The following is a 56,361-nucleotide window of genomic DNA, read 5'->3' on the forward strand; positions in this document are numbered from 1 at the left end:
CTACCGCATCAGCGTCGACAACCTCGCCGACTGGATCGCCACCCGCGGCTACACCACCTCCTGACCCACCCCACAGCACCAACCACGACAGGGCCGACCCCCAACCGGGGGCCGGCCCTGTCGTCGTGTCCGGGTATGCGCGCCGGGGACGGGTCAGCGCTCGCTGCCGGCGCGGACCGGCTCGGCCTCGTCGGCCGCCTTCGCCGGGTCGAGCCGATGGGCCCGGCGGCGCAGCCACCAGGTGCTGCCCAACCCGGCGAGGATCGCGACGACCAGGCCGGCCCACGAGATGTCCTTGAGCCAGTGTTCGGCCGCCCGGCCCACGGTGAAGAGCAGGTAGGTCGTGCCGAAGGCCCAGACCAGGCCGCCGGCCGCGTTCGCCAGCAGGAACCGGCGGTACGGCACGTGCAGCGCGCCCGCCAGCGGGCCGGCGAGGATCCGCAGCAGCGCCACGAAGCGGCCGAAGAAGACCGCCCAGACACCGTGCCGGGCGAAGCTCTGCTCGGCGCTGGCGATCTGCGCGGGGCCGAGATGTCGGGGGAAGCGCCGGCCCAGCCGGGCCAGCAGCGGACGACCGCCCCGGCGGCCCACCGCGTACCCGACCGAGTCGCCGACGATGGCGCCGGCCGCCGCGGCGGTGGCGACCCACTCCGGCTCGACCACGCCGGCCGCCGCGAGCAGGGCGGAGCTGACCAGGACGATCTCGCCGGGCAGCGGCACGCCCATGCTTTCCACGCCGATCACCGCGGCGACGATCAGGTAGACCACGCCCGGCGGCAGCGCGGAGAGCCAGTGCTGTACGTCGACCACCGCCACCCCTTCCGGTCCGACCTCGAACCCTACCCTCGCCGCGACGTCCGAACCGCCCGCTCCCGCACCGACCGCCCGTCCGGGGCCGGCGCCCGTCGACAGCACGCTCCCCGGCCGTTCGGCACGGCTCGGCGGGGCGGTCAGCCGGCGATCGGGGCGAGGAACTCGAGACGATTGCCGTGCGGGTCGTGGGTGTGGAAGCGCCGCATGCCGGGGACCTCGTCGTCACCCCAGGTGACCGGGTGGCCGGCGGCGGCCAGCCGGGCGGCGAGGTCGTCGAGGTCGGGGCGGAGCAGCGCCGGGTGGGCCTTGCGGGCCGGCCGGAAGTCCGGTTCGACGCCAAGGTGCAGTTCGGCGTCGTACCCGGTGAACCAGCAACCACCGCGGGCGGCGAGGGCCGGCGGCTTGGGCTTCTCGATCATGCCGAGCAGGCCGGCGTAGAACGCCCGGGATGCGGCCTCGGAGCCGGGTGGGCAGGCGAGCAGGACGTGATGGATCATGGTGGCCTCCTCGTCCCACAAGCTGGCATGAGGTTGCGTGAATAGCAAGACGGACGTACGGTTTTGTTGGAAGCGGAGAATCAGCGGTAAGTGTCACCTAACCGGGGCGTCGCCCCGGCCGGTGCGCCAGACTGCTCAGGACTACTCACGGTCGCTGGTGTGAAGGAGTACGACGTGGCGAGCCTCGACACCTTCGGTGCGAAGACCCAGCTACGCGTCGGAGACGCGAGCTACGAGATTTTCAAGATCGACAAGGTGGTGGGCCACGACCGGCTGCCCTACAGCTTGAAGATCCTCCTGGAGAACCTGCTGCGGACCGAGGACGGCGCGAACATCACCGCCGACCACATCCGCGAGCTCGGCGGGTGGGACCCCACCGCCGCCCCGAGCGTGGAGATCCAGTTCACCCCGGCGCGGGTGCTCATGCAGGACTTCACCGGCGTGCCCTGCGTCGTCGACCTGGCCACCATGCGGGAGGCCGTCCGCGACCTCGGCGGCGACGCCGCCAAGGTGAACCCGCTCGCCCCGGCCGAGCTGGTCATCGACCACTCCGTCATCGCCGACCTCTTCGGCCGCGAGGACGCCTTCGCGCGCAACGTCGAGCTGGAGTACGAGCGCAACAAGGAGCGCTACCAGTTCCTGCGCTGGGGCCAGACCGCGTTCAACGAGTTCAAGGTCGTGCCGCCGGGCACCGGCATCGTGCACCAGGTCAACATCGAGTACCTGGCCCGGACGATCATGGAGCGCAACGGCCAGGCGTACCCGGACACCGTGGTCGGCACCGACTCGCACACCACCATGGTCAACGGCCTGGGCGTGCTCGGCTGGGGCGTCGGCGGCATCGAGGCCGAGGCCGCCATGCTCGGCCAGCCGGTCAGCATGCTCATCCCGCGGGTCGTCGGCTTCAAGCTCTCCGGCGAGATGCCGGCCGGCACCACCGCCACCGACCTGGTGCTCACCATCACCGAAATGCTGCGCAGGCACGGCGTGGTGGGCAAGTTCGTCGAGTTCTACGGCCCCGGCGTGGGCGCCGTACCGCTGGCCAACCGGGCCACCATCGGCAACATGTCCCCGGAGTACGGCTCCACCGTCGCGATCTTCCCGATCGACGCGGAGACCATCCGCTACCTGGAGCTGACCGGCCGCGACCCGCAGCAGGTCGGGCTCGTCGAGGCGTACGCCAAGGAGCAGGGCCTCTGGCACGACCCGGACCACGAGCCGGAGTACTCCGAGCGGCTGGAGCTCGACCTGGGCACCATCGAGCCGTCCCTGGCCGGCCCGAAGCGCCCGCAGGACCGGGTGCCGCTGGGCAGCGCCAAGACGCTGTTCCGCTCCGCGCTGACCGACTACGTGGCGGACGACTCCGCCGGCGAGCGCGACCTCAAGCCGGCCGTACCCCGCGAGAAGCTGCCGTCCGGCGCGCACGGCCCGGCCGACGAGGCCAGCGCCGAGTCCTTCCCGGCCAGCGACCCGCCGGCCAACGAATTCAGCGACCCGGCCGACGAGCCGCGCGACCTGGAGACCGCGGCGGTCGGCTCCGGCGGTCGGGCCAGCAACCCGATCCGGGTGACCAGCGCCGACGGAGTCGAGTACGAGTTGGACCACGGCGCCGTGGTGATCGCCGCGATCACCTCCTGCACCAACACCTCCAACCCGCAGGTGATGATCGGTGCCGCGCTGCTCGCCCGCAACGCGGTGGACAAGGGCCTGACCCGCAAGCCGTGGGTGAAGACCACCCTGGCGCCGGGCTCCAAGGTCGTCATGGACTACTACGAGCGCGCCGGCCTCACGCCGTACCTCGACAAGCTCGGCTTCAATCTGGTCGGCTACGGCTGCACCACCTGCATCGGCAACTCCGGCCCGCTGCCGGAGGAGGTCTCCGCCGCGGTCAACGAGGGCGACCTCGCCGTCGTGTCCGTGCTGTCGGGCAACCGGAACTTCGAGGGCCGGATCAACCCGGACGTCAAGATGAACTACCTGGCGTCCCCGCCGCTGGTGGTCGCGTACGCGCTGGCCGGCACGATGGACATCGACCTGGCCAACGAGCCGCTCGGCGAGGACAGCCAGGGCAACCCGGTCTTCCTGCGCGACATCTGGCCGAACAGCGCCGAGATCCAGGACGTCATCGCCCAGGCGATCGGCGCCACCGGCTTCAGCGCCGCGTACGCGGACGTCTTCACCGGCGACGAGCGGTGGCAGTCGCTGCCGACCCCGACCGGTGACACGTTCGCCTGGGAGGGCGGGTCCACCTACGTCCGCAAGCCCCCGTACTTCGAGGGCATGGGGCGCCTGCCGGCGCCTGTTTCCGACATCGGTCCGGCGCGCGTGCTGGCCAAGCTCGGCGACTCGGTGACCACCGACCACATCTCCCCGGCCGGCTCGATCAAGGCCGACTCCCCCGCCGGGAAGTACCTCGCCGAGCACGGCGTGCCGCGCCACGAGTTCAACTCGTACGGCTCCCGCCGCGGCAACCACGAGGTGATGATCCGGGGCACCTTCGCCAATATCCGGCTGCGCAACCAGCTGGTCCCGGGGGTGGAGGGTGGCTTCACCGTCAACCACCTGACCGGCGAGCAGACCTCGATCTACGACGCCTCCACGGCGTACCAGGAGGCGGGCGTCCCGCTGGTCATCCTGGCCGGCAAGGAGTACGGCTCCGGCTCGTCCCGCGACTGGGCGGCCAAGGGCACCATGCTGCTCGGTGTCAAGGCGGTCGTCGCCGAGTCGTACGAGCGGATCCACCGCTCGAACCTGATCGGCATGGGCGTCCTGCCGCTGCAGTTCCCCGTCGACACCACCGCGGAGTCGCTCGGGCTCACCGGCACGGAGACCTTCACCATCACCGGCGTGACCGCGCTGAACGACGGCGAGGTCCCGCGCACGGTGAAGGTCACCACCGACACCGGCGTGGAGTTCGACGGCGTGGTCCGGATCGACACTCCTGGTGAGGCGGACTACTACCGGCACGGCGGCATCCTGCAGTACGTGCTGCGGCGCATGATCGCCAGCTGACGTACACCGAAAGGGCCCCTTCCCGCGACCCAAGCGGGGAGGGGCCCTTTCCGCATCCGGACGGGGTCAGTCCCCGGCGGCGCGGCGGCGGGCCTCGCGGGTCTTCATGGCGTGCTCCAGCAGCGTGATGAGCACCTCCTTGCTCGACTCCCGCTGCCGGGCGTCGCAGAGCACCACCGGCACCACCGGGTCGAGGTTGAGCGCCGCCTGCACCTCGCCCAGCCGGTGCTGCTCGGCGCCCTCGAAGCAGTTCACCGCCACCACGAACGGCGTGCCCCGGCCCTCGAAGTAGTCGATCGACGGAAAGCAGTCGGCCAACCGGCGGGTGTCGGCGAGCACCACCGCCCCGATGGCGCCCAGCGCAAGCTCGTCCCAGACGAACCAGAACCGGTCCTGGCCCGGGGTGCCGAAGACGTAGAGCACCAGGTCGTCGCTGATGGTGATCCGACCGAAGTCCATCGCGACGGTGGTGGTGCCCTTCTCCTCGACGCCGGAAAGGTCGTCGATCCCCACCCCGGTCTCGGTCAGCACCTCCTCCGTCCGCAGCGGACGGGTCTCGCTGACCGCGCCGACCATGGTGGTCTTGCCCACGCCGAAACCACCGGCGATCAGAATCTTGATCGCGGTGGGCAACGGCGCCGCTCCCGCCGGCCGCTCAGAGGGCCCGAAGTCCATTGATAACCGCCTCGAAAACGCTGTCGTCGGGAAGGCCGGCGGTGGTGCCGCGCGGCTCACGGACCTGCACCAGGGTGCGGGCCACCAGGTCACCAAGGAGGACCCGGACGGTGCCCACCGGCAGGTCGAGGTGAGCGGCGATCTCCGCCACGGACTGCATCCGCTGGCAGAGGCCCACAATGGCCACGTGTTCGGGGCCCAGCCCCGACTCCGACGCCACGTCGGCCCGGGTCGCCATCACCAGGGAGATCAGGTCGAACGTGCCGGTGACCGGACGGGCCCGGCCCCGGGTCACCGCATACGGGCGCACCACCGGGCCCGCATGCTCGTCCACCCACTCGTGCTCCGCGGAGTCTCCCTGGGCGATCATCGCGTCGGAGTCTCGCCGCTCGACTGCTCGGGCGCCCGGGTCGGCGAGGCGACGAACCTGCCGACCCGGGTGACCAGCATCGCCATCTCGTACGCGATCAGGCCCACGTCGGCGTCCTCGGAAGCCAGCACCGCCAGGCAGGCGTTGCGGCCCGCCGCCATGACGAACAGGAAAGACGACTGCATCTCGATGATCGTCTGCTGCACCTGACCGCCACCGAACCGTTTGCCCGCGCCCCGGGCCAGGCTCTGGATGCCGGCCGCCATCGCCGCCAGGTGCTCGCCGTCGTCCCGGCTCAGCCCCTGCGATGAGGCCATCAGCAGGCCGTCGGTGGAGAGCGCCACGGCGTGCTCCGCCTGCTTCACCCGGCCGACCAGATCATCCAGCAGCCACGTCAGGTCCGCGCTCGAAGCCGTCTTCTGCGCCACTCGTCGTCCTCTTCTCCCGGCTGGTGTCGCCGTGCTCGCTCCGCCGTACCGGCCGGCCTCGGGTGCCGCCGGGCCGGCGTCGTCCTCAGGTCGCCTACTCGTCCCCCGTGTCGGGCCCGCTCCCGGGCCCGCGCGCCGCCCCGCCGAGCAACCGCGCCGCGTCGGTCCGGCCGCGTCGGATACCGCTCTGGTAGGAGCTCATCATCCGGCGCACCTGCTCCGGAGGGCGCAGCGTGTCCTCGTCCGGGTCAGCGTCCGAAACGGACGGTTCGTCACGCAGCTCCGGCACGATGCTCGCCTGCCGTACCCGCACCGGCAGCCCGGATTCGGTCCGGGCCGGCTCCTCCCGGCCAACGTCGGTCGCGTCCGCCGCGGAGCCGTCCGCCGCCGGAGCGACGCCACCGTCCCCGGTGGACCCCCCGGCCCGCACCGGCAGGCCGGTCGGGAACGTCGGATCGTCGAGCCCCGGCGGCGCGGTCCGGCGGGTACGCGTCGGCAGCCCCGCCTCCGTCGCCGGCAGCTCGCCCGGCCCGGCCGCCACGGCGCGGCCGGGCACGGGGCCCGACCCGGCCGGCAGGTCGTCGCCTTCGTCGTCCCGACGCTCGGCGTCCGGCGTCGTCGGCCGGGGCGGCTCGACCAACGCCACCGGCGCGGTGAGCAGCTCGCCGGTCGGCTCGGACCGGTCGGCCGGGCCCGACACGGCGGGCACGCCGGTTCCCGAGCCCGCCCGGAACGCGCCGGAGCTGATCGGGTCGGGGCCGTGATCGGTGACCAGGTCGAGCGGGATCAGCACCACCGCCGTCGTGCCGCCGTACGCGGACTCCTTGAGCTGCACCCGCACGCCGTGCCGTCCGGTGAGCCGGCTGACCACGTAGAGGCCGAGCCGGGCGGCATGGGCCAGGTTCAGCTCGGACTTGTCGACGATCCGGTGGTTGGCGGCGGCGAGGTCCTCCGTGTTCATGCCGAGGCCCCGGTCCTCGATCTCGATGGCGAACCCGTTGGCCACCAGTTGGCCGCGCACCTCCACGGTGGTGTGCGGGGGCGAGAACGACAGCCCGTTCTCGATGAGCTCGGCCAGCAGGTGGATGACGTCACCGACGGCCCGGCCGGCCAGCGACACCGGACCCAGCGGCAGCACGTTGACCCGGGTGTAGTCCTCGACCTCGGCCACCGCGCCGCGGACCACGTCGACCATCGGCACGTTGCGGCGCCAGGACCGGCCCGGGGTGGAGCCGGAGAGCACGATCAGGTTCTCCGCGTTGCGCCGCATCCGGGTGGCCAGGTGGTCCACCCGGAACAGGTCCTCCAGCTCCTCGGCGTCGTGCTCGCGGCGTTCCATCGCGTCGAGCAGGGTGAGCTGGCGGTGGACCAGCGCCTGGGTGCGCCGGGCCAGGCTGAGGAACACCTCACGGACGCTGCGGCGCAGCTCGGCCTGCTCGACGGCGGTCCGGATCGCGGTCTCCTGCACGGCGTTGAAGGCCTTGCCCACCTGGCCGATCTCGTCGTCGCCGAACTGCAACGGCGGCGCCTCCCGGGCGACGTCGACCTCCTCGCCGTGCCCCAGCCGCTCCACCACGCCGGGCAGCCGCTCGTTGGCCAGCCGGAAGGCCGCCTCACGCAGCCGCTCCAGTTGCTGGACCAGCGTCCGGGTGGTGGTGATCGAGACCACGATGGACGCGATGACGGCGAGCAGGCCGAGGCCTGCCGCCAGCACCAGCCGCACGATCACCATGACGGCGACCGGGGTGGCCCGGGACACGATGTCCTCGCCGCCAGCGAGAATGACGCCGCGAAGGTCCTCCATCGCCTGCGGGGCGGCGCCCTGCCACGCCGGTGCCGCCACGGGCGGCCTGACGTCGCTGCCCTTGGCCGCCAGGATCCGGTCCTCCAGGCCGCGCAGCTGTTGGAACGCGGCGCCGTCGATCATTGTTTGATAGCGGCCGCGGTCCCTCGAGGGCAGATCGTTCGCCGTGCGCTCGGCGAGGTACCGCTGCGCACCGACCAGCCGGGCGAAGGCGGTCTGCTCGGCCACGGTCATCCGGTGGGCCGCCAGGACACCCGTCAGCAGCGCGTCCTCCTGCGACAGCAGCTCGCGGGCCCGGTTCAGGTCGATCAGCGCGGCGGTGTCCCGGGCGATCTCTTCGTCGTCCAGACCGCCGAGCGCGTCGAAGACCCCGAAGATCGCGTCGATCGCCCCGTTGTACGCGGCCAACGTCTCGGTCCGGTCGATGGTTCTCCGCCCCACCTCGGCCCGGATGCCGCCGAGCTGCTCGACCTCCGTCCGAAGCTCAGCGATCCGCTGTTGGAGCTGGTCGCTCGCCGGCAGCTTGGTCCGCCAGTCCTGGGTGGACTTCCACAGCGTCGAGGCGGTCTCGTCGGTCCGCTGCCGTTGCGCGACCAGCTCCTTGAGCTGGTCCGGGTCGGCCTGTCCCAGGTACGACAGCGACAACCGCCGCTCGTTCTGCAGCTGCAGCAGCAGCGGATCGCTCGGCTCGAAGACCCGTGAGTTGAGCGTCTGGACACCGAGCAGAGTGAAGCCGTCCCGGGCGGTCACCCACGCCGCGAAGGCCCACAGTGCGATCAGCGACATGAGCAGGGCGATGACTTTGGTACGGAGATTCGTACTGCGGGAACTCATCACACCGTCCTGGCCGGATATTCGGTCACGTGCCCGAGTTGAGTCGTCGACGTTCCGATCGACCCCGGCGCACGCTAGCAGTGTCCGGAAGTTGTCTCAAGCGTTGCTGATCATGGCAGGGTTGGCGCGGGGTGCTGGGCCGGTCGTCCCGTCGCCGGACCACAGTGCGGCGAGCACCGCCGCACGCACGATCAGCGTCGGCCGGTACAGGTCCTTGTCGTGCCACAACGCTGGCTCGCCATCCTGGCCGTCCAGCTCGGACAGCCGACGTCGTCCGTCGGCGACGGCCGCGACGACCTTTTGGTCGAACGACCGGTCGGCGGCCAGCAGCGCCAGCACGGCGTACGCGGTCTCCTCCGCGGTGCCGGCCCACCGTCCCCAGGATCCGTCCGGCCGCTGGGTGTCCAGCAGCCAGTCGGTGGCCCGCCCGACGGCGGTGCGTGCCCCGGCGCTTTGGACGTGGTCGCCGAGGGCGAGCATCGCGCAGTACGTGGCGTAGTAGGAAGACGCGTGCCACCGGTCGGACCACCGCCCATCAGCCTGCTGTCGGGCGACCAGCCAGGCGGCGACCCGGTCCGCGGTGGCCGCGACGCGGGGGTGGACCGCCGGGCCGCCGTGCGTGAGGTGGTGACCGAGGGCGTCGAGCACGTGGGCGTTGGTGGTGACGGAGGCCCCGTCCTCCCCCCGCCACGTGCAGAAGTGGGCACCGGTGTCGTAGGACCGGAGGCTGGACGGGTCGACCGGCACGCCCAGCCGGGCGAGGGCGTACAGGGTCACCGAGGTGGTGTCGGCGTCGGCCGGCAGGCCGGGCCCGGTGGCGGCGCCGACCGGCCCGACGGCGGCCCGCAGCTCACCCACCAGCGCGGCGGGCACCGTCATCGGCACCCCCGCCCGGGTGAGGATGCTGAGCACCCAGGCGCGTTCGAAGACGGCGATCGGGCTGGCGCACGGCACCGGGCCGCGCCGGCCGACGTCCCGCAGGTAGTCCGAGGCGGATCCGCCCGGGTCGTCGGGGTGTCCGATCCAGGCGGCGGTGGCCGCCGGTGACGCGCCGATCGTTCCCGGACCCGTCGGCGAGACGCCGGCCGCCCGTCGGGCCCGGTCGCCAGCCACCTCGAGGGCGTGCGCCAGCTTCTCGGGGACCGGTCGACCGGCCCCCAACAGGCTCCGTACCCGGTCCAGCCGGCCGGAGTCCAGGCCGGCCGGAAGGGGGAGCCGGGGACGGTCGCGCCACGCCTCCAGACCCGCCGGCGGGCCCTCCGGGCCGTTCAGCCATCCGTCGATCGACTCCAGCAGCGCCGGCACGATCAGATCGGTGGCCGGCAGGTCGGGCAGTGCCGGCGCGGCCGGGTCACCGAGGCGACCGGCCACGAAACGCAGGCCCCGATCGGCGGCGCGGACCAGTTCCGCAGCCAGCCCCGGACCGCCCCCGCGACTGAGCACCGTCAACAGGGCATCGGTGGCGCTCAGGCTCGGCACCAGGGCGTATCCCTCCGGACCGCCCCAGCCACCGTCGGCCCGCTGCCGGTCGAGCAGCCAGACGATCCGCACGTCGTGGCCGGGCAGCCAGGGCGCGAGGCCGACCAGGCGGGCGGTCTCGTAGACGGACGCCGAGGTTTCCCCGGACGGATTCCGCGCCATCGCCGCGATCAGTTCCCGGACCTGACCGGCGTGCCCGCGTGCGTCGTCGGGCAGCTTCCCGCCACCGCTCCGACAGGCGGCCACCCGACGGTCGCCGGCCATGTTCACCGGGTTCCCCAGAAGTCGGTGAGGCGGTAGAAGCCACTGGTGAACCCCAGCTGCCGGGACAGGTAGTCGGCCTCCCGAGGGCAGCTGGGCGCCAGCTCGGCCAGCAGGTGTCGGCAGTGGTCGATCTGCGCCGCCGTCCGCCGTTCGATCTCCGCGCGGTCGTCCACCAGCATGATCGCGTTGAGGTCCCCCCATTCGAGGTCGCGTTCATAGGTGCCCAAGTCATTGACCAACCGCAGGGCCCGTTGCACCTCGTCGCTCACGGTCACGAGTCGTGGCAGCTGGCGGTGCGTCTCGGACGATCCGGCGTGGATCCAGTGGGCGACGTTGACCACCGTGGCGGCAAGATTGTCGGCGTTCGCGAGGTACTGGGTCAGGGTGGGTGGTCGCGCGGTCCCGTCTTCCGCCGCGGTCTTCCAGTCCCACTCGCGTGCCATGGCGGTCAGGGTGCGACCGATCTCCTCCCGCCATAGGCCCCGCAGTCCGGCGAAGGCCGGGGAGGCGGCGAGGTCGTCGCGCAGTTCGGCGAGGAACCGTCCCAGCGGATCGTCGGCCGCGGCGCCGTCGGCCACCGCCAGGCACGTCTCCGTGATCCGATCGAGCTCTGACCGGGACGTCGCCAGGTGGTCGACCTGCCAGTCGACCGCGAAGCCCCAGAGCACCGCGCGGCCGGTGAGAGCGAGCTCCTCGGCGGTGCACCACGGCGCGCTGAACGCCATGGCCAGCGCGATGCTGCTGAACAGTGCCGCGTCGAAGGGCTTGCTGGGAAAGAGATCGGGATGGGCGCCGGCCCGCCGCTGCAGGTCCCGCTGTCCCCGGGCGGCGAGCGCGCAGATCCGTCCCTGTTCCGCGGCCGAAGCGAGCTGGCCGCCCTGTACATCCACTCTGGTCATGCCCTCTCAGTCGCCGTCCGGGTGGCCAGCAGGGTCAGCTCGACCCGTTCGCGCGGCCGGAGCGCCGCGGCCAACCGCAGGCCGGGCACGCCCGGGCGGCGCAACCGGAACTGGTACCGGCTGAGCATCGTGGCGAGGATGAGCTGCGCCTCCAGGTAGAACAGGTTCATCCCGAGGCACTGGTGTGGGCCGCCACCGAAGGGGAAGTGGGCGTACCGGTGACGGGCGCGGACGCGCTCCGGCCGGAACCGTTCCGGGTCGAACTCGTCCGGCCGCTCCCAGAACTGCGCCATCCGCTGGGTGATCAACGGGCTCGCCACCATGGTGGCGCCGGCCTCGATCGGTACGCCGTCGATGACATCCGCGGCGACCGCGCGGCGCGGGATGATCCAACCGATCGGGTACAGCCGCAGCAACTCGTCAAGGACCATCCTGGTGTAGGTCAGTTCGCGCAGGTGCTCGCGGCGGACCGGTCCACCGCCCAGCACCTGGTCGATCTCGGCGTAGAGCTGGTCGGCGACGTCGGGATGCTGCTCCAGGTGGGGCCAGAGCCAGGTGAGCACGTTGATGGTGGTCTCCGTGGTCGCCGCGAACATCGCCACGGTGTCGTTGCGGACCTGCCGCTCGTCGAGCGGCCGACCGTCCTCGGTGCGGGCTCGCCACAGCGTGGAGATGATGTCGTCACCGTCGTCGGCCGCCGCCTTGGCCGCCCGGACGACGGGCAACAGCACGTCGTCGACGATGCGCACCGCCCGGCGGAACGGGCGGTCACCCGGCATCGGCAGGGACAGCGGGGCGAACGGCACGATGATCCGGGGGATCACCGCGGTGGCGATGACGTCCTGCGCGTCGATCACCCGCATCGCGTCCGGCACGGAGATCTTGTCAGCGAAGAGCACCCGCATGATCGCGCAGCTCACGATCCGGGACTGCTCGACGCCGATGTCGACGGTCCGCCCCGCTGGGGACGGCTCACCCAACTCGTCCACGGCGTCGCCGATGGCCTCGGCCATCCCGTCGATCAGCGCCTCCACGCGCTTGGCGGTGAACATCGGCTGGAGCATCCGGCGGCTGGCCGACCAGATCTGACCCTCACCGAGGATCCCCTCGCCGAACAGCCGCTTGATTGGCCGCCAGAACAGCCCGTCGCCAGCTCGTTCGTAGTTGTCGGCGCGGTCGCGCAGGACGTGCTGCACGTGCCGGGGGTGGGTGACCAGGTAGGGGCGGAACGACCCGAGGTTGAGCCGGACGACCCCTCCGCCGGTCCGGTTGCCGACGTCGATCAGCGCGCGGGCGGGATCGCGGAGCAGGCCCGGCAGGATCCGGTGCAGAGGGACGGTGCGGAGCTGCCCGGTCGGCTCGGGTGCCGGATGCGACTGGTCCACGTGGTGCGCCCCCCTGGGTCATCTAAGTGTCGCGGCGCCGTCATGACCCGTGATGTTGCCGCCGAGCATGCCATCCGGACAGGCGGATCAGAAGACGGAGAAGAAGATATTTCACGGAACAACATTCCCATTGTTGACAATGGAGCGGTCAGGGCATTGCTCAGCCGCAGAGGTTCCGCAGGTGGCGCCACTCGCCACCGACCGTCCGGTAGCCGAGCCGCCGGTTGAGCGCCAGCATCGCGTCGTTGCCGGCGTCGTTGGTCGTGACGGCGTACCGGAAGCCGGCCCGGCGGCCTCGGCGCAGCGCGGCGACTTTGACCAACCCGGCCAGGCCGGCCCGACGGTGGGCGGGCCGGGTGCCGGTCATCCCGGACTGGTAGCCGTGACGGCCGTCGGTCAGGGCGAGGCTGAACGCCGCGACCGCACCGTCCACGATGGCCAGACAGGTCAGCGCCCGGTCCAGGTCGGGGCGGTGCCAGTAGGCGGCCAGCCAGTCGGGGTAGCTGATGTCGTCCATGCCCACATCGCCGGGCTCGTCGCGGGCGGCGTCCAGGTCCGCCTCGTACAACGGGCGCGGATCGGCCAGGTCGGCCGCCGTCGCCAGCTCCACCCCGGGCGGCACCGGCAGGACGGGCAGCGCCGCCGCGGCCAGCTCCAGGCGGAGGAACAGGGCCCGCCGGCCGCGCCGGTAGCCCCGCCGCTCGGCGAAGCCGACCGCCATCGGATCGTCGGCCACCTTGGCGTACGCCGTCCGCGCGCCCACCCTGGCGAGCCGCTGCTCGGCGGCAGCGAGCAGGGCGGACCCGGCGCCGCCCCCGCGCCGTCGCGGATGCACGGTGACGTTGGCGAAGCCCAGGTCCGGTTCGGCGCTCTCGTGCAGCAACCCGGTACGGGCGACGCCGACCACCTCCCCCGCGGACTCGGCGACCAGCAGGGCGTACCGCTCGGCGGCCGGGCCGGCGGTCGCCTGCCAGGCGACCAGCTCCGGGGTGACCAGGACGTGCGGGTTGGCGGCCCGTAGCAGCGTGGCCACGGCCGGGGCGTCGGCCGGGCGGAACGGGCGCGGTACCGAGATCATGGCGTGGCACCGTACCGCGCGGGGGGCCACCCCGCGTGCCGCTGCCCCGACCGGTCAGGCCGACGCGGAACAGAACGTGGGCGTGTCCGAGCGGCCTGTGCCAGGCTCAGGGGCATGGACGACATGACCATCCTGAACCGGATCTCCGAACTGGTCGACGAGGAGCACCGGCTGCGCTCGGCCGCGCAGGAGCACGAGTCCGGCACCGACGACGAGGCCAAGGAACGGCTGCGGGCGCTGGAGGAATCCCTTGACCAGTGCTGGGACCTGCTGCGCCGCCGCCGCGCGGCCCGGCAGGCGCATGGCGACCCGGACGCCCAGGGCGAGCGCCCGGTGCCGGAGGTCGAGCGCTACCTCCAGTGAACCGGTGTCCCGGGCGGGTCGGCCCGCCCGGGACCCCGTCCGCTCAGCAGATGCCCGCCTCGCGCAGCAGCAGCCCGGTCAGCGCGGCCGGGTCGGCGTCCAGGGCGGGCAGTCCCCGCGCGGTGAACCACGCGCCGACCACCTTGACGTCCCGGGCGAGGAACTCCGGCCCCTGCGGGTTGGCCACCACGTCGACCACCTGCGGCAGATCGATCATGACCAGCCGCCCCCGGTGCACCAGCAGGTTGTACGGGGACAGGTCGCCGTGCGCGTACCCGGCGCGGGCGAGCACGACCAGGGCGTCGACCAGCTGCTCCCACAGGTCGCGCAGCTCGGCCGGCTCGGGGCGGACCTGGGCCAGCCGCGGCGCCGCCTGCCCCTCGTCGGCGTCCCCGACGAACTCCAGCATCAGCTCGGTGCCGAGCAGCTGCACCGGGTACGGCACCGCGATCCGCCCGGATTCCGCGCCGATCTCCCAGAGCCGGGCCAGCGCCGCGAACTCGGCCGCCGCCCACTGCCCGGCGATCATCTGCCGGCCGAACGCGGTCCGCCCGGCCATCGCCCGGTTCTCCCGGGACCGGCGGACCCGCCGCCCCTCCAGGTAGCCGGCGTCCCGGTGGAAGAGCCGGTGCTGGGCGTCCCGGTAGCGTTTCGCCGCCAGCAGGCAGGACCGGCCGGTCTCCGGCACGGCCCGGCGGACCAGGTGGACGTCCGCCTCCTTGCCGGTCTTGAGCACGCCGAGTTCGGTGTCCCGCGCGGCCAGCTCGGTGACCAGCCACTCGGGGTGCGGTTCCGGGCCGTGCACGGCCCCGTCCCAGGAGGACCAGGGGTCCTCGGGGTCGGGCTCGTCGTCGGGCTCGGTCAGGGCCGGCTCGGCGTGCCGGCCCTGCTTCAGGTAATACGGTTCGTCGTCGTCGAAGCGGCTCTTGCCGCGGCCATGGCGCTGGCGCGCCGGGAGGTCGTGTTCACGCACTGGTTCGCTGATCCCTTGATCGAGGCTGGTGGAGGCAGGTGGAACGACCCTGCGAAAACGGCCATGACCGACCTCCAATCCTCGACCGGGCGCCGCCCGGCTGCGCCCTCGCGCGGCCCCCATGCTCACCTGGGGCGACCGCCCGGTCAACCGATTAACCGGGACCCGGTGGGGACGCGCGCCGGCTCAGCCGGCGAGCACCGTGGCCACCGCGGCGATCAGCCCGTCCACCGTGCGGGTGGGCGCGAACCGGGTGTCCGACCAGGTCCGGCCGCGGTGCAGCCAGACGCTGGGCAGGCCGACGGCGGCCGCCCCGCCGATGTCCGCCTCCGGGCTGTCCCCGATCACCCAGGCGCCGCGCAGCGGCATCCGCGCCCGCTGGGCGGCGAGCGCGAAGATCCTCGGGTTGGGCTTGCTGACCCCGGCCTCCTCGGAGATCACCCATTCCGCCACGTACCGGTCCAGGCCAGTGCGGCGGATCTTCGCGTCCTGCTGGCGCACCACGCCGTTGCTGACCACCACCGGCACCCAGCCCGCGGCGTCGGCGATCCGCAGCGCGCAGGCGACCAGCGGATCCAGCCGGGTGTTCGCCACCACTCCGTCGTGCAGCTCGTCGACCAGGTCGATGGAGGGGATGCTCAACCCGTACCGGCCCCGGATGGCGTCCGCGACGTCCCACCGGTCGGTCAGCCCGTCGGCGTCGATGGAGAGCAGCCAGTCGATGTCGTCGGCCGGCGCGCCGACGCTGTCCAGGAAGCGCTCTCCCCACGCACGGAACGCCCCGGTCCGGTCGAGCAGGGTGTTGTCCAGGTCCAGCAGGAGCAGCGGCACTCGCGCACCCTACGGGACCGAGGCGCACCGCCGACAGGGCCCGGCGTCCCTGCGCCGTCCGTCAGCCGCGCAGCACCGTTCGGGGGAGCCCCTGGTCGGCAGGCCGGTCGGCGAGCATGGTGTGCGCCGCCCGGGTGGCCGCCAGCGCCCGCGGGTCGAGGGTCGCCACCAGCACGTCCTCCCCCGCGTCGGCGCCGCGCGCGAGCGGCCGGCCCTCCGGGTCGTACACCGCCGCGCCGCCGTTGAACCGCCACGGGTCGGCGCCGCCGACGGCGTTGGCGAAGACGACGTACATGGTGTTGTCGAGGGCGCGGGCGGCGTAGTAGAGGTCGCGCCGGTGCGCCGAGCCGGCCAGGTAGCCGCTGGGGCAGAGGTAACCGTGCGCGCCGTCGGCCGCGGCGGCCCGGCCGTGCTCGGGGAAGCAGCCGTCGTAGCAGATGCCCAGGCCGAGCCGCCAGCCGTCGACCAGCAGGGTGGCGCCGCGCCGGCCCGCGTCGAACAGGTCGCGCTCGTCGCCCCAGAGCTGCTGCTTGTCGTACGCCGACCGGGCGACCCCGGTGGCGTCGACGACGAGGGAGGAGATGGTGCGCCGCCCGTCGGGGTGCCGGACGGCGGCCCCCACCACCACCGTGGTCCCGCCCGCCCGGGCGGCCTGTCGCAGCGGATCGAGCCGCGGATCGTCGACCAGTCCGTCCGCGCCGGTGGCCACGTCGGTGCCCGCCGGGTCGGCGGCCAGGGTCGGCGGGTGGTACGCCGGCAGGAACAGCTCCGGCAGCACGACGATCCGGGCGCCCGGTGCCCGGGCGACAAACCGGGCGGCGGTGGCGGCGTTCTCGGCGACGTCGCCGGGGACGGGCTCGGCCTGGACGGCCGCCACGGTCAGCGGGTGCTCGGGCACGGGGGTGGCCGGGGTCATCGGGCGATCGTAGCCGGATCGCCGAGGTCGACGGTTCCGGCGAAACCCGTTCCCAAGCCGTACGTACGGTTTGCGTCGGGCCAGGGCACCTGACACGATCGTCCCGTGCCCAGAGTAAGTCAGGATCAGCTCGACGCGCGCCGGCAGGAGATCCTCGCCGCCGCTCGGGCGTGTTTCGCCCGGCACGGCTACGAGGGCGCCACCGTACGCCGCCTGGAGGAGGCCACCCGGCTGTCCCGGGGCGCCATCTTCCACCACTTCCGGGACAAGGACTCGCTCTTCCTGGCGGTCGCCGAGGACGACGCCGCCGCCATGGTGGAGACGGTGGCCCGCAATGGCCTCGTCCAGGTCATGCGGGACCTGCTCGCCCGGGCGGTCTCCCCGGACACCACCGGCTGGCTCGGCAGCCAACTGGAGGTCTCCCGCCGGCTGCGTACCGACCCGGCCTTCGCCCGGCGCTGGGCGGAACGGTCCGCGGCCATCGCCGAGGCCACCCGGGAACGCCTGGTCCGCCAGCGGGAGGCCGGGGTGCTCCGCGAGGACGTACCGATCGACGTGCTGGCCCAGTTCCTGGAGCTGGCCTACGACGGGCTGGTGCTGCACCTGGCGATGGGACGCCCGGCCGGCGACCTGGGGCCGGTGCTCGACCTGGTCGAGGAGGCCGTCCGCCGCCGCTGACAGGCGTCCGCCCCGAGGCACCGGATCTCGGTCCGGTAACTCGGCCCGCGGGCCGGATCAGCGGTGGCGGGTCTGCTCCACAATGGGGCCGCGATCCCCTCGCGCGACAGGAGCAGAGCATGACCGTCCTCGCCGCACCGGGCGACACCTGGGGCATCCCCGGCCCGGTATTCCTGCGCTGGTACCTCCTGGCCGTGGCCGTGGCGCTCGTCGGCACCCTGGTCCACCGCTTCCGCGCCCTGGCCGGTACGGCCGCCGGCGGCGTCGGGCAACTCGGACCGCAGCAGGTCGCCTACCTCAACGGGGGCGACCAGCTCGCGGTCTGGACAGCGCTCGGCGGGCTGCGGCGCAGCGGCGTGGTGGGCGTACGGCCCGACCGGCGGCTCACCACCGGCGCCTCGATGCCCGCCGGGGTCACCCCGCTCGACCAGGCGATCTACAACGCGGCCGGCCGGCACGTCTTCAGCCGGGAGCTGCGTCGCGACGAGTGGGTGACCCGGGCTCTCGAGCAGCTCCGGGACGGTCTGCAGGAGCACGGCTTGGCGCTGGGCCCGGCCCGGCGGGCCGCCGTCCGACGCGGGCCGATGTTGCTGGCCGCCCTCCTCGCGCTCGGCGGGATCCGGCTGTTCGTGGGACTGTCGAACGGCCGCCCGGCCGGCTTCCTGATGCTCGCCCTGGTCCCCCTCTTCGTCGCGTTCGTGCTGCTCAGCCGGGTGCCCTGGCGGACCCGCGCAGCCGACCGGGCGCTGCGCGACCTGCGTCGCCGGCACACCTACCTGGCGCCCGCCTCGGCACCCGCGTACGCCACCTACGGCGCGTCCGACGCGGCGATGGGGGTGGCGCTCTTCGGCACCGCCACGATCTGGATGATGGACCCTGGCTTCGCCGAGCAGGCCGAGATCCAGCGTCAGGCGCTCTCCGGCACCAGCGGGGGCAGCTCCTGCGGCGGTGGCAGCTCCTGCGGGGGCGGGGGCGGCGGCGGGTGCGGGGGCGGGTGCGGCGGCGGGGGCGGGTGCGGCGGATGACCGGGCCGTACGCGGTGGGCATCGGCTGGCGGCCGGAGATCAGCGGTTTCGTCGCCGACCTGCCGGGGCTGCACTTCGTCGAGGTGGTCGCCGAGACGCTCGCCCCGGCCGGGCCGCTGCCGCCCGGCCTCGCCGAGCTGCGCGGGCGCGGGGTCACCGTCGTACCGCATGGGGTGAAGCTCTCCCTCGGCGGCGCCGAGCCGGTGGATCCGGCCCGGATGGCCCAGCTGGCCGGGGTGGCCGCGCTGGTCGACGCGCCGCTGGTGAGCGAGCACATCGCGTTCGTCCGGGCCGGCGGGCTGGAGGCCGGGCACCTGCTGCCGCTGCCCCGCAGTCGGGAAGCGGTCGCCGCGGTGGTGACGAACGTCCGGCGGGCGCAGGCCGAGCTGCCGGTACCGATCGCGCTGGAGCCGATCGCCGCGCTCTTCGACTGGCCGGACGACGAGCTGGACGAGGCGGCCTTCCTGACGGAGATCCTGGACGCCACCGGGGCGCTGCTGCTGCTCGATGTCGCCAACGTGCACGCCAACGCCCGCAACCGGGGCACCGACCCGCTCGCGCTGCTCGACCGGCTGCCGCTGGACCGGGTCGCCTACGTGCACGTGGCGGGCGGGGCGGACCAGGGCGGCTTCTACCACGACACGCACACCGACCCGGTGCCGGCGGAGGTGCTCGATCTGGTCGGCGAGCTCTGCGCCCGACGCCGGCCGCCGGCCCTGCTGCTGGAGCGGGACGGGCACTACCCGCCGGCCGCCGAGCTGCGCGGCGAGCTGGACGCGCTCGCCGCCGCCTCGGGCTTCCCGGTGGTCACGTGACCGGCCCCGACGCGGCGTTCACCCCCGGGACGGCGGCCCCCGGCGCGGCCGGCGACCGTCGCCCCGGGCCGCCCGCTCCCGCCCCGGCCGGGGGGCCATCGATCGGCGGTACCGGCCCGGCCGGCGACCTGGCGACGCGGCAGGCGGAGCTGGTCGCGACGCTGGTCGCGGGCGGTCCGCTGCCGTCCGGGTTCGCCCCGGCACCGGTCGACGCCGCACGCCGCGCGTTGCGGCGCAAGCGCGGCGGTGACGTGGCCCGGCACTGGCCGCTGCTCGCCGCCGGGCTCGGCACCGCCTGGCCGGCGACGTTCGCCGACTGGGCGGCGGACCGCCCCACGCACGGGTCGCTGCGCGACGGCTGGGACCTGGCCCGGGAGCTGCGCGACCGGGGCATACTGCCGCCGCTCGGGGCGGAGGAACTGGCCGCGCGCGAGGCCGTCACCCGCTACGACGGGCGGAACGCGCCCCGGCCGCGCCGGCTCCCGGCCGTGGGCCGGGCCGGCGGCGCCGTCGCGGTGCAGCTCGCCGGTCGGGTACGCCTGCTGCGCCCCGCCCGCCGCTGAGTCGGTTGGCGCGCCGATCCGGCGTACGGCAGGATCGGTCCCATGGATCTCGGACTGGCCGGGCGGGTGTACGTACTCACCGGCGCCTCCGGTGGCCTCGGTTTCGCCACCGCCGAACAGCTCGTCGCGGACGGCGCCCGGGTGGTGATCTCGGCGCGCGCCCCGGAGCGGGTGGCCGCGGCGGTCGACGCGCTCGGCGGACCGGAGCGGGCGGTCGGGCTGACCGCCGACCTGAGCGACCCGGAGACGCCGCAGCGGCTGGTCACCGCCGCCCGGACTCAGTTCGGCCGGCTCGACGGGGCGCTCATCTCGGTGGGCGGCCCGCCCCGGGGCACCGCCGCCCAGGTGACCGACGAGCAGTGGCGGGAGTCCTTCGAGACGGTCGTCCTGGGTAGCGTCCGCGCCGCCCGGACGGTGGCCGCCGCGCTCACCGACGGCGGCGCGATCGGCCTGGTGCTCTCCACCTCGGCTCGCGGGCCGGTGCCCGGCCTGGGCATCTCCAACGGCCTGCGCCCCGGACTGGCCGGGGTGGCCAAGGACATCGCCGACGAGTACGGCCCGCGCGGCGTACGCGTGGTCGGCCTGCTGCCGGGCCGGATCATGACCGACCGGAACCGGGAACTCTTCGCCGCCACCGGGGACGCCGAGCGGGCCCGGGCCGAGGCGGAGGCGTCGATCCCGCTGCGCCGGATCGGCGAACCGGCCGAGTTCGGCCGGTTCGCCGCCTTCCTGCTCTCCCCCGCCGCCGGCTACGTCACCGGGATCACCGTGCCGGTCGACGGCGGCGCGCTGCGCGGCTTGTGACGGCGCACCGATGACGGGCGGACGCCGGGCGGCCCGGGACCCGGGCGACCGCGTCCCGGAGGCGTCCGGCGAACGTCGGCGGGCGCGCGGCCCGATCCAGGGCGGTGCGGCGACCGGTCCACCCGCTGCCCGCCGGTATCCGCGGCCGAGCCGGGAGGAGCTGGCGGCGGCGGCTGACAAGATCCTTCCGGACCTGATCGCACCGGGGCTGGACGTGCTCTTCGTCGGGATCAACCCGGGGCTCTGGTCGGCGGCCACCGGCTGGCATTTCGGCCGGCCCGGCAACCGGTTCTGGCCGGCGTTGCACCGTGGCGGCTTCACCCCGCGCCAGCTGCACCCGAGCGAGCAGGGCGAGCTGCTCGGCCGGGGCCTCGGCATCACCAACATGGTGGCGCGGGCCAGTGCCCGGGCCGACGAGCTGACCGCCGGGGAGCTGCTGGCCGGTGCGGACGACCTGACCGCGAAGGTCGAGCGGTACCGGCCGCGGTGGGTGGCGGTGGTCGGGGTGACCGCGTACCGGATCGGTTTCGCCCGACCGAAGGCAGCCTTCGGCCCACAGCCCGAACCGCTCGGCGGCGCCCGGCTCTGGGTGCTGCCCAACCCCAGCGGTCTGAACGCGCACTTCACCCCGGAGACGCTCGGTGCCGCCTTCGCCGAGCTGCGCGCGGCGACGACCGCCGGTTGATCTCCGGTGGCCGTCGCCGCCGGGTCAGTTCGCCGCGGCGGGCGGCATCGCCTCGTCGGCCACGTACGTTGCCATCGGCATGGTGATCACCGGCTCCGCACCGGTGGCGTCGACGTACGGGGTGGGCGAGTCGGCGACCGCGAACTGGGTCCGGTACAGCTCGGCGTAGAGCCCGCCGACGGCGACCAGCTCGTCGTGCCGGCCCCGCTCGACGATTCGCCCCTCGTCGAGGACGAGGATCTGGTCGGCGTCCCGGACGGTGGAGAGCCGGTGCGCGATCACCAGGGCGGTACGCCCGGTCAGCGCCACCGACAGTGCCCGCTGCACGGCCGCCTCGCTCTCCGAGTCGAGGTGTGCGGTGGCCTCGTCGAGGATCACGATCGACGGCGCCTTGAGCAGCAGCCGGGCGATCGCGATGCGCTGCTTCTCGCCGCCGGAGAAGCGGTAGCCCCGCTCGCCGACCGTGGTCTCCAGCCCGTCGGGCAGGGCGCGGACCAGGTCGGCGACCTGCGCCCCCGCGAGCGCGGCCCAGATCTCGTCGTCGGTGGCGTCCGGCTTGGCGTAGCGCAGGTTCTCGGCGATGGTCTCGTGGAACAGGTGAGCGTCCTGGGTGACCACGCCGATCTCGTCGCGCAGCGAGGCGAGGGTGGCGTCCCGGACGTCGACCCCGCCGACCAGCACGTGGCCGTCGCTGACGTCGTAGATCCGGGAGATCAGCATGGACAGGGTCGACTTGCCGGCGCCGGAGGGGCCGACGAGGGCGACCATCTGCCCGGGCTCGACGGTGAACGAGACGCCCTTGAGCACCGGCTCGTTGATGGTCCGGTCCAGAGTGGCGACCTCCTCCAGGGAGGCCAGCGACACCTCGGCGGCGCTCGGGTAGCGGAACCGCACGTCACGGAACTCGACCCGGCCGGTGCCCCGGGGCACCGGGACGGCGCCCGGCTGCTCCTCGATGCCGGGGCGCAGGTCGAGCACCTCGAAGACCCGGTCGAAGGAGACCAGCGCGCTCATCACGTCGACCCGAACGTTGGAGAGCGCGGTCAGCGGCCCGTACAGGCGGGTGAGCAGCAGCGCGAGGGTGACGACGGTGCCGGCGCTGACCGCGCCGGTGACCGCGAGCCACCCGCCCAGGCCGTAGGTGAGCGCCTGGGCCAGCGACGCCACCAGCAGCATCGCGACGAAGAAGGTCCGCGAGTACATGGCCGACTGGATGCCGATGTCGCGTACCCGCTCGGCCCGGTCGGCGAAGCGGCGCGCCTCGACCTCGGGCGAGCCGAAGAGCTTGACCAGCAGCGCCCCGGCCACCCCGAACCGCTCGGTCATCGTCGCGCTCATCTTGGCGTCGAGGTTGTACGACTCCCGGGTGATCTCGGCGAGCCGCTTGCCCACCCGGCGGGCCGGGATGATGAAGATCGGCAGCAGGATCAGCGAGAGCGTGGTGATCTGCCAGGAGAGGGTGAACATCACGCCGGCCGTGAGCACCAACTGGATGACGTTGCTGACCACCCCGGACAGGGTCGAGGTGAATGCCCGCTGGGCGCCCAGCACGTCGTTGTTGAGCCGGCTGACCAGGGCGCCGGTCTGGGTCCGGGTGAAGAACTGCAGCGGCATCCGCTGCACGTGGTCGTAGACCCGGGTGCGCAGGTCGAGGATGATGCCCTCGCCGATCCGCGCGGAGTACCAGCGCTGGGCCAGGGAGAAGAGCGCGTCGGCGACCGCCAGCACGGCGATGACCACGGCAAGCCGGGCCACCATCGCGCCCGCTTCGGTGCCACCTCGGTTGATCGCGTTGATCACGTTACCGGCGAGCACCGGGGTCGCCACCCCGATGACCGCGGCGATCACCACGGTGATCAGGAAGACCACGATGTCGCGCCGGTAGGGCCGGGCGAAGGCGACGATCCGCTTGGCGGTGCCGCGCGTGAGCTGGTGGCTGGAGACCTCGTCCCGGCTGCGCATCGACCGGAGTGTGCTCCAACCGGCCATGCCCCCGCCGTGCATCGGACTGGACATCGTCACCTCCGGGTCGTGGGCAGCACGCATCGTCGGGTCAATTCTCCCGACGACTACGACAACCTCGCGCGTAACCCGGATCTTCCCGAGCGGTCCTTACTATTCTCCCCGCCCAGCGAGGTCGCGCAGCCGGCGGGTCTGTGCCTCCCGCTCGGCGCGCTGCTGCTCGGCATGGGTACGACCACCGGCGCCGGCGAGCAGCGCCTTGATCTCGACCACCGCGTCCCGGTTGCCGGCCAGCAGGCCGGCGGTCAGATCCCGCACCGCGCCGCCCAGCTCGGCGGTCGGCACGACGAGGTTGGCGAGCCCGATCCGGTCGGCCTCGGCGGCGTCCATCCGCCGGCCGGTGGCACAGATCTCCAGCGCGCGGGCGTAGCCGACCAGCTCCACCAGGCGCTTCGTGCCGGCCAGGTCGGGGATGAGGCCAAGGGTCACCTCGGCCATGGAGAGCTTGGCGTCCTCGGCGAGCACCCGCAGGTCGCAGGCGAGGGCGAGCTGGAAACCGGCGCCGATGGCGTGCCCCTGCACGGCGGCCACCGAGATCACGTCGGGGCGGTGCAGCCAGGTGAAGCCGGCCTGGTACTCGGCGACCCGGTCGGCGCACTCCTGCTCGGGCAGGGTGGACAGCTCGGCGAAGGAGCCGGGCCCGGAGGCGCCGGCCACCGACAGGTCGAGACCGGCGGAGAATGCCCGCCCCTCGCCGCGCACGACGATGACGCGGACGTCACCGGGCAGCTCCCGGGAGAAGTCGCTCATCGCGAGCCACATCGCCGGGGTCTGGGCGTTGAGCACGTCGGGCCGGCACAACGTCACCGTCGCGACCGGCCCGTCGCAGTCGAGTCGTACCCCGGTCGTCTCGGCGGTCACCGGACCGCCCGGGGCACGGTGCTGATGGACGACGCTGACGGGCGGGTCACGCCTTCTTGCGGCGCCGGGCGCCGCCGCGCTGCCGCAGCTGCACCCCGGACTCGGTGAGCACCCGGTGGATGAACCCGTAGGAACGGCCGGTCGAGGCCGCCAGCGCACGGATGCTCTCACCCGAGGTGTACCGCTTTACCAGGTCCTTGGCGAGCGTCTGACGCTCGGCCCCGACGATCCGGCGACCCTTCTCAGTGCTGGTGGCTGTGCCAGTGGCTGCCATGCTGATTCCTCACGTCCCAGACTGTGCGGTTCGGATACGGTCCCACCTATTAGACCGCCTCGAACGATCATGCGCCAGATATCAACTCTTCGCCAACCGACACGCTATGCAATGTCAGCTTCCCGATAGAGTGATCCTTCTGACCGGCTGACAGCCCGCCCCCCGACCGTCCCGGCCGGGTCGCCCGTCCGATCGATCATGACTCGCCGGGCCGTCCACCGGCCCGTACGCTGCCTCGGGTGACCGACCTGCTCGCCGCCGCGGCCGCCGCGGCGGCCGTGTTCGCCGCCACCAACATCGACGACATCGTGGTGCTCACCGTGTTCTTCGTGGCGGCCCGGCGCGCCGGCCGACCCTGCCCCTGGCACATCGTGGCCGGTCAGTATCTGGGCATCGGCGCGCTGGTCGCCGGCGCGGTGGTGGTCGCCGCCGGCCTGCTGGTCGTCCCCGACCCGTGGACCGGCCTGCTCGGTCTGCTGCCGATCGGGCTGGGGATCCGCGCCCTGCTCAGCCGCGCCGACGACGACGGGCCGCCGGCCGTGGTGGGCAGCCTGCTCGGCGTGGCCGGGGTGACGATCGCCAACGGGTCGGACAACATCGCGGTCTACGTGCCGGTGTTCCGCTCGCTGGACCCGGCGACCGGGTTGGTGTGGCTGGTGGTCTTCGCCGCCCTGGTCGCCGTCTGGTGCGCGGTGGCCGCCCTGCGCGGCGGCCCCCCCGGGGTGGTACGCCTGGTCGGCCGCGCCGGCCACTGGCTGGTCCCGGCGATCTTCATCGCGATCGGCGTGGTCATCCTGGTCGGCTCCGGCGTGCTCACCCGCCTCGCCGAGCTGGCCGGCTGACCCGCCAGCAGGTCGTCCGGGCAGGCGGCTCGCCGGCCCGGACGACCTGGGCGGCGTCAGGCCAGCTCGACCAGTTCGAGGAGGTCGTCGCTCCAGGCGTCCTCGTCGCCGTCGGGCAGCAGGATCGCCCGGTCCGGCTTGAGCGCGAGCACCGCGCCCGGGTCGTGGGTGACCAGCACGATCGCGCCCGGGTAGTTGGCGATCGCGTCGAGCACCTGCTCCCGGCTGACCGGGTCAAGGTTGTTCGTCGGCTCGTCGAGCAGCAGCACGTTGGCACCGGAGCAGACCAGGGTCGACAGGGCGAGCCGGGTCTTCTCGCCGCCGGAGAGCACCCCGGCCGGCTTGTTCACGTCGTCGCCGGAGAAGAGGAACGCGCCGAGAATCTTGCGCAGGTCGGTGTCGGACTGTTCGATGGCAGCGGCGCGCATGTTCTCCAGCACCGTCCGGTCCACGTCCAGCGTCTCGTGTTCCTGGGCGTAGTAACCCAGCCGCAACCCGTGCCCGGCGTGTACCTCGCCGGTGTCCGGCGTCAGCAGGCCGCCGAGCATCCGCAGCAGGGTCGTCTTGCCGGCGCCGTTGAGGCCGAGGATGGCCACCCGCGAGCCCCGGTCGACGGCCACGTTGACGTCGGTGAAGATCTCCAGCGAGCCGTACGACTTGGAGAGGCCGGTCGCGGTGAGCGGGGTCTTGCCGCACGGCGCCGGGGTGGGGAAGCGCACCTTGGCCACCCTGTCGGAGACGCGCACCTCCTCCAGGCCGGAGATCAGCTTCTCGGCACGGCGGGCCATGTTCTGCGCGGCGACCGTCTTGGTGGCCTTGGCCCGCATCTTGTCCGCCTGGGCCATCAGCGCGCCGGCCTTCTTCTCGGCGTTGGCCCGCTCCCGGCGGCGGCGGCGCTCGTCGGTCTCCCGCGCCTCCAGGTACGCCTTCCAGCCCAGGTTGTAGACGTCGACCACGGACCGGGTGGCGTCGAGGAACCAGACCTTGTTGACCACCGACTCCAGCAGCGCGCCGTCGTGGGAGATCACGATCAGGCCGCCCTTGTGGTTGGCGAGGAAACTGCGCAGCCAGGTGACCGAGTCGGCGTCGAGGTGGTTGGTGGGCTCGTCGAGGAGCAGGATGCCGCCGCCGTTCTCGCCGGCGTCGCGGAACAGGATCCGGGCCAGCTCGATACGGCGGCGCTGACCGCCGGAGAGGGTGCCGATGGTCTGGGCGAGGGCCCGGTCCGGCAGGCCGAGGTTGGCGCAGATCCGGGCGGCCTCGGCCTCGGCGGCGTACCCGCCGAGGGAGGCGAACTGGTCTTCGAGGGCGCCGTAGCGGCGGACCAGCTTGTCGTCGACGCCCTCGGCGAGCTTGGCCTCGATCTCCGTCATCTGGGCCATCAGCACGTCCAGCCCGCGGGCGGAGAGCACCCGGTCCCGCCCGGTGACTTCCAGATCGCCGGTCCGCGGGTCCTGCGGCAGGTACCCGATCGCGCTGCGCTGGTCGATCTGCCCGGAGTACGGCTGGCCCTCCCCCGCCAGCACCTTGAGGGTGGTGGTCTTGCCGGCGCCGTTACGGCCGACCAGGCCGATCCGGTCACCCGGCTGTACCCGCAGGGTGGTGTCGGACAGCAGGATCCGGGAACCGGCGCGCAGTTCCAGGCCGGTGGCAGTGATCATCTCGCAGTACTCGCTCTCGGGGTTCCGGAAGGGCTGACTCAGGGCACGCGAAAGCGCCGGCGGGTTCGATGTTTCCCGGCGGCGCGGGGCCGTTCAGCCTTCGCAGCGCAGCACCCGCCAAGTGTACCGGGCCGTCTCAGCGGTCCCGCCCGGATTACCAATCAAGATCATCGGGTACCGAAACTGCCGTCCGGACCCGGTCCGGTATCGCAACCACCAAAAACGGATCAATCGGTGATCGGGGTCAACATGGAGCTGAACGAGAACGCGCGGGTCGACACCAGCCAGGTGGACGATCGGCGAGGGTCCGGCGGAGGCGGCGGGATGGGCATTCCGCTCCCGATCGGCGGCGGACGCGGTGGCATCGTCGGCATCATCATCGCCGTCCTCGTCGCCCTCGTCGGCGGCGGCTTCGGGCTGAACGCGATGAACGGCGGCGGCGGATCGCAGCAGGGCGACAACACCTCGCTGCAGCAGAAGTGCTCGGCGCAGGACGCGCTGAAGCAGCTCGACTGCCGCAACACCCTGTACGTCAACTCGATCCAGGCGTACTGGACCAAGGCCCTGCCGGAGGTCTTCGGCGAGCAGTACAAGCCGTCCAAGACCGTCTTCTTCAGTCAGGGCGTCAACACCGGCTGCGGCCAGGCCGACTCGGGCGTCGGCCCGTTCTACTGCCCCGCCGACGACCTGGTGTACATCGACCTCACCTTCTACAAGCTCCTCGCCGACCAGCTCGGCGCCGAGGGCGAGTTCGCCCAGCCGTACGTGCTGGCCCACGAGTACGGCCACCACGTGCAGGACCTGCTCGGCACCGAGGCGCAGATGCGCCGCCAGCAGCAGCGCGACCCGAACAACGCCAACGCGCTGTCGGTGAAGCTGGAGCTTCAGGCCGACTGCTACGCCGGCGCCTGGGCCAAGAACGCCACCGGCACCTCGGACGCGGAGGGACAGAAGATCTTCAAGAGCATCACCGAGCAGGACATCCAGCAGGCGATCGACACCGCCGAGAAGATCGGTGACGACGCGATCTCCAAGCGCTCGGGCCGGCCGGTGAACCCGGACGAGTTCACCCACGGCACCTCCGAGCAGCGCAAGCAGTGGTTCACCAAGGGCTACTCCACCGGCGACCCGAAGGCCTGCGACACCTTCGGCGGCAGCCAGTAGGGCACGGCCTCCGCACGACGAGGCCCCCGGCGACCGGGTGGCACCCCACCCCGCCGGGGTCCTGCGCGGTCCGGCGGTTCCACCGCGGTCCGTGGCCGACGAGCGGGGCAGCGCGGCGCGCCCACGCCGGGAAGCGCCACCGACGGCCCGGCCGGCGCGTGGCAGCACCGGGTCGCCGGGACGGGCGAGGACGGCGGCTTGCGGTTCGCCTGCCGCTTCGCCCCGCTGCCGCTCGTCGTCCGACTCGCCGACCACCAGGACGAGTTCCTGGACCGGATCCGCCTCGACCATGGATCGGCCGCGCGCCGCTGAGGGCGGCGGTGGGTCACGCCACGCCGCCGGGCGGCCGTCCGGATCAGCTGCCGCCCGGGTCGGGGTCGCGGACCAGGATCCGCACCGCGCGGGCGGCGGCGATCGCGCCGACCAGCACCGCATGCCGGGGCTCCGGCACGTCGAGGAGCCGCTCGGCGCGCAGCGCGGCCAGCGGCGCGAGCCGCCGCTCGGCCAGCACGATGTCCACCGCCCGCCGGTCCCCGCCGCAGACCAGGGCGCTCAGCGTCGGCGCCTCCGGCAGCAGCAACCGGCCGGCCAGCTCCACCGCGTCGGCCAGCGCCGCCTTCGCCTGGTTGTCCCGCCGTCGGGCGAAACGCTGCTGGGACCAGCCGCCCGCGGCGGTGCGCCCCTGCACGTACCGGATGTCCACCTTGGAGACCACCAGCTCCTCCCCCGCGGCGACGCCGACCGCCACCGCGCCCTTGCGGGCCAGCAGCAGGCCGAGCCGGCGCGGCGCGCTCGCCGCGGCCACGAATCCGGGTAGGTCGGCGCTGGCCGGCGCCCCCGGCGGGGGGTGCAGCTCCGCCGTCGCGCCGTCCGGGGCGACGAGGAGCAGCCCGTACCCCTCCCTGGATGTGGTGGGCGGGCCGTGCCGGTCGGCGAAGCCCTCGACCCAGCGGGCGACGCGGGCCGGGTCGACCTCGACCCACCGGCCGCCCCCGGCTGCGGGTCGGCTGGTCACCGCCCGACCGTACGGCACGGCCGGCCCCGGCCGTGCTCCCGGCCCCCGGTCAGCCGGGCAGCAGGGTGGCCACGGCGAGGGCGGCGATGAGCGCGCTGGAGACCAGCCCGGTGACCAGTCGGCCGCGAGGCCCGGCCAGCGCCCGGCCGACCAGCGAGCCGCCCCCGGCGATGAGCAGCTGCCAGCTCGCCGAGGCGAGGAACGCGCCGGCCACGAAGAGCACCGCGGTGAGCGCGTCCGGGTCGGTGGCGTCCCGCCGGCCGAGGACCAGCGCGGCGAAGTAGAGCACCGTCGCCGGGTTGAGCAGGGTCAGCCCCAGCACGCCGGCGTAGGCGCGGCCAGGCGTGTCCAATGCGCTGCCAGCGGGTTCCGCCGCTGCGGTGTCGGCCGGTCGGCGGGCCTGCCAGGCTCGCCGCAGCCCGTGCGCGGCGAGCGCCAGCAACACCAGCGCGGCGACCACCCGCAGCGGGGCGGCGATCGGCGCGATCACCCCGGCGAGGCCGGCGCCGCCGAGCGCCGCGACGGCCGCGTAGAGCCCGTCGGCGGTGGCGACCGCCAGGGCCGCCGCCGCGCCGACCCGGAAGGAGGTACGGGCGCTGAGGCCGAGGATGAGGATCGCGATCGCGCCGACCGGAATGGCGACGCCGTAGCCGGCCACCAGGCCGGCGAGGAACGCCGCGCTCACGACGGCAGGTGTGGAATCGGGACGCGACCCGGCACGGTCCGCTGTCGCCGCGCGGCGGTGGCCGCACGGACAGGGACCTGCTTCGGGTACGCCTCGATCACGCGGTCATCCTGCGTCACCCGCCCCGCGCCCGCCACCGATTTCGCCGCCCCCGCACCCCGTGCGAGATCGTGCTCGATCCTCGATGTGGTGGCATCCGGGCGGGCGGAAAGCCACTACATCCAGGAGGTAGCGCGATCTTGGGAGCGGGCAGGCGGGCGACGGAGCGGCGTGGGGGAGAGACGCGTTGAGCGCGACACCCCTCGGGGTGTCGCGCTCGACGGTGCTCCGGCCGAAGCCGGGTCAGACGTTGAAGCCGAGAGTACGGAGCTGGTCCCGGCCCTCGTCGGTGATCTTGTCCGGGCCCCACGGCGGCAGCCAGACCCAGTTGATCCGGATGTCGTTGACCAGTCCCCCACCGGGGCCGGTGGTCAACGCCTGCCGGGTCTGGTCCTCGATCACGTCCGTGAGCGGGCAGGCGGCCGAGGTCAGCGTCATGTCCAGCGTGGCCACGTTCTCGTCGTCGACGTGCACGCCGTACACGAGGCCGAGGTCGACCACGTTGATGCCCAGCTCGGGGTCGACGACATCCTTCATCGCCTCCTCGATGTCGGCGACGGCGGCCTTGCCGCCGGTCGCCGCCGGAGCCGCGCCGGCCTCCGCCACAGCACCGGCCGTGCCGGTGGTCTCCTCAGAACTCATGCCTTCACCTCCGTAGGGCTCACGCCCACGCCGGCGCGTGCCGCGGCATCCTTGAACGCCATCCACGACAGCAGCGCGCATTTCACCCGGGCCGGGTAGCGCGCGACACCCGCGAACGCCACCCCGTCTCCGAGCACCTCTTCGTCCGGCAGGACCTGGCCACGCCCGGACATCAACTCGACGAACGCCTCGTGCACCGCGCCGGCGTCGTCCGCGGCCCGACCGCGCAGCAGCTCGTGCAGCACGCTCGCCGACGCCTGGCTGATCGAGCAGCCCATGCCGTCGTACGAGATGTCGGTGAACACCTTGCCGTCGGTCGCCACCCGTACGGTGATCTCGTCACCGCAGGTCGGGTTGACGTGGTGCGCCTCGCCGACCCGGGCATCCGGGTCCGCCGCGTCCCGCAGGCCACGGCCGTGCGGGTGCTTGTAGTGATCCAGGATGATCTCCTGGTAGAGCTGGTCGAGCTGCATCAGTCGAACACCTTCCGCACCTGCTCCAGACCCGCCACCAGCGCGTCGATCTCCTCCGTGGTGGTGTACAGGTAGAACGACGCCCGCGTCATGGCCGGCACGCCGAACCGGGTGCACACCGGCTTCGCGCAGTGGTGCCCCACCCGCACCTGCACGCCGAGCGAGTCGAGGACCTGCCCCACGTCGTGCGGGTGGATGTCGCCGAGCGCGAACGAGATCGTCCCGCCCCGGCCGACCGGCACGTTCGGGCCGAAGATCCGCAGCCCGGGCACGGTGGCGAAGGCGTCCAGCGCGTACGCGGTCAGCTCCTTCTCGTGCCACTGGATGGCCCGCATCCCGATGCCGCTGAGGTAGTCCACCGCCGCGCCGAGCGCCACCGCCTCCGCGATCGGCGGGGTGCCCGCCTCGAACCGGGCCGGCGGGGCCGCGAACGTCGACCGGGCCATCGACACCGTCTCGATCATCGAGCCGCCGCCGAACACCGGGGGCATCGCGGCGAGCAGCTCGCCCCGGCCCCAGAGCACGCCGATGCCGGTCGGGCCGCACATCTTGTGCCCGGTGAAGACGATGAAGTCGGCGTCGTAGTCGACCACGTCCATCGGCATGTGCGGCACCGACTGCGAGCAGTCGAGCAGCAGCAGCGCGCCCACCTCGCGGACCCGCTGGGTGATCCGGCCGGTGGCGTTGACCGTGCCGAGGATGTTGGAGGTGTGCACCAGCGAGACGATCTTCGTCCGCTCGGTGACCAGCTCCTCCAGCCCCGACTCGTCCAGCCGGCCGTGCTCGGTGACCGGGAACCAGCGCAGGGTCGCGCCGGTCCGCTCGGCCAGCAGCTGCCACGGGACGATGTTCGAGTGGTGCTCCATCTCGGAGATCACGATCTCGTCGCCCGGGCCCAGCCGGAAACGCGGGTCGGCGTCGGGGCGCAACGAGGCGTTGGAGAACGCGTACGCCACGATGTTGATCGCCTCGGTGGAGTTCTTGGTGAACACCACCTCGTCCACGCTCGGCGCGTTGATGAACGCGGCGACCTTCGCCCGCGCCCCCTCGTACGCCTCGGTCGCCTCGGTGCCCAGGGTGTGCACCGAGCGCGACACGTTGGCATTGTGCCTCGCGTAGTGCTCGGCGAGCACGTCGAGCACCTGCCGCGGCTTGTGCGAGGTGTTGGCGCTGTCGAGATAGACCAGCCGGTGCCCGTTGACCTCCCGGCCGAGGATCGGGAAGTCGGCGCGCACCGTGGCCACGTCGAAACGCGGCACGTCGTCGTACTGCGGCATCCCCTCGGGAATCGCGATGGTGGTCATCTCAGCAGCCCCTGTCCGTGTGTCAGGCCCGCGCCGAACCGGCCCCGGCGGCGTACCGCTCGTAGCCCTCGGCCTCGAGCTTGTCGGCGAGCTCCGGGCCGCCCTGCTCGACGATCCGGCCGGCGACGAAGACGTGCACGAAGTCCGGCTTGATGTAGCGCAGGATCCGGGTGTAGTGGGTGATCAGCAGCACGCCGGTGTCGCCGGTGTCGCGGACCCGGTTCACGCCCTCGCTGACCACGCGCAGCGCGTCCACGTCCAGGCCGGAGTCGGTCTCGTCGAGGATCGCGATCTTCGGCTTGAGCAGCTCCAGCTGCACGATCTCGTGCCGCTTCTTCTCACCGCCGGAGAAGCCCTCGTTGACGTTGCGCTGGGCGAACGCCGGGTCCATCTGGAGGCGCTCCATGGCGCCGCGCAGCTCGCCGCCCCAGGTGCGCAGCTTCGGCGCCTCGCCGTCGATGGCGGTCTTGGCGGTACGCAGGAAGTTGGCCACCGAGACGCCGGGGACCTCGACCGGGTACTGCATGGCCAGGAAGAGGCCGGCGCGGGCCCGCTGGTCGACGGACATGGCCAGCACGTCCTCGCCGTCGAGGGTCACCGAGCCGCTGGTGATCTCGTACTTCGGGTGCCCGGCGATCGAGTACGCCAGGGTGGACTTGCCGGAGCCGTTCGGGCCCATGATCGCGTGGGTCTCGCCCGACCTCACGGTCAGGTCGACACCGGCCAGGATCGGCTTGAGCTCACCCTCGGGCAGCTTGACCGACACCTTCAGGTCGCGGATCTCCAGGGTGCTCATTATCGGGTCACTCCATTGCTCGGCGTCAGGCTGACGTAGATGTCGCCGTCGCGGACTTCGACGGGATAGACGGGAACGGGTTCGGTGGCGGGCAGCCCGGTGGGCTCACCCGTCCGCAGGTCGAAACGGGATCCGTGCAGCCAGCATTCCAGCGTGCACCCGTCGACCTCACCCTCGGAGAGGGCGACCGCGGCGTGCGAGCACTCGTCGTACACGGCGTAGAACTCGCCGTCCTCGCCGTGCACCAGCGCGATCTGGGTGCCGTCCACGGCGGCGCTGATCACGGTGCCCTTCGGCACGTCCTCGGTCGAGCAGATCCGGATCATCAAGCGCCAGCCTTGGCCAGCCGCGCCTCGATCGCCGCGCCGAGCCGCTCACGCAGCTCCTCCACGGGGATCTTGTTGATCAGCTCGGCGAAGAAGCCGCGGACCACCAGCCGACGCGCCTCGCCCTCCGGGATGCCCCGGGCCATCAGGTAGAACAGCTGCTCGTCGTCGAAGCGGCCGGTCGCGCTGGCGTGGCCGGCGCCGGCGATCTCGCCGGTCTCGATCTCCAGGTTGGGTACGGAGTCCGCCCGGGCGCCGTCGGACAGCAGCAGGTTCCGGTTGATCTCGTACGTGTCGGTGCCGGTCGCCTCGGCGCGGATCAGCACGTCACCCACCCAGACGGTGTGCGCGTCGTCGCCCTGCAGGGCGCCCCGGTAGCCGACGTAGCTGCGGCAGTCCGGCACGTTGTGGTCGACCAGCTGGCGGTGCTCCAGGTGCTGGCCCGAGTCGGCGAAGTAGACGCCGTACAGCTCGGCCTCGCCGCCCCGGCCGGTGTATTCCACCGAGGTGAACTGCCGGACGAGGTCGCCGCCGAGGGAGACCTGGATGTGCACCACCCTGGCGTCGCGCCCCAGCTTGATCTTGAGGTGCTGCGCCTGCACCGTGTCCTCGGCCCAGTCCGCGACGGTGACCAGGGTCAGCTTGGCCCCGTCGGCGATCGTCACCTCGACGTTGTCGGCGAGCGTGGCCGAGCCCTCTTGGGAGAACACGACCGTGGCCTCCGCGAACCGACCCACCTGGACCTGGGTCCGGGCGAAGGAGAGCTCCTCGGGAAACGCGCCCAGCAGCCGGACGACCACCGGCTCGGACACCACTGCCTCGGCCGCCACTTCGACCACCGCGACCCGCGCCGCACCACCGTGGGCCAGCGCGCTGACCCGGTCGACCGGCACCAGCACCGACGCGACGCTGGCGTCGGTCGGCTCGACGAGCCGCACCGACACCCCGGCCGGCAGGCGCGGGTGCTCCACGGTGACGCCCCGACCGGTGGCGGCCGAGATGTCCGCCGTGGCCAGGCCGCGGAGGCGCTTGAGCGGGGTGAAGCGCCACTCCTCCTCCAGGCCGGTGAGGGCCGGGAAGTCGGCGACGTCGTACGAGCGGAGCGCCTGCGTCTTGGTGCTGGGGGGCGCGGAAGCCTGGGTAGTCATTTCTTCCTTGGTCTGTTCTGCGACGACGGTGTCTGGTGCTCGGTGGGCGGGCCGGCTCGCGCCGGCCCGCCGGTCGGGGCGGTCGGCGTCAGCCGACCGCACCCTCCCTCTGAAGCTCGATCAGGCGGTTGAGCTCCCGGGCGTACTCCATCGGGCGCTCCGTGGCGATCGGCGCGATGAAGCCGCGCCCGCTCAGCGCCATCGCCGCGTCCTCGCTCCGCCCCCGGCTCATCAGGTAGAAGAGCTGGTCGTCGCTGATCTTGGAGACGGTGGCCTCGTGACCCATCGACACGTCGTCCTCGCGGATGTCGACGTACGGGTAGGTGTCCGAGCGGGAGATCGTGTCGACCAGCAGCGCGTCGCACTTGACCGTGCTCCGGCTGTGGTGCGAGCCCTCCAGCACCTGGACCAGACCACGGTAGGACGTGCGGCCGCCGCCCCGGGCGATCGACTTGGAGATGATGGTCGAGGAGGTGTGCGGCGCGGCGTGCACCATCTTGGCGCCCGCGTCCTGGTGCTGGCCCTCGCCGGCCATGGCCACCGAGAGCACCTCGCCCTTGGCATGTGCGCCGGTCATGTAGACCGCCGGGTACTTCATGGTGACCTTGGAGCCGATGTTGCCGTCGACCCACTCCATGGTCGCGCCCTCGTGGCAGACGGCGCGCTTGGTGACCAGGTTGTAGACGTTGTTCGACCAGTTCTGGATGGTCGTGTAGCGGCACCGGGCGTTCTTCTTGACGATGATCTCCACGACCGCGCTGTGCAGCGAGTCGGAGGAGTACATCGGCGCGGTGCAGCCCTCGACGTAGTGCACGTACGCACCCTCGTCGACGATGATCAGCGTCCGCTCGAACTGGCCCATGTTCTCCGTGTTGATCCGGAAGTAGGCCTGCAGCGGGATCTCCACCTGCACGCCCTTCGGCACGTAGATGAACGAGCCACCGGACCAGACGGAGGTGTTCAGCGCGGCGAACTTGTTGTCGCCGACCGGGATCACCGTGCCGAAGTACTCCTTGAAGACGTCCTCGTGCTCGCGCAGCGCGGTGTCGGTGTCCAGGAACAGGACACCCTGCTCCTCGAGGTCCTCACGGATCTTGTGGTAGACCACCTCGGACTCGTACTGCGCCGCGACCCCGGCGACCAGCCGCTGCTTCTCCGCCTCGGGGATGCCCAGCCGGTCGTAGGTGTTCTTGATGTCCTCGGGCAGGTCCTCCCAGGAGGTGGCCTGCTTCTCCGTGGACCGGACGAAGTACTTGATGTTGTCGAAGTCGATCCCGCTGAGATCGGCGCCCCAGGCCGGCATCGGCTTGCGGCCGAACAGCCGCAGGCCCTTCAGGCGCAGGTCGAGCATCCAGGCCGGCTCGTTCTTCTTGGCCGAGATGTCCCGCACCACCGCCTCGTTGATACCGCGCTGGGCGGTCGCCCCGGCGACGTCGGAGTCGGCCCAGCCGTACTCGTAGCGGCCCAGGGCGGCGAGCTGCTCATCCTGGGTCAGGGGCTGGACGATCTGCTCGGTCATCTATCTGTCCTCACAGTGGTGACGGTGTTACCGGACTGGGCACGCGGCTGGGTGGGGATGTGCGTGGTGCACACCCCGTCGCCGTGCGCGATGGTGGCCAGGCGCTGCACGTGGGTGCCGACCAGGCGGGAGATCACCGCGGTCTCGGCCTCGCACAGCTGGGGGAACTCGGCGGCCACGTGCGCCACCGGGCAGTGGTGCTGACAGAGCTGGCCGCCGGAGGCGATCGTGGACGCGTTCGCAGCGTAACCCTCGGCGGTCAATGCCCCGGCGAGCGCCTCCGCCCGCGCGAGCGGGTCGTCGCCGGCGTCCTCCATGGCGGCCCGGCAGCGGTCCTCAAGGGCGGCGACCTGATCGGTGGCGAACGCCTCCACCGCGTCCGAACCGCCGTTGTGGGCGATCCAGCGCAGCGCGGCGGTGGCGATGTTGTCGTAGTGGTGGGTGCCGCAGCGGACCCGGGCCGCGTCGGTCAGCAGGAACACCTTGGCCGGGCGCCCCCGACCGCGGCTGCCCCGCACCGTCTGCTCGCGGGCGACCACGTCGCCGTCGGCGAGCATCGCGTCGAGGTGCCGGCGGATCGCCGCCGGGCTCAGGCCGAGGGCCGAGCCGAGCTGCGCGGCGGTGGTCGCCCCCTGCTCCAGCAGGAGCTGGGTGACCCGGTCCCGGGTGGAAAGATCGGACGCGGCCGCACCGGCGACCGGTCCGGTCGCCGGCAGGTGCCCGGAGAGCTCCGCCGCGTTTTTCACAACGCCAACGTTACGTAATTCATCAGGGGGCCGCAAACCGGGGTCCCGGTGATCCCGACCACCGGCCCGGCCGAGTCACCTGATCGGGGTCAACTACGGTGCGTAGGATTCGCTCCGTGAAGCCTTCCGTCCGGTTCCCGGCACCCGCCGCGCTACGCCGACTGCTCGACCGGTTCCCGGTCTCGATCACCCTGCTGCGCCGCCTCGCGTATGCCTCGATCATCGCGAACGTCGCGATCGTGGTCACCGGCGGGGCCGTCCGGCTCACCGCCTCCGGCCTCGGCTGCCCCACCTGGCCCCGGTGCACCGACGGGTCGTACGTGGTGACGGCCGAGATGGGCGTGCACGGGGTGATCGAGTTCGGTAACCGGCTGCTCACCTTCTTGGTCGGGGTGATCGCGCTGGCCACCGTGCTCGCCGTGCTGGCGCACCGTCCCCGGCGCAAGGGGCTGCTGGGGCTGGCGGTGGCGGTGTTCCTGGGCATCCCCGCCCAGATCGTGCTCGGCGGGATCACCGTGCGGACCCATCTGAACCCGTGGGTGGTCGGGCTGCACTTCCTCGCCTCGATGGCGGTGATCGCGGCCGCGTACGCGCTCTGGCGACGGACTGTCGAGCCGGACGGCCCGGTGGTGGCCACCGTGCCCGGCCCGCTGCGGACGCTGGCGCTGCTCACCACCGTCGTCGGCGCGGCCGTGCTGGTGGTCGGCACCTGGGTGACCGGGAGCGGGCCGCACTCCGGTGACCACGGCGCCAAGCGCAACGGCCTGGACCCGCAGGCGATCGCTCAGGTGCACGCCGACGCCGTCTTCCTGCTAATCGGGCTCTCCGTGGCGATGATCTTCGCGTTCCGGGCGACCGGCTCGGCCCGCGCCACCCGCGCCGCCGTGGTGCTCGTCGCGGTGGAGCTGGGTCAGGGCCTGATCGGCTTCGTGCAGTACTTCACCCACCTGCCGGCGGTGCTGGTCGCCGCGCACATGCTCGGCTCCTGCCTGGTCCTGCTGGCCACCCTCGGGGTGCTCTGGTCGACCCGCGAGCGCCGACCCCGCCAGGCCACCCCGGACACCGTCCGGACCGCCGAGCCGGTCACCGCCGCCGCCTGACCCCACGCCACCCGTGGCGCCCCGCCCGCCGCGTCAAGATCCGCACACTGTCCCCGAAAGAGTGGCCTCCGAGCACGACGAGGCCACTCTTTCGGCGAACTTGCGCGGATCTTGAGCGCCGGACAGGAGGGACGGAAGGGAAACGGGTGCGTCTGTCGTCGCTGAAGCGACGACAGACGCACCCGGAGGCGGTCAGGCGGGGCGGGCCAGGTGGGTGGCGATCGCGTCGGCCAGCCGGTCGGGGGCACCGTCGGCGTGGCCGACGAAGAGCGAGGGCTCGGTGAGCTCCAGCTCCACCAGGACGGGCGATCCGTCCGGGCCCGGGATGAGGTCCACCCGGGCGTAGAGCAGCTGCCCGGAGCCGCCGGGCACCGCGGCGAGGGCCCGCTCGGCGACCGCCAACTGCCCGGGCGTGGCCGTGCGGGCGGTGATGTCCTCGATCTTGTAGAGCCCGTCGACGCCCCGGTCCGGGCCGGTCAGCATCGGGCCCTTGCGGATCGCGTGACTGAACCGGAGCCCGTCCGGACCTGCCAGGAAGAGCAGGGCCGTCTCGCCGGCCGTGTCGACCGCCTGGAGGTAGGGCTGCACCATGGCCAGCCGGCCCGCGTCGGAGAGCCGCCGGACGTGCGCGACGGCCAGCTCCCGGTGCTCCGGGTCGGCCAGGTCGTACCGGCCGGTGTCCTGGCTGCCGGCGCTGACCGCGGGCTTGATGACGTACTCGCCGGAATCCGTGCCGACCCAGCTCTCCCCGGGTGCCACCCAGGCCGTGGGCACGGTGGGCACGCCGGCGGCGGAGAGCTCGGCCAGGTAGCGCTTGTCGGTGTTCCAGCGGACCACCTCGGCGGGGTTGGCCAGGGCCGGCACCTTGGCCGCCCAGGCGACGAACTCGTCGCGGCGCAGCGCGTAGTCCCATGGCGAACGGAGCACCGCCAGGTCGTACGCGTGCCAGTCCACGGCCGGGTCGTCCCAGACCACCGCCTCGGCGGCGATCCCCCTGGCGGTCAGCGGCGCGAGCACGAGCCGGTCGTCCGGGTCGAGGTCGGCGAGTTCGGTGCAGGTGACGAGAGCGACCCGGGGTTCCCCCCGGGCCGACTGGTGGTTGATCAATTTATCTGTCAACGGGCCATCGTGCGGCGGCCCATCGACCGCCAGAGGTCGTTGCTCGGACGCATCTGGTCCATCAGTTCACGCTCCCAGGCGTTCTCGACGGTGACTCCCGCCTTGGCGCAGGCCTGCCGCGCCACGACGGTGTCGTCCGCGAACTGGTCGGCCCACTCCCCGTCCTCACCCACGAGGACGATCCGCGCACCGCGCTTGCCGACGTACTCGATGACCGCCTTCGCGCCGCCGTGCCCGGCGGCGAACGACTTGATGCCCGAGACCAGACCGTTGGGGGTCTGCTCTCCAGCGGCCTGCTGAGCCGTCAGCGTCGTATCGGAACCATCTGCCATGACGCGAAGCCTAAGCAGACTTCCACCCGCATGTGCGAGAAGGATGAACAATTTGTGATGCCGATTACCTGCGGGTTTAAGGAAGACCACAGGTAATTCGCCGGGCCGTGTCCGACTAAGTCGGCGCGAAGCGGACAGGGGAGATCGTCCGAATCTGCCCGCCTTAGGACCTTCGGAATCAGGTCGAAAAAAATTCTTGGGAGGGCTCCGACGTGCGGACACCCATCAACACCGGTGACTCCGGCGAGAATACCTAGATCAACGCGTCGAGCGCGACGGCGGCGAAGAGGATCGTGAGGTACGTGGTCGACCAGTGGAACAGCCGCATCGGCTTGACCGCATCGCCGCGCGCCGCGCGCCGGCACAGCTTGTGCGCCTCGACCACGAAGATGCCGCCAACCACCAGCGCGGTTACCCCGTAGATCGGGCTCATCCCCAGCGGCCAGACGGCCAGCGAGGAGAGCAGGGTCAGCCAGGAAAAGATGATGATCTCGGCGTTGACCCGCCGCACCGAGGCCACCACCGGCAGCATCGGGATGCCGGCGCGGGCGTAGTCGGCCTTGTACTTGATGGCCAGCGCGTAGAAGTGCGGCATCTGCCAGAAGAAGACCACCGCGAACAGGCCCCACGCCGCCGGGGCCAGCGAGCCGGTCACCGCGGCCCAGCCGATCAGCACCGGCGCCGCCCCGCACGCGCCGCCCCAGAAGGTGTTGGCGGTGGTGGTCCGCTTGAGCCAGAGCGTGTAGACCAGGTCGTAGTAGGCGATCGCGGCCAGGGTCAGCCCGGCCGCCAGCCAGTTGGTCGTCACGGCCATCAGGGCGACCGAGACCACCGCCAGCACCAGGCCGAAGACGAGGGCGTTGCGGGGCGCCACGGTGTGCGCCGGCAGCGGACGGCGCTTCGTGCGCCGCATCAGCTGGTCGATGTCCCGGTCGATGTAGCAGTTCAGGACGCTGGCCGCGCCGGCGGCGAGCGAACCGCCGACCAGCACCACGGCGACCAGCCAGAGCGACGGCATGCCGCCGTCGGCGAGCATCATCGCCGGCACGGTGGTGACCAGCAGCAGCTCGACGATCCGCGGCTTGGTGAGCGCCACGTACGCCGACAGCACCGCCCGGACGTCCCGCCGGCCGCTCGCCGGCGCCTCCTCCACCGTGCGCACCGGCGGCTGCCCGGCAGAGTTGCTGACGGGGCGCTCGGTGATCATGCTCACGGATTGCCACCTTCCGGCGTCGGCAGGGGGGAGATCGGGTCGGCCCGGACCCGTCCGGGTCCACACACCGCCCCACACACTACGCGTCGTCGTTTTGGCTGCCTGGGCGACCCGACAACGGTGTGAGGCGTCACAGCCGGCGTTGAACGCCCGATCCGGTCGGACGCGTACAGACCAGCATGCACAGATCCCCGGGCGCATGTTTAGGGCAGCTCGATAGGGTCATCAGTGAGGGTTCCGCCCACCTGCCGAGGAGCACAACCATCGTGGCTGCCAACCGACCCGAGCTTCCCGCTCTCAACTGGTCCGACCTCGACCGCAGGGCCGTCGACACGGTCCGCGTGCTGGCCATGGACGCCGTGGAGAAATCCGGCAACGGCCACCCGGGCACGGCGATGAGCCTCGCCCCGGCGGCGTACCTGCTCTTCAACCGGGTCATCCGGCACAACCCGGCCGACCCGAACTGGGCCGGCCGGGACCGCTTCGTGCTCTCCGCCGGGCACTCCAGCCTGACCCTCTACATCCAGCTCTTCCTCTCCGGCTATCCGCTGGCCCTGGACGACCTCAAGTCGCTGCGGCAGTGGGGCTCGCTCACCCCGGGCCACCCGGAGCACGGGCACACCCCGGGCGTGGAGACCACCACCGGCCCGCTCGGCCAGGGCCTGGGCAACGCCGTCGGCATGGCGATGGCGGCCCGTCGGGAGCGCGGCCTCCTCGACCCCGAGTCGGAGCGCGGCGAGTCGGCCTTCGACCACGACATCTGGTGCATCGTGTCGGACGGCGACATCGAGGAGGGAATCTCCCACGAGGTCAGCTCGCTCGCCGGCCACCAGCAGCTCGGCAACCTCACGGTGATCTACGACGACAACGAGATCTCCATCGAGGACGACACCCGGATCGCCAAGAGCGAGGACGTCGCGGCCCGCTACGAGGCGTACGGCTGGCACGTGCAGACCGTCGACTGGCGCCGCGGCGACGCCGACCAGGGCGACTACCACGAGGACGTCGAGGCGCTCTACCAGGCGCTGCTGGCGGCGAAGGCCGAGACCGACCGCCCCTCCTTCATCGCGCTGCGCACCATCATCGGCTGGCCCGCGCCCAACAAGAAGAACACCGGCAAGATCCACGGCTCGGCGCTCGGCGCCGACGAGGTGAAGGCCACCAAGGAGATCCTCGGCTTCGACCCGGTGAAGACCTTCGACGTCGACGAGGAGGTCCTCGACCACGCCCGGCAGGTGCTCCGCCGCGGCGAGGCCGCCCAGCAGGAGTGGACCGGCACGTTCGACGCCTGGGCCAAGGCCAACCCCGAGCGCAAGGCGCTCTACGACCGGATGGCCGGCCGGGTCCTGCCGCAGGGCTGGACGGACACGCTGCCGACCTTCCCCGCCGACGCCAAGGGCGTCGCCACCCGAGCCGCCTCCGGCAAGGTGCTGGAGGCGCTCGCCCCGGTGCTGCCGGAGCTCTGGGGCGGCTCGGCCGACCTGGCGGAGAGCAACAACACCACGATGAAGGGCGAGCCGTCCTTCATCCCGGCGGAGCACGCGACCAAGGACTTCCCGGGCGACGAGTACGGCCGCACCCTGCACTTCGGCATCCGTGAGCACGCCATGGGCGCGATCCTCAACGGCATCGCCCTGCACGGCGGCACCCGCCCGTACGGCGGCACGTTCCTGGTGTTCAGCGACTACATGCGCCCGTCCGTCCGGCTCGCCGCGCTGATGAAGCTGCCGGTGACCTACGTCTGGACGCACGACTCGATCGGCCTCGGCGAGGACGGCCCCACCCACCAGCCGGTGGAGCACCTGACCGCGCTGCGCGCCATCCCCGGCCTGGACGTGGTCCGCCCGGCCGACGCCAACGAGACCGCGTGGGCGTGGCGGCAGGCCCTGGAGCACACCGACCGTCCCACCGCCCTGGCGCTCAGCCGGCAGCCGCTGCCGACCATGGACCGGGAGCAGCTGGCCGGTGCCGAGGGCACCGCCAAGGGCGGCTACGTGCTGGCCGAGGCGTCCACCGGCAAGCCGCAGGTGATCATCGTCGGCACTGGCTCCGAGGTGCAGCTCTGCGTCACCGCCCGGGAGCGGCTGGAGGCCGACGGCACGCCGACCCGGGTGGTCTCCATGCCCTGCCAGGAGTGGTTCTACGAGCAGGACGAGGCCTACCGGGAGTCGGTCCTGCCGCGCGGGGTAAAGGCACGGGTGAGCGTGGAGGCGGGCATCGCTATGTCCTGGCGCGGGATCGTCGGCGACTGCGGCGAGAGCGTGAGCCTGGAGCACTACGGCGCGAGCGCCCCGCACACCGTGCTCTTCGAGCAGTTCGGGTTCACCCCCGACCGGATCGTGGCGGCCGCGCACGCGGCGCTGACCCGGGTGGGCGACATCACCGGTTCTACGACCGGCAACTGAGGGGAGCGTGGACAGCATGAAGGACAGGCTGGGTGAGCTCAGCGCCGCGGGTGTGGCGATCTGGCTCGACGATCTTTCGAGAATGCGACTGAGCTCCGGCGGGCTGGACCAGCTCCGCCGGGAGAAGCACCTGGTCGGGGTGACGTCCAACCCGACCATCTTCGCCAAGGCGCTCGGCGACGCGGACGAGTACAACTGGCAGCTCAAGGACCTCGCCACCCGTGGGCTGCAGGTCGAAGAGGCGGTCCGCCTGCTCACCACGTACGACGTACGGTGGGCCTGCGACGTGATGCGGCCGGCGCACGACGCCAGCGCCGGGGTCGACGGCCGGGTCTCCATCGAGGTGGACCCGCGGCTGGCCCACGAGACCGAGAAGACGGTCGCCGAGGCCAAGGGGCTCTGGTGGCTGGTCGACCGGCCGAACCTCTTCATCAAGATCCCGGCCACCGAGGCGGGCCTGCCGGCCATCACCGCCACGCTGGCCGAGGGGATCACCGTGAACGTGACCCTGATCTTCGGGCTGGACCGCTACTCGGCCGTGATGGAGGCGTTCCTCGCCGGCCTGGAGCAGGCGAAGGCGAACGGCCACGACCTGTCCAAGATCGGCTCGGTGGCGTCGTTCTTCGTCTCCCGGGTCGACACCGAGGTGGACAAGCGGCTGGAGAAGATCGGCTCGGACCAGGCGAAGGCGCTGCGCGGGAAGGCCGCGATCGCCAACGCCAAGTTGGCGTACGAGCGCTACTGCGAGGTCTTCAGCTCCGACCGGTGGCAGGCCCTCGCCGACGCCGGCGCCCACCCGCAGCGCCCGCTCTGGGCCTCCACCTCGACGAAGAACCCGGACTACCGGGACGTCATCTACGTCGAGGAGCTGATCGCCCCCGGCACGGTCAACACCATGCCGGAGTCGGTCATCCACGCCTTCGCCGACCACGGTGAGGTCCAGGGGGACACCATCACCGGCTCGTACGACGAGGCCCGCAAGGTCTTCGACGACCTGCAGGCGGTCGGCGTGGACATGGCCGACGTGATCGTCACGCTGGAGCGTGAGGGCGTGGAGAAGTTCGAGGCGAGCTGGCTGGAGCTGCTCGACGGCGTGAAGAAGTCGCTGGCCGAGGCGGCGAAGGGCACCGGCGAGCCGAACAAGGCCGCCAAGGGCAACGCCCGGGCCGCCGAGCAGGCCGGGGGCAACGCGTGACGAACGGCGACGGACGCGTCCCGGGTCGACCCGGGACGCGCCACGCCGTCACCACCCTCGACGGGGTGACGACGTGAGCGACCTGCTGGCCGGCCCGGCGGACGCGTCCGCCGGGCTGGCCGTGTACGGCGCGGACGTGGTCGACCGGTCCGCGCCCGCGTCGGCACGCGCGGCCCTGGTGGCCCGGGGCTTCCCCGCCGCGCTGGCAGCGAAGGACCCGACCCTGTGGGGCCCGGAGGCCGTGGCGACGGCGAAGGTCCGGCTCGGCTGGCTGGACACCCACCGGCGCAGCCGGGAGCTCCTCCCCCAGCTCGCCGAGCTGACCGCCGAGCTGGCCGACCTCGACCACGTGGTGCTCGCCGGCATGGGCGGCTCGTCGCTCGCCCCCGAGGTGATCACCCGGACCCTGGGCCGGCCGTTGACCGTGCTGGACACCACCGATCCGGGACAGGTACGGGCGGCGCTGGCCGACCGGCTGGAGCGGACCGTCGTGGTGATCTCCAGCAAGTCGGGCTCGACTGTGGAGACCGACAGCCACCGGCGCGTCTACTGGCAGGCCTTCCTCGACGCCGGCATGACCGAGGCGGAGGCCGCCCGACACTTCGTGGTGGTCACCGACCCGGGCTCGCCGCTGGCGGAGACCGCCGCCGAGATGGGCGTGGTCACCATCTTCGCCGACCCCGAGGTGGGCGGCCGGTACTCCGCGCTCACCGCGTTCGGCCTGGTCCCGGCTGCGCTGGCCGGGGCCGAGGTGACGGAGCTGCTCGACGAGGCCGAGGCGCTGAGCGGGTCGCTGGGCCGGGACCGGGACAACCCGGGCCTGGCCCTGGGGGCGGCCCTGGCCGCGGCCGCCACCACCGGCCGCGACAAGGTCGCCCTGGTCGGTGACGGCACCGGCATCGACGGGCTGGGCGACTGGGCGGAGCAGCTGCTCGCCGAGTCGACCGGCAAGGCCGGGGTCGGCATCCTGCCGGTGGTGGTGGAGTCCCCGGGGGCGCCCGGCGCCGCCGGCCCCGACGTGCTGACCGTGTCCTACGGCGGGGCGCTGGCCGCCGGGGACGTGCCCGGCGGTGGCGGCAGCCCGGACGTCGCGGTCAACGGCCCGCTCGGCGCGCACTTCCTGACCTGGGAGTACGCCACCGCGATCGCCTGCGTGGTGCTCGGGGTCGACCCGTTCGACCAGCCTAACGTCGCCGAGAGCAAGGAGAACACCAGCCGGATCCTCGCCTCGGGTCCGCCGGCGGAAACGCGGTCGTTCGTCGAGGGCGCCATCGAGGTGTACGCGCCGCCGGCCGCCCCGGGCGACCTGGCCGGCGTGCTCCGGTGGCTGCTCGACGGGCTGGGCGACGACGGGTACCTGGCGGTACTGGGGTACCTGGACCGGCACGCCGACGCGGCGATTGCCGGGCTGCGCCCGCTGCTCGCGGAGGCGGCCGGCCGCACGGTGACCTTCGGGTGGGGGCCGCGCTACCTGCACTCGACCGGGCAGTACCACAAGGGCGGCCCGCAGCTCGGCAGCTACCTTCAGGTGACCGGCGCGGTCACCGATGATCTGCCGGTGCCGGGCCGCCCGTACACCTTCGGGGAGCTTCAGGCGGCCCAGGCCGCCGGCGACCGGCAGGCCCTGGCCGTCCGGGAGCGACCGGTGCTACGACTGCACCTGACCGAGCGGGCGGCGGGCGTCGCCCAGCTGTTGGATGCGGCCGGACGGACACGGACGTGACGATGAATGACGTGAACACAGCGGAGCGAGGAGGCGGCGTGAATCCGCTGCGCGACGCACAGGACCGGCGGCTGCCCCGGATCCCGGAGCCGTGCGCCCTGGTGATCTTCGGGGTGACCGGGGACCTGGCCCGCAAGAAGCTGCTGCCGGCGGTCTACGACCTGGCCAACCGGGGCCTGCTGCCACCCGGTTTCGTGGTCCTGGGCTTCGCCCGGCGCGACTGGGGCGACGGCGACTTCGAGTCGCTGGCCCACGAGGCGGCGAAGAAGCACGCCCGGACCCCGTGGCGGGAGGAGGTGTGGGCGCGGCTCGAAGGCAACATCAAGTTCGTCGGCGGCTCGTTCGACGACGACGCCGCGTTCGACCACCTCGCCGCGACCCTGGACGAGCTGCGCGACACCCACGGCATCACGGGCAACGCCGCCTTCTACTTCTCCATCCCCCCGGCGGCCTTCCCGGTGGTGCTCAAGCAGCTGGCCCGCACCGGCATGGCGGACAACGCCAAGTCCGGCGGCTGGCGGCGGGTGGTGGTGGAGAAGCCGTTCGGCAACGACCTGCCCTCGGCAAAGGCGCTCAACGAGCTGGTCGACGACGTCTTCACCCGCCAGGACGTCTTCCGGATCGACCACTACCTGGGCAAGGAGACAGTCCAGAACATCCTCGCCCTCCGGTTCGCGAACAACCTGTTCGAGCCGCTGTGGAACTCCAAGTACGTCGACTCGGTGCAGATCACCATGGCCGAGGACGTCGGCATCGGCACCCGCGCCGGCTTCTACGACACCGTCGGCACCGCCCGCGACGTGCTCCAGAACCACCTGCTCCAGCTCCTCGCGCTGGTGGCGATGGAGGAACCGACCAGCTTCGACGCCGACGAGATCCGGACCGAGAAGCTCAAGGTGCTCAAGGCGATCACCGTGCCGAAGGACGTCGCCCGGGACACCGTCCGCGGGCAGTACCTGCCCGGCTGGGTCGGCGGCGAGCGCGCGGTGGGCTACCTCGAGGAGGAGGGTGTCCCGCCGGACTCCACCACGGAGACCTACGTGGCCGTCCGGCTCGGCATCCAGAACCGCCGCTGGGCGGAGGTGCCCTTCTACATCCGGGCCGGCAAGCGGCTGCCCCGGCGGGTCACCGAGGTGGCCATCATGTTCAAGAAGGCGCCGCACCTGCCGTTCAACGCGGCGGACATGGAGTCGCTCGGCAACAACCAGCTCGTCATCCGGGTCCAGCCGGACGAGGGCGTGGTGTTGAAGTTCGGCTCCAAGGTGCCCGGCACCACCATGGAGGTCCGCGACATCGCGATGGACTTCCAGTACGGCGAGGCGTTCACCGAGTCCAGCCCCGAGGCGTACGAGCGGCTGGTGCTGGACGTCCTGATCGGCGACCGGACGCTCTTCCCGGACGCCGCCGAGGTCGAGCAGAGCTGGCAGGTGGTGGACCCGCTGGAGCACGCCTGGGCGAGTACGAAGCCGGAGCCGTACCGGGCCGGCGAGTGGGGACCGCGGGCGGCCGACGAGATGCTGGCCCGCGAGGGCCGGTCATGGCGGCGGGCGTGAGCGAGCACAGCGACGGAACCAGGAGGCTCCATTGATCGGGCTGTGGGACACCACCGGCAACGAGGTGGTCAAGGCGCTCGCCGCGGAGCGGCGCAGCGCCGGCGGGGTGGCCAGCGGCATGGCGCTCACTCTGGTCGTGGTGGTGGACGAGAAGCGGGTCCGCGAGGCGGAGGCGGCGGCGACGATCGCCGCCGCCGCCCACCCGTGCCGGATCGTGGTGGTGGTCCGCTCGGACGTCGACCGGGAACGCAACCGGCTGGACGCGGAGATCGTCGTCGGCGGCCGGCTCGGCCCGTGCGAGGCGGTGGTGACCCGGATGTACGGCCGGCTCGCCCTGCACGCCGAGTCGGTGGTGATGCCGCTCCTGGTGCCTGACGTGCCGGTGGTCACCTGGTGGCACGCCGACCCGCCGGTCGAGATCGCCACCGATTTCCTGGGCGTGGTCGCGGACCGGCGGATCACCGACGCCGCACAGGCCAGTGACCCGATCGAGGCGATCCGGCAGCGGGCCCGGGACTACGTCCCCGGCGACACCGACCTGGCATGGACCCGGATCACCCCGTGGCGCACGCTGGTCGCCGGGGCGTTCGACACCACCCAGGCCCAGGTCAACGCGGCGACGGTCGTCGCGCCGCGCACGGACCCGACGGCGGCGCTGATGCGCGGCTGGCTGGCCGCCCGGCTCGGCATCGACCCGGTGTGGGAGCACACCGACGAGTATCCCCGGATGCGGGAGGTGCAGCTGCGCTGCGCCAACGGCGACGAGCTGACGCTCACCCGGGAGGACAGCGTCGCCACCTTCCGGCGTACCGGGCAGGTGGACCGGACCCTTCCGCTGGTCCGCCGGCCGCTCGGCGACGAGCTGGCCGAGGAGCTGCGCCGGCTCGACGCCGACCAGGTGTACGCCGAGGCGCTCGGCGCGACGGCCGGCCTCACCGGCCTGGACCAGCGTCCCGGCAACCGGGTGCACGTGTGGACGGATCCGGCGACCGCCCAGCGGGCCGAGGCCGGGGTCACCGCGCACGCCGGCACGACCGCCAACCATTGAGCGGGCGGGCCGCGACGGTGGCGGCCGGCCGGCATGGACGCCCGCGCGGCGGTCGCAGACGGGGACCGCTCGGCGGTCGCAGAGCACAGGTGACCGCGGACGCGGTCAGAACGCGAGGCACGACGAATGAGTGAGGCGAGTGTCGCCGTACACGCCGACGCCGACCTGCTGGCGCAGGCGGTGGCGGCCCGGTTGGTGGTGAAGCTGCTGGACGCGCAGGCGGACCGGGGCCAGGCGTCGGTGGTGCTGACCGGCGGGCGGATCGCCGCGGCGGTGTACCGGGCAGTGGCGGCGCTGCCGGCCCGGGACGCCGTCGACTGGTCCCGGGTCGACGTCTGGTGGGGCGACGAGCGGTTCCTGCCGGCCGGCGACCCGGAGCGCAACGAGACCCAGGCCCGGGCCGCGCTGCTGGACGTGGTGCCGCTGGACCCAGCTCGAATCCACCCGATGCCGGCCTCCGACGGGCCGGCGGGCAACGACCCGGAGGCGGCCGCCGCCCGGTACGCCGAGGAGCTGGCCCGGGCGGCCCGGCCGGGGCACGCCGCGCTCCCCCACTTCGACGTGCTGATGCTCGGCGTCGGGGAGGACGGGCACGTGGCCTCGGTCTTCCCGGAGCACCCGGTGCACCACGACAACCGGCCGGTCAGCGCCGTCCGGGGCAGCCCCAAGCCGCCGCCGGTGCGGACCACGCTCACCCTGCCGGCGATCAACACCGCCGAGGAGGTCTGGCTGGTGGCCAGCGGGGCCGACAAGTCCCGGGCGGTGAGCATGGCACTGGCCGGGGCGGGGCCGATGCAGCTGCCCGCGGCCGGCGTGCACGGCGTCGGTCGTACCCTCTGGTTGCTGGACCGGGCCGCGGCGGCCGAGGTGCCGCCCCGGCTGCGCAGCCTGCGCTGAACGACGAACGGTGAGCCCCGGTCCCGCTGGGACCGGGGCTTCCGGCTGTCAGGCCCGGCCGCGACGCCGGCGCAGCGCGGCCAGGGCCTCGGCGAGGATCGCCTCGCCCTGCTCGGGGGTGCGCCGCTCCTTCACGTACGCCAGGTGCGACTTGTAGCGCTCGGCCCGGGCCCGACCCGGCGGGTTCTGCGCGTCCGGGCCGGCCGGCTGGCCGCAGCGCGGGCAGTCCCAGACCGGCGGCGCCTCCGCCTCCGCGGCGATCAGGATCTCGACCTGGTGGTCGTTGCGGCACCAGTAGGCGACCGCCCGGCGCGGGGCCGGTACGGACCGCTCAGTCGGTCGCCCGGGGGTGAACCCGAGCCTTGCGCCACGGATGACGTTGCCACTCGGCACGGCTGCTCGCTCCTGTCGTCGTCGGGGGACCGCCGCTCGTATGGGCGGCGGCGACGCGGTGCGGCGGACAAAGAACCGCGCGCGGCCCGCCGTGACGGACCGCGCGCAGATTGTACGACCAGATGGGCTCGCTCAGGACCCGCTGCTCATCTGCAGTCGCAGCCAGAGGCCGATCCCGACGATGCACGCGAACCAGACGATCCCCACCAGAACGGTGTAACGGTCGAGGTTCTTCTCGGCCACGGAGGAGCCGGCCAGGCTGGAGCTGACGCCGCCGCCGAACATGCTCGACAACCCGCCGCCCTTACCTCGGTGCAGCAGGATCAGCAGGGTCAGCAGGATGCTCGTGATGATCAACAACACGATCAACGTGTACGCGAACGCGATCGGCATGGCTGGGGTCAGTCCTCTCGTAGCGATCATCTGCCCGGGCAGGTCGGGCACGCGGCACCGGCCGGCGGACGGGCGGAGTCAAGAATAGCGAGCCGTCAGCGGGCGACGTGCTCCGGGAACCGGCAGATCTGCGCGAATTCCTCGGCGTCCAGGCTCGCCCCGCCCACCAGGGCCCCGTCCACGTCCGGCTGGGCCATGATCGCGGCGACGTTCGACGCCTTGACCGACCCGCCGTAGAGGATACGGACCTGCTGCGCGGTGCTGCCGTCGAAAGTCTGCACCAGGCGCTTGCGGACCTCGCCGCACACCTCCTGGGCGTCCTCCGGCGTGGCCGTCTTGCCCGTGCCGATCGCCCAGACCGGCTCGTACGCGACGACGACCTTGGTGACCTGCTCCGCGGTCAACCCCTTCAGCGCGGCGTCCAGCTGGTCGCAGCAGTGCGGCACGTGCTTGAGCTGCTCCCGGATCTCCAGGCCCTCGCCGATGCAGAGGATCGGGGTGAGCCCGTTGGCCAGCGCCGCCGCCACCTTGGCGTTGACGATCGCGTCGTCCTCGTAGTGGTAGGCACGCCGCTCGGAGTGCCCGACCACCACGTAGGTGCAGCCCAGCTTGGCCAGCATCGGCCCGGAGATGTCCCCGGTGTACGCCCCGGACTGGTACGGCGACAGGTCCTGCCCGCCGTAGCCGATCAGCAGCTTGTCCCCGTCCACCGCGGTCTGCACGGTCCGCAGATCGGTGAAGGGCGGCAGAACCACCGTCTCCACCTCCGTGAGCTGCTTCTCGTTCAGGCTCGCGGCCAGCTTCTGCATCAGCAGGTTGGCCTCGAGGTGGTTCAAGTTCATCTTCCAGTTGCCGGCCATCAGCGGCCGGCGGGTGACGACCGCCATCAGTCCTCCAGCGCCGCGATGCCGGGGAGGGTCTTGCCCTCGAGGTATTCCAGGGAGGCGCCGCCGCCCGTGGAGATGTGGCTGAAGGACGACTCGTCCAGGCCCAGCGCGCGGACCGCGGCGGCGGAGTCACCGCCACCGACCACGGTGAAGGCGTCGGCCTTGGCGATCGCCTCGGCCACCCCGCGGGTGCCGTTGGCGAACGCCGGCATCTCGAACACACCCATCGGCCCGTTCCAGAAGATCGTCCGCGCGCCGCCCGGCTCGCCGCACGCGGCGTCCTTGATGGCGGCGGCGAAGCCGGCGACCGTCTCCGGGCCGATGTCCAGCCCGACCCGGTGGCTCGGGATGCCGTCGGCACGGAAGACGTCGTGGTCGGCGTCGGGGGAGAAGGCGGTCGCGGCCACCACGTCGACCGGGAGCATGATCTTGCCCTCGGACCGCTCCAGCAGGTTGCCGCAGGTCTCCACCATCTCCTCCTCCAGCAGCGAGCTGCCCACCTCGTGGCCCTGGGCCTTGAGGAAGGTGAAGCACATCCCGCCGCCGATGAGCAGCCGGTCGACCTTCGGCAGCAGCGCCTCGATCACCGCGAGCTTGTCGGAGACCTTGGAACCACCGAGGACCACCACGTACGGGCGCTCCGGCTCGCCGGTCAGCTTGGAGAGGACCTCGACCTCGCGCAGCACCAGCCGGCCGGCCACATGCGGCAGCCGGGCCGGCACGTCGAAGACGCTGGCGTGCTTGCGGTGCACGGCGCCGAAGGCGTCGTCGACGTACGCGTCGCCGAGGGCGGCGAGCTGGTCGGCGAAGGCGCCCCGCTCGGCGTCGTCCTTGCTGGTCTCACCCTTGTTGAACCGCAGGTTCTCCAGCAGCGCGACCTGGCCGTCGGCCAGGCCCTCCACGGTGGACCGGGCGGACTCGCCGACGGTGTCCTCGGCGAAATGCACCGGCGCGCCGAGCAGCTCGCCGAGCCGTCCGGCGACCGGGCGGAGGCTGAACTGCGGGTCCGGCGCGCCCTTCGGGCGGCCCAGGTGGGAGCAGACGACCACCTTGGCGCCTGCCTGCACGAGCGCGCTCAGCGTCGGCAGGACGGCCCGGATGCGGCCGTCGTCGGCGATCTGACCGGTCTGCTTGCCGAGCGGGACGTTCAGGTCGGCGCGTACCAGCACGCGTCGACCCGACACCCCGTCGGCGAGCAGGTCGTCGAGGTTGCGGATGCTCACAGCGAGGAACCCACCAGCTTGACCAGGTCGACCAGGCGGTTGGAGTAGCCCCACTCGTTGTCGTACCAGCCGACGACCTTGACCTGGTTGCCCACGACCTTGGTCAGCGGGGCGTCGAAGATGCAGGACGCCGGGTCGGTGACGATGTCCGAGGAGACGATCGGATCCTCGTTGTAGACCAGGATGCCCTTGAGCGGGCCCTCGGCGGCGGCCTTCATCGCGGCGTTGACCTCGTCCACCGTGGTCTCCCGGTTGACGTTCACGGTGAGGTCGGTGGTCGAGCCGGTCGGGATCGGCACCCGCAGCGCGTAGCCGTCCAGCTTGCCCTTCAGTTCCGGCAGCACCAGGCCGATCGCCTTGGCGGCGCCGGTCGAGGTCGGGACGATGTTCAGCGCGGCGGCCCGAGCGCGACGCAGGTCCTTGTGCGGCGCGTCCTGCAGGTTCTGGTCCTGCGTGTACGCGTGGATGGTGGTCATCAGACCCTGCTGGATGCCGAACGTGTCCTGCAGGACCTTCGCCATCGGGGCGAGGCAGTTGGTGGTGCAGGAGGCGTTCGAGATGATGGTGTGCTTGGCCGGGTCGTACTGGTCGTGGTTGACGCCCATGACGACCGTGAAGTCCTCGTTCTTCGCCGGAGCGGAGATGATGACCTTCTTGGCCCCGCCGTCGACGTGCGCCTTCGCCTTGGTGGCGTCGGTGAAGAAACCGGTGGACTCGATGACCACGTCCACGCCGAGGTCGCCCCACGGGAGCTTCCCCGGGTCCTTCTCCTCGTACACCTTGATGGTCTTGCCGCCCACGGTGATCTCGTCCGCGGTGGCCTTCACCTCGTGCGGAAGGCGACCCAGGATGCTGTCGTACTTGACAAGGTGGGCGAGCGTCGCGTTGTCGGTCAGGTCGTTGACCGCCACGACCTCGATGTCAGCGCCGGACGCCAGCACTGCCCGGAAGAAGTTACGGCCGATCCGGCCGAAGCCGTTGATGCCAACCCGGATGGTCACAGGTCCCATCTCCTCGCGTTCTGGTCCGCCGGCGTCAGACCCGGGCCGGCGGAGGTGTGTTCGCCGACCGGTGGAGCCGGCCGTTGACGGTTCATCTCGGCCACCCCGCCGCGGTCCTGAAGGACCTGACCGCCCGAGGCGGTGTACGCGGCGAGGGATGCCTGTGCCGGCTCCCTTGCCGTACGCAGCGACCTTATCCGAGCGTGCGGTGTCGCGCTGCGCCGGGTGGTGATCCCGCTCGCATGCTGACGCCTCACCGTCCTATCAGACCACGAGCATGTCGGGCGTGATGGCCGCTTCCGTATCCGGGATGCCCAGGTCGCGGGCCCGCTTGTCGGCCAGCGCCAGCAGCCGGCGGATCCGCCCGGCGATGGCGTCCTTGGTCAGCGGCGGTTCCGCCAGCGCGCCCAACTCCTCCAGCGAGGCCTGCCGATGCTCCAGCCGCAGCCGACCGGCCGAGGTCAGGTGGTTGGGTGCGTCCTCGGCGAGGATCTCCAGCGCGCGGGTCACCCGGGCGGCCGCGGCAACCGCGGCGCGGGCGGACCGACGCAGGTTGGCGTCGTCGAAGTTGGCCAGCCGGTTCGCGGTCGCCCGGACCTCCCGGCGGACCCGCCGCTCCTCCCAGGCCAGCACGCTGGAGTGCGCCCCGATCCGGGTGAGCAGCGCGGCGATCGCGTCGCCGTCCTTGACCACCACCCGGTCCACCTGGCGCACCTCGCGGTTCTTGGCCACGATGCCGATCCGGCGGGCGGCCCCGACGAGGGCCAGCGCCGACTCCGGGCCGGGGCAGGTGATCTCAAGGGCGCTGGAGCGGCCCGGCTCGGTCAGCGAGCCGTGCGCCATGAACGCGCCGCGCCACGCGGAGACCGCGCAGCAGACGTTCGCGGCGACGACGTGCGGCGGCAGGCCACGCACCGGACGGCCGCGCACGTCGAGCAGACCGGTCTGCCGGGCCAGGGCCTCGCCGTCCTTCACCACCCGGACGATGAAATGGCTGCCCTTGCGCAGCCCGCCGGAGGCGAGCACGTGGATCTCGCTCGGGTAGCCGTAGACCTCGGCGATCTCCCGACGCAGCCGCCGGGCCACCGCGCCGGTGTCCAGCTCGGCCTCCACCACCACGCGACCGGACACGATGTGCAGCCCGCCCGCGAAGCGCAGCAGGGCGGCCATCTCCGCCCGCCGGCAGCAGGGCTTGGGCACGTCGACCCGACTCAGCTCGTCCTTGACCCCAGCCGTCATCGCCACAGTGCGCCCCCTCACGGACCGGTACCGGCGTGTCGCCGGTGATTACGTACGTGCTTAACGATCGGCGCCCAGGACAGGCACCAGCGCGGCGCCCAGGGCGGCCGGATCATGACGGGGCGGGCCGCCGGTGACGGCGACGGGAGCGAGGAGCAGCCGGGCACCCAACGATTCTGCCGCACGTTCGACCTGTTCGGGATCACCCACCGCCTTGGAGTCGGCCAGCACCACGTCCACCTTCAACTCGGACAGATAGCGGTGCAGGGTGGCCAGATGGTCGGCCAGGGAGAGCCCGAGGGTCTCCTTCTCGGCCACCAGGTTGAGGGTGACCAGCCGCCGGGCCGGGCTCGACACGATCGCGTGGGCCAGCCCCGGCACCAGCAGGTGCGGCAGCACGCTGGTGTACCAGCTGCCAGGCCCGAAGATCAGCCAGTCGGCCTCGGACACCGCGGCCACGGCCTCCGCGCAGGCGGCCGGCGCGGCCGGGGTGAGCCGGAGCGACTCGACCCGGCCGCTGGTGACCGCCACCTGGTGCTGGCCGCGCACCGTGCGTACCTCGTCGGGGTGGTCGGCGCCGCGCACCCGGGCCTCGATGCCGACCGGTTGGCGGGACATCGGCAGCACCCGGCCGACCGCGCCGAGCATGGCGCCGGCGTGGTCGAGCGCGGCGACCGGGTCGCCGAGCAGCTCCGTCAGGCCGCAGAGGATCAGGTTGCCGACCGCGTGCCCGGCCAGCGGGTCCGCCGCCGCGCCGGCCACTCCCCCGCCGTGCGCCGCGGTGGTCGGGGCGGGGTCCGCGCCGAACGCCCGGCCGGCGTCCGTGGCGGCGAAGCGGTGCTGGAAGAGACCGGCGCTGCGCCGGGTGGCCGGGTGGTCACCGGCCAGCGCGACCAGGGCCTGCCGCAGGTCGCCCGGGGGCAGTCCACCGCGCTCGGCGCGCAGCCGGCCGCTGGAGCCGCCGTCGTCGCCGACCGTGACCACCGCGGTGATGTCCAGGTCCAGCTCCGGTACGCAGTGCCGCAGCGCCCGCAGGGAAGCCGACAAGCCATGCCCGCCGCCGAAGGCGACCACCTTCAGTGGGGTCATTCCCGCCCCAGATCCCGGTGCTGGGCGTTGGCGGCGATGCCGGACTGGCGCAGCCGGTCGGCCAGCTCCTCGGCGATGGCGACGCTGCGGTGCTTGCCGCCGGTGCAGCCCACGGCGACGGTCAGGTAGCGCTTGCCCTCGCGTTCGAACCCGGCGGTGGTGGCGTTGACCAGGTCGGAGTACCCGGCCACGAAGGCGTCCGCCCCCTCCTGGCCCAGCACGTACGAGCTGACCGCCTCCTCCCGCCCGGTGTGCTCCCGCAACTCCGGCACCCAGTACGGGTTGGGCAGGAACCTGGCGTCCATCACGAAGTCGGCGTCGGGCGGCAGCCCGTACTTGAATCCGAAGGAGAGCACGGTGATCCGCAGCCGGCGGGCGTCCTCACCGCCGAAGAGCTCCTCCACCCGCCGCCGGAGCTGGTTGACATTGAGGTGGCTGGTGTCGATGATCACGTCGGCCTGGTCGCGGGCCTCCTCAAGCAGGGCGCGCTCGACGGCGATGCCGTCGGCCAGCCGCCCCTCACCCTGCAACGGGTGCGAGCGCCGGACGCTCTCGAACCGGCGGATCAACACCTCGTCGTCGGCGTCGACGAAGACCACCCGCGGCGAGAAGCCGCGGTCCTTGAGTTCCCGGATCGCCCCGGCCAGGTCGGTGGAGAAGGCGCGCGAGCGGACGTCCAGCACCATCGCGGTACGCCGGGCGGCGCCGCCGGCCTTGAACGCCAACTCCGCCATGTCCAGCATCAACGCCTGGGGCAGGTTGTCGACCACGTAGTAACGAACG

55 protein-coding genes (1 of these 55 only partly in view) are annotated in these 56,361 nt (G+C 72.6%); 17 read left to right on the top strand and 38 right to left on the bottom strand.

Going from position 1 to position 56,361, the window contains the following annotated elements; genetic code table 11:
* Window positions 1-153 precede the first annotated feature (153 nt).
* Together SLP03_RS20225 and SLP03_RS20230 are read right to left on the bottom strand one after the other, a co-directional pair.
* Window positions 154-810 carry a DedA family protein gene (locus SLP03_RS20225; RefSeq protein WP_319462179.1) on the bottom strand — a complete coding sequence of 219 codons (657 nt, stop codon included), beginning with the start codon at window positions 808-810 and terminating at the stop codon, window positions 154-156.
* 140 nt (window positions 811-950) lie between these two features.
* Window positions 951-1,310 carry a VOC family protein gene (locus tag SLP03_RS20230; RefSeq protein WP_319462180.1) on the bottom strand — a complete coding sequence of 120 codons (360 nt, stop codon included), beginning with the start codon at window positions 1,308-1,310 and terminating at the stop codon, window positions 951-953.
* A gap of 159 nt (window positions 1,311-1,469) precedes the next feature.
* On the opposite strand from SLP03_RS20230, the gene SLP03_RS20235 reads away from it, so the two are divergent.
* Complete coding sequence (locus tag SLP03_RS20235; protein WP_319462181.1) at window positions 1,470-4,322, top strand: aconitate hydratase; 2,853 nt, start codon at window positions 1,470-1,472, stop codon at window positions 4,320-4,322.
* A gap of 66 nt (window positions 4,323-4,388) precedes the next feature.
* Here the strand turns inward: SLP03_RS20235 and SLP03_RS20240 are convergent, their stop codons facing one another.
* From SLP03_RS20240 to SLP03_RS20275, 8 genes are all read right to left on the bottom strand, one after another.
* Window positions 4,389-4,997, bottom strand: a complete 609-nt coding sequence (locus SLP03_RS20240; protein WP_319462182.1) for an ATP/GTP-binding protein — start codon at window positions 4,995-4,997, stop codon at window positions 4,389-4,391.
* Window positions 4,978-5,367 carry a DUF742 domain-containing protein gene (locus SLP03_RS20245; RefSeq protein WP_319462183.1) on the bottom strand — a complete coding sequence of 130 codons (390 nt, stop codon included), beginning with the start codon at window positions 5,365-5,367 and terminating at the stop codon, window positions 4,978-4,980. Before SLP03_RS20245 ends, SLP03_RS20240 begins: the two co-directional genes overlap by 20 nt.
* The gene (locus SLP03_RS20250) at window positions 5,364-5,795 is read right to left on the bottom strand and encodes a roadblock/LC7 domain-containing protein (protein ID WP_319462184.1); all 432 of its coding nucleotides are present in this window, start codon (window positions 5,793-5,795) and stop codon (window positions 5,364-5,366) included. Before SLP03_RS20250 ends, SLP03_RS20245 begins: the two co-directional genes overlap by 4 nt.
* A 94-nt stretch (window positions 5,796-5,889) precedes the next feature.
* Window positions 5,890-8,433, bottom strand: coding sequence for a nitrate- and nitrite sensing domain-containing protein (locus tag SLP03_RS20255; protein WP_319462185.1), 2,544 nt, complete (start codon window positions 8,431-8,433; stop codon window positions 5,890-5,892).
* A 96-nt stretch (window positions 8,434-8,529) separates the two neighbouring features.
* Complete coding sequence (locus SLP03_RS20260; protein WP_319462186.1) at window positions 8,530-10,176, bottom strand: prenyltransferase/squalene oxidase repeat-containing protein; 1,647 nt, start codon at window positions 10,174-10,176, stop codon at window positions 8,530-8,532.
* 2 nt (window positions 10,177-10,178) lie between these two features.
* Window positions 10,179-11,075: a terpene synthase family protein gene (locus SLP03_RS20265; RefSeq protein ID WP_319462187.1), complete on the bottom strand. Its 897-nt coding sequence runs from the start codon at window positions 11,073-11,075 to the stop codon at window positions 10,179-10,181.
* Window positions 11,072-12,460: a cytochrome P450 gene (locus SLP03_RS20270; RefSeq protein ID WP_319462188.1), complete on the bottom strand. Its 1,389-nt coding sequence runs from the start codon at window positions 12,458-12,460 to the stop codon at window positions 11,072-11,074. The genes SLP03_RS20265 and SLP03_RS20270 overlap by 4 nt, the downstream gene beginning before the upstream one ends.
* Window positions 12,461-12,620: 160 nt before the next feature.
* The gene (locus tag SLP03_RS20275; protein ID WP_319462189.1) at window positions 12,621-13,538 is read right to left on the bottom strand and encodes a GNAT family N-acetyltransferase; all 918 of its coding nucleotides are present in this window, start codon (window positions 13,536-13,538) and stop codon (window positions 12,621-12,623) included.
* Window positions 13,539-13,652: 114 nt separating this feature from the next.
* Between SLP03_RS20275 and SLP03_RS20280 the strand changes: the two genes are divergently transcribed.
* Window positions 13,653-13,901 carry a DUF2630 family protein gene (locus SLP03_RS20280; protein WP_319462190.1) on the top strand — a complete coding sequence of 83 codons (249 nt, stop codon included), beginning with the start codon at window positions 13,653-13,655 and terminating at the stop codon, window positions 13,899-13,901.
* A 43-nt stretch (window positions 13,902-13,944) separates the two neighbouring features.
* On the opposite strand, the gene SLP03_RS20285 is transcribed toward SLP03_RS20280, so the two are convergent.
* The 3 genes from SLP03_RS20285 to SLP03_RS20295 all read right to left on the bottom strand — a co-directional run bounded on the left by SLP03_RS20285 (window position 13,945) and on the right by SLP03_RS20295 (window position 16,621).
* Window positions 13,945-14,874, bottom strand: a complete 930-nt coding sequence (locus tag SLP03_RS20285) for a serine protein kinase RIO (RefSeq protein ID WP_319462191.1) — start codon at window positions 14,872-14,874, stop codon at window positions 13,945-13,947.
* A gap of 186 nt (window positions 14,875-15,060) precedes the next feature.
* The gene (locus tag SLP03_RS20290; RefSeq protein ID WP_319462192.1) at window positions 15,061-15,705 is read right to left on the bottom strand and encodes an HAD-IA family hydrolase; all 645 of its coding nucleotides are present in this window, start codon (window positions 15,703-15,705) and stop codon (window positions 15,061-15,063) included.
* 61 nt (window positions 15,706-15,766) lie between these two features.
* On the bottom strand, window positions 15,767-16,621 hold the full coding sequence (locus SLP03_RS20295) for a carbon-nitrogen hydrolase family protein (RefSeq protein ID WP_319462193.1): 855 nt from the start codon (window positions 16,619-16,621) through the stop codon (window positions 15,767-15,769).
* 105 nt (window positions 16,622-16,726) lie between these two features.
* Between SLP03_RS20295 and SLP03_RS20300 the strand changes: the two genes are divergently transcribed.
* The 6 genes from SLP03_RS20300 (at window position 16,727) to mug (ending at window position 21,191) form a co-directional block, all read left to right on the top strand.
* On the top strand, window positions 16,727-17,299 hold the full coding sequence (locus tag SLP03_RS20300) for a helix-turn-helix domain-containing protein (RefSeq protein WP_319462194.1): 573 nt from the start codon (window positions 16,727-16,729) through the stop codon (window positions 17,297-17,299).
* A gap of 119 nt (window positions 17,300-17,418) precedes the next feature.
* Window positions 17,419-18,324, top strand: a complete 906-nt coding sequence (locus tag SLP03_RS20305) for a TIGR04222 domain-containing membrane protein (protein WP_319462195.1) — start codon at window positions 17,419-17,421, stop codon at window positions 18,322-18,324.
* Complete coding sequence (locus tag SLP03_RS20310) at window positions 18,321-19,139, top strand: DUF692 domain-containing protein (protein WP_319462196.1); 819 nt, start codon at window positions 18,321-18,323, stop codon at window positions 19,137-19,139. Before SLP03_RS20305 ends, SLP03_RS20310 begins: the two co-directional genes overlap by 4 nt.
* 101 nt (window positions 19,140-19,240) lie before the next feature.
* Window positions 19,241-19,702 carry a hypothetical protein gene (locus tag SLP03_RS20315; protein WP_319462229.1) on the top strand — a complete coding sequence of 154 codons (462 nt, stop codon included), beginning with the start codon at window positions 19,241-19,243 and terminating at the stop codon, window positions 19,700-19,702.
* A 42-nt stretch (window positions 19,703-19,744) separates the two neighbouring features.
* Entirely contained in the window at window positions 19,745-20,506 is a 762-nt protein-coding gene (locus SLP03_RS20320) for an SDR family oxidoreductase (protein ID WP_319462197.1), read from the top strand.
* Window positions 20,507-20,516: 10 nt separating this feature from the next.
* Entirely contained in the window at window positions 20,517-21,191 is a 675-nt protein-coding gene (mug, locus tag SLP03_RS20325; RefSeq protein ID WP_319462198.1) for a G/U mismatch-specific DNA glycosylase, read from the top strand.
* A 24-nt stretch (window positions 21,192-21,215) separates the two neighbouring features.
* Here the strand turns inward: mug and SLP03_RS20330 are convergent, their stop codons facing one another.
* From SLP03_RS20330 to SLP03_RS20340, 3 genes are all read right to left on the bottom strand, one after another.
* The gene (locus SLP03_RS20330) at window positions 21,216-23,195 is read right to left on the bottom strand and encodes an ABC transporter ATP-binding protein (protein WP_319462230.1); all 1,980 of its coding nucleotides are present in this window, start codon (window positions 23,193-23,195) and stop codon (window positions 21,216-21,218) included.
* Window positions 23,196-23,306: 111 nt separating this feature from the next.
* Window positions 23,307-24,074, bottom strand: coding sequence for an enoyl-CoA hydratase/isomerase family protein (locus SLP03_RS20335; RefSeq protein WP_319462199.1), 768 nt, complete (start codon window positions 24,072-24,074; stop codon window positions 23,307-23,309).
* 46 nt (window positions 24,075-24,120) lie between these two features.
* Window positions 24,121-24,348 (bottom strand): helix-turn-helix domain-containing protein, encoded by a 228-nt coding sequence (locus SLP03_RS20340; RefSeq protein ID WP_007462679.1) that lies wholly within the window; start codon window positions 24,346-24,348, stop codon window positions 24,121-24,123.
* Window positions 24,349-24,587: 239 nt separating this feature from the next.
* Here SLP03_RS20340 and SLP03_RS20345 point away from each other — a divergent pair, with 239 nt between their 5' ends.
* The gene (locus SLP03_RS20345) at window positions 24,588-25,190 is read left to right on the top strand and encodes a cadmium resistance transporter (RefSeq protein WP_319462200.1); all 603 of its coding nucleotides are present in this window, start codon (window positions 24,588-24,590) and stop codon (window positions 25,188-25,190) included.
* A gap of 56 nt (window positions 25,191-25,246) precedes the next feature.
* Here SLP03_RS20345 and SLP03_RS20350 read toward each other — a convergent pair whose 3' ends face one another.
* A complete protein-coding gene (locus tag SLP03_RS20350) occupies window positions 25,247-26,851 on the bottom strand; it encodes an ABC-F family ATP-binding cassette domain-containing protein (RefSeq protein ID WP_319462201.1) in 1,605 nt (534 codons plus the stop codon).
* Window positions 26,852-27,100: 249 nt separating this feature from the next.
* On the opposite strand from SLP03_RS20350, the gene SLP03_RS20355 reads away from it, so the two are divergent.
* The gene (locus tag SLP03_RS20355) at window positions 27,101-28,015 is read left to right on the top strand and encodes a neutral zinc metallopeptidase (protein WP_319462231.1); all 915 of its coding nucleotides are present in this window, start codon (window positions 27,101-27,103) and stop codon (window positions 28,013-28,015) included.
* A gap of 355 nt (window positions 28,016-28,370) precedes the next feature.
* On the opposite strand, the gene SLP03_RS20360 is transcribed toward SLP03_RS20355, so the two are convergent.
* The 10 genes from SLP03_RS20360 to SLP03_RS20405 form a co-directional block, all read right to left on the bottom strand.
* Entirely contained in the window at window positions 28,371-29,030 is a 660-nt protein-coding gene (locus tag SLP03_RS20360; protein WP_319462202.1) for an acVLRF1 family peptidyl-tRNA hydrolase, read from the bottom strand.
* Between the two features lie 49 nt (window positions 29,031-29,079).
* Window positions 29,080-29,715, bottom strand: coding sequence for a LysE family transporter (locus SLP03_RS20365; protein WP_319462203.1), 636 nt, complete (start codon window positions 29,713-29,715; stop codon window positions 29,080-29,082).
* Window positions 29,716-30,057: 342 nt separating this feature from the next.
* Entirely contained in the window at window positions 30,058-30,456 is a 399-nt protein-coding gene (locus SLP03_RS20370; RefSeq protein ID WP_319462204.1) for a metal-sulfur cluster assembly factor, read from the bottom strand.
* Window positions 30,453-30,929: a Fe-S cluster assembly sulfur transfer protein SufU gene (gene sufU / locus SLP03_RS20375; RefSeq protein WP_319462205.1), complete on the bottom strand. Its 477-nt coding sequence runs from the start codon at window positions 30,927-30,929 to the stop codon at window positions 30,453-30,455. The genes SLP03_RS20370 and sufU overlap by 4 nt, the downstream gene beginning before the upstream one ends.
* The gene (locus SLP03_RS20380; protein WP_319462206.1) at window positions 30,929-32,233 is read right to left on the bottom strand and encodes a cysteine desulfurase; all 1,305 of its coding nucleotides are present in this window, start codon (window positions 32,231-32,233) and stop codon (window positions 30,929-30,931) included. Before SLP03_RS20380 ends, sufU begins: the two co-directional genes overlap by 1 nt.
* A gap of 22 nt (window positions 32,234-32,255) precedes the next feature.
* Entirely contained in the window at window positions 32,256-33,029 is a 774-nt protein-coding gene (gene sufC, locus SLP03_RS20385) for a Fe-S cluster assembly ATPase SufC (RefSeq protein WP_319462207.1), read from the bottom strand.
* A complete protein-coding gene (locus tag SLP03_RS20390; RefSeq protein WP_319462208.1) occupies window positions 33,029-33,355 on the bottom strand; it encodes a non-heme iron oxygenase ferredoxin subunit in 327 nt (108 codons plus the stop codon). Before SLP03_RS20390 ends, sufC begins: the two co-directional genes overlap by 1 nt.
* Window positions 33,355-34,503: a Fe-S cluster assembly protein SufD gene (gene sufD / locus SLP03_RS20395; protein ID WP_319462209.1), complete on the bottom strand. Its 1,149-nt coding sequence runs from the start codon at window positions 34,501-34,503 to the stop codon at window positions 33,355-33,357. The genes SLP03_RS20390 and sufD overlap by 1 nt, the downstream gene beginning before the upstream one ends.
* Before the next feature lie 88 nt (window positions 34,504-34,591).
* The gene (gene sufB, locus SLP03_RS20400) at window positions 34,592-36,022 is read right to left on the bottom strand and encodes a Fe-S cluster assembly protein SufB (RefSeq protein WP_319462210.1); all 1,431 of its coding nucleotides are present in this window, start codon (window positions 36,020-36,022) and stop codon (window positions 34,592-34,594) included.
* A complete protein-coding gene (locus SLP03_RS20405; protein WP_319462211.1) occupies window positions 36,019-36,768 on the bottom strand; it encodes a transcriptional regulator in 750 nt (249 codons plus the stop codon). The genes sufB and SLP03_RS20405 overlap by 4 nt, the downstream gene beginning before the upstream one ends.
* A 116-nt stretch (window positions 36,769-36,884) precedes the next feature.
* Between SLP03_RS20405 and SLP03_RS20410 the strand changes: the two genes are divergently transcribed.
* Window positions 36,885-37,868 carry a COX15/CtaA family protein gene (locus SLP03_RS20410; RefSeq protein ID WP_319462212.1) on the top strand — a complete coding sequence of 328 codons (984 nt, stop codon included), beginning with the start codon at window positions 36,885-36,887 and terminating at the stop codon, window positions 37,866-37,868.
* A gap of 192 nt (window positions 37,869-38,060) precedes the next feature.
* Here SLP03_RS20410 and SLP03_RS20415 read toward each other — a convergent pair whose 3' ends face one another.
* The 3 genes from SLP03_RS20415 to SLP03_RS20425 form a co-directional block, all read right to left on the bottom strand.
* Window positions 38,061-38,987, bottom strand: a complete 927-nt coding sequence (locus SLP03_RS20415; protein WP_319462213.1) for a hypothetical protein — start codon at window positions 38,985-38,987, stop codon at window positions 38,061-38,063.
* Complete coding sequence (locus SLP03_RS20420; protein ID WP_319462214.1) at window positions 38,984-39,319, bottom strand: hypothetical protein; 336 nt, start codon at window positions 39,317-39,319, stop codon at window positions 38,984-38,986. The genes SLP03_RS20415 and SLP03_RS20420 overlap by 4 nt, the downstream gene beginning before the upstream one ends.
* A gap of 253 nt (window positions 39,320-39,572) precedes the next feature.
* Complete coding sequence (locus SLP03_RS20425) at window positions 39,573-40,532, bottom strand: heme o synthase (RefSeq protein WP_319462215.1); 960 nt, start codon at window positions 40,530-40,532, stop codon at window positions 39,573-39,575.
* 266 nt (window positions 40,533-40,798) lie between these two features.
* Between SLP03_RS20425 and tkt the strand changes: the two genes are divergently transcribed.
* From tkt to pgl, 6 genes are all read left to right on the top strand, one after another.
* Window positions 40,799-42,937 carry a transketolase gene (gene tkt / locus SLP03_RS20430; RefSeq protein ID WP_319462216.1) on the top strand — a complete coding sequence of 713 codons (2,139 nt, stop codon included), beginning with the start codon at window positions 40,799-40,801 and terminating at the stop codon, window positions 42,935-42,937.
* A gap of 16 nt (window positions 42,938-42,953) precedes the next feature.
* On the top strand, window positions 42,954-44,132 hold the full coding sequence (gene tal / locus SLP03_RS20435) for a transaldolase (RefSeq protein WP_319462217.1): 1,179 nt from the start codon (window positions 42,954-42,956) through the stop codon (window positions 44,130-44,132).
* 73 nt (window positions 44,133-44,205) lie between these two features.
* Window positions 44,206-45,855 carry a glucose-6-phosphate isomerase gene (locus tag SLP03_RS20440; RefSeq protein ID WP_319462218.1) on the top strand — a complete coding sequence of 550 codons (1,650 nt, stop codon included), beginning with the start codon at window positions 44,206-44,208 and terminating at the stop codon, window positions 45,853-45,855.
* A 2-nt stretch (window positions 45,856-45,857) separates the two neighbouring features.
* The gene (gene zwf / locus SLP03_RS20445; RefSeq protein ID WP_319462219.1) at window positions 45,858-47,408 is read left to right on the top strand and encodes a glucose-6-phosphate dehydrogenase; all 1,551 of its coding nucleotides are present in this window, start codon (window positions 45,858-45,860) and stop codon (window positions 47,406-47,408) included.
* A 31-nt stretch (window positions 47,409-47,439) separates the two neighbouring features.
* Window positions 47,440-48,456 carry a glucose-6-phosphate dehydrogenase assembly protein OpcA gene (locus tag SLP03_RS20450; protein ID WP_319462220.1) on the top strand — a complete coding sequence of 339 codons (1,017 nt, stop codon included), beginning with the start codon at window positions 47,440-47,442 and terminating at the stop codon, window positions 48,454-48,456.
* Between the two features lie 126 nt (window positions 48,457-48,582).
* Window positions 48,583-49,353 carry a 6-phosphogluconolactonase gene (pgl, locus tag SLP03_RS20455; RefSeq protein ID WP_319462221.1) on the top strand — a complete coding sequence of 257 codons (771 nt, stop codon included), beginning with the start codon at window positions 48,583-48,585 and terminating at the stop codon, window positions 49,351-49,353.
* 48 nt (window positions 49,354-49,401) lie between these two features.
* Here pgl and SLP03_RS20460 read toward each other — a convergent pair whose 3' ends face one another.
* The 8 genes from SLP03_RS20460 to rapZ form a co-directional block, all read right to left on the bottom strand.
* Window positions 49,402-49,746 (bottom strand): RNA polymerase-binding protein RbpA, encoded by a 345-nt coding sequence (locus SLP03_RS20460; protein ID WP_319462222.1) that lies wholly within the window; start codon window positions 49,744-49,746, stop codon window positions 49,402-49,404.
* Between the two features lie 132 nt (window positions 49,747-49,878).
* Window positions 49,879-50,139: a preprotein translocase subunit SecG gene (gene secG, locus SLP03_RS20465; RefSeq protein ID WP_109805976.1), complete on the bottom strand. Its 261-nt coding sequence runs from the start codon at window positions 50,137-50,139 to the stop codon at window positions 49,879-49,881.
* A gap of 95 nt (window positions 50,140-50,234) precedes the next feature.
* Window positions 50,235-51,026, bottom strand: a complete 792-nt coding sequence (tpiA, locus tag SLP03_RS20470; protein ID WP_319462223.1) for a triose-phosphate isomerase — start codon at window positions 51,024-51,026, stop codon at window positions 50,235-50,237.
* Window positions 51,026-52,249, bottom strand: coding sequence for a phosphoglycerate kinase (locus SLP03_RS20475; RefSeq protein ID WP_319462224.1), 1,224 nt, complete (start codon window positions 52,247-52,249; stop codon window positions 51,026-51,028). The genes tpiA and SLP03_RS20475 overlap by 1 nt, the downstream gene beginning before the upstream one ends.
* Window positions 52,246-53,250, bottom strand: coding sequence for a type I glyceraldehyde-3-phosphate dehydrogenase (gene gap / locus SLP03_RS20480; RefSeq protein WP_319462225.1), 1,005 nt, complete (start codon window positions 53,248-53,250; stop codon window positions 52,246-52,248). Before gap ends, SLP03_RS20475 begins: the two co-directional genes overlap by 4 nt.
* A 264-nt stretch (window positions 53,251-53,514) precedes the next feature.
* Entirely contained in the window at window positions 53,515-54,495 is a 981-nt protein-coding gene (gene whiA, locus SLP03_RS20485) for a DNA-binding protein WhiA (protein WP_319462226.1), read from the bottom strand.
* 54 nt (window positions 54,496-54,549) lie between these two features.
* The gene (locus SLP03_RS20490; RefSeq protein WP_319462227.1) at window positions 54,550-55,578 is read right to left on the bottom strand and encodes a gluconeogenesis factor YvcK family protein; all 1,029 of its coding nucleotides are present in this window, start codon (window positions 55,576-55,578) and stop codon (window positions 54,550-54,552) included.
* Window positions 55,575-56,361, bottom strand: the 3' portion of a protein-coding gene (gene rapZ, locus SLP03_RS20495) for an RNase adapter RapZ (RefSeq protein ID WP_319462232.1). 110 nt of this gene lie beyond the right edge of the window; 787 of the gene's 897 nt are visible here — the last part of the coding sequence; the start codon falls outside the window, past its right edge — the gene reads right to left on this strand; the stop codon is at window positions 55,575-55,577. Before rapZ ends, SLP03_RS20490 begins: the two co-directional genes overlap by 4 nt.

Origin of the sequence: Micromonospora sp. RTP1Z1, assembly GCF_033804685.1 — a bacterium.
In the GTDB taxonomy this organism is placed as follows: Bacteria; Actinomycetota; Actinomycetes; order Mycobacteriales; family Micromonosporaceae; genus Micromonospora.

What these genes read in the sequence shown, in the direction of transcription:
- SLP03_RS20230 (WP_319462180.1), bottom strand. Translation starts at nt 1,310, where the DNA reads ATGATCCATCACGTCCTGCTCGCCTGCCCACCCGGCTCCGAGGCCGCA.
- SLP03_RS20240 (WP_319462182.1), bottom strand. Translation starts at nt 4,997, where the DNA reads ATGGACTTCGGGCCCTCTGAGCGGCCGGCGGGAGCGGCGCCGTTGCCC.
- SLP03_RS20245 (WP_319462183.1), bottom strand. Translation starts at nt 5,367, where the DNA reads ATGATCGCCCAGGGAGACTCCGCGGAGCACGAGTGGGTGGACGAGCAT.
- SLP03_RS20255 (WP_319462185.1), bottom strand. Translation starts at nt 8,433, where the DNA reads ATGAGTTCCCGCAGTACGAATCTCCGTACCAAAGTCATCGCCCTGCTC.
- SLP03_RS20260 (WP_319462186.1), bottom strand. Translation starts at nt 10,176, where the DNA reads ATGGCCGGCGACCGTCGGGTGGCCGCCTGTCGGAGCGGTGGCGGGAAG.
- SLP03_RS20265 (WP_319462187.1), bottom strand. Translation starts at nt 11,075, where the DNA reads ATGACCAGAGTGGATGTACAGGGCGGCCAGCTCGCTTCGGCCGCGGAA.
- SLP03_RS20275 (WP_319462189.1), bottom strand. Translation starts at nt 13,538, where the DNA reads ATGATCTCGGTACCGCGCCCGTTCCGCCCGGCCGACGCCCCGGCCGTG.
- SLP03_RS20280 (WP_319462190.1), top strand. Translation starts at nt 13,653, where the DNA reads ATGGACGACATGACCATCCTGAACCGGATCTCCGAACTGGTCGACGAG.
- SLP03_RS20295 (WP_319462193.1), bottom strand. Translation starts at nt 16,621, where the DNA reads ATGACCCCGGCCACCCCCGTGCCCGAGCACCCGCTGACCGTGGCGGCC.
- SLP03_RS20305 (WP_319462195.1), top strand. Translation starts at nt 17,419, where the DNA reads ATGACCGTCCTCGCCGCACCGGGCGACACCTGGGGCATCCCCGGCCCG.
- SLP03_RS20310 (WP_319462196.1), top strand. Translation starts at nt 18,321, where the DNA reads ATGACCGGGCCGTACGCGGTGGGCATCGGCTGGCGGCCGGAGATCAGC.
- SLP03_RS20320 (WP_319462197.1), top strand. Translation starts at nt 19,745, where the DNA reads ATGGATCTCGGACTGGCCGGGCGGGTGTACGTACTCACCGGCGCCTCC.
- mug (WP_319462198.1), top strand. Translation starts at nt 20,517, where the DNA reads ATGACGGGCGGACGCCGGGCGGCCCGGGACCCGGGCGACCGCGTCCCG.
- SLP03_RS20330 (WP_319462230.1), bottom strand. Translation starts at nt 23,195, where the DNA reads ATGCACGGCGGGGGCATGGCCGGTTGGAGCACACTCCGGTCGATGCGC.
- SLP03_RS20340 (WP_007462679.1), bottom strand. Translation starts at nt 24,348, where the DNA reads ATGGCAGCCACTGGCACAGCCACCAGCACTGAGAAGGGTCGCCGGATC.
- SLP03_RS20350 (WP_319462201.1), bottom strand. Translation starts at nt 26,851, where the DNA reads ATGATCACTGCCACCGGCCTGGAACTGCGCGCCGGTTCCCGGATCCTG.
- SLP03_RS20355 (WP_319462231.1), top strand. Translation starts at nt 27,101, where the DNA reads ATGGAGCTGAACGAGAACGCGCGGGTCGACACCAGCCAGGTGGACGAT.
- SLP03_RS20370 (WP_319462204.1), bottom strand. Translation starts at nt 30,456, where the DNA reads ATGAGTTCTGAGGAGACCACCGGCACGGCCGGTGCTGTGGCGGAGGCC.
- sufU (WP_319462205.1), bottom strand. Translation starts at nt 30,929, where the DNA reads ATGCAGCTCGACCAGCTCTACCAGGAGATCATCCTGGATCACTACAAG.
- SLP03_RS20380 (WP_319462206.1), bottom strand. Translation starts at nt 32,233, where the DNA reads ATGACCACCATCGCGATTCCCGAGGGGATGCCGCAGTACGACGACGTG.
- sufC (WP_319462207.1), bottom strand. Translation starts at nt 33,029, where the DNA reads ATGAGCACCCTGGAGATCCGCGACCTGAAGGTGTCGGTCAAGCTGCCC.
- SLP03_RS20390 (WP_319462208.1), bottom strand. Translation starts at nt 33,355, where the DNA reads ATGATCCGGATCTGCTCGACCGAGGACGTGCCGAAGGGCACCGTGATC.
- sufD (WP_319462209.1), bottom strand. Translation starts at nt 34,503, where the DNA reads ATGACTACCCAGGCTTCCGCGCCCCCCAGCACCAAGACGCAGGCGCTC.
- sufB (WP_319462210.1), bottom strand. Translation starts at nt 36,022, where the DNA reads ATGACCGAGCAGATCGTCCAGCCCCTGACCCAGGATGAGCAGCTCGCC.
- SLP03_RS20420 (WP_319462214.1), bottom strand. Translation starts at nt 39,319, where the DNA reads ATGGCAGATGGTTCCGATACGACGCTGACGGCTCAGCAGGCCGCTGGA.
- tal (WP_319462217.1), top strand. Translation starts at nt 42,954, where the DNA reads ATGAAGGACAGGCTGGGTGAGCTCAGCGCCGCGGGTGTGGCGATCTGG.
- zwf (WP_319462219.1), top strand. Translation starts at nt 45,858, where the DNA reads ATGAATGACGTGAACACAGCGGAGCGAGGAGGCGGCGTGAATCCGCTG.
- pgl (WP_319462221.1), top strand. Translation starts at nt 48,583, where the DNA reads ATGAGTGAGGCGAGTGTCGCCGTACACGCCGACGCCGACCTGCTGGCG.
- secG (WP_109805976.1), bottom strand. Translation starts at nt 50,139, where the DNA reads ATGCCGATCGCGTTCGCGTACACGTTGATCGTGTTGTTGATCATCACG.
- tpiA (WP_319462223.1), bottom strand. Translation starts at nt 51,026, where the DNA reads ATGGCGGTCGTCACCCGCCGGCCGCTGATGGCCGGCAACTGGAAGATG.
- SLP03_RS20490 (WP_319462227.1), bottom strand. Translation starts at nt 55,578, where the DNA reads ATGACCCCACTGAAGGTGGTCGCCTTCGGCGGCGGGCATGGCTTGTCG.